Source organism: Variovorax sp. 10N412 (assembly GCF_056394985.1).
On the sequence record NZ_JBFTIO010000012.1, the window covers coordinates 115,344 to 170,373 of the forward strand.

Consider the following 55,030-nt stretch of genomic DNA (forward strand, 5'->3'; position numbering starts at 1 on the left):
GCGCCGCACGAGGCCGGCGTGTTCCATGTCGGCCAGCAGGGCCGGCGGCAGCGCATTCGCTTCGAACGGCAGGTTCCAGCCGAAGACGTCCCGCAGCGTGTTGCCCGGCTCGCGTCCGCGCCGCGCGAGCACGCGCTGGTGGGTGAGCGGCGTGACGGTCGTGAATCGGTAGCCGGTGGCCGCCACCTGGCGCAGCACGGCGGCTGCGTTCAGCATGCGACGGCCTCTTCTGCGTGCGGTTCTTGCAGCTCCGCGGTGTAGCGGTCGAAACAGCGCGCGCCGCACGCGAGCCGCATCAGCGCGCCTTCGGCGATGAACTGCCCGCAGGCTGGGTCCTCGTCGACCAGCGGGTGGATCACCTCGCGCAGCCAGGCGCGCGCGTGCGACACATCCAGTGCGCCGTGCAGATCGAAGTAGGCGCGTGCCCGCCCGCTCAAGCCCAGGCGGCGCATGCCGGCGGCCACCTGCTTCACGCGCCCGGGGGCCGTGAGCTCGATCACGCCGAGCGCGCCGATGGCGTGGTACGCGTAGCGGCGCGTGGTCGCCAGGCCCACCATGGTGTTGGCCAGCGCAAGCGATTCCCACACGGTGGTGTCGATGGCCGGGTGCAGGTCGAGTTCGCGCACCATGTGCGCGAGCATCTCGCCGTGCATGGCGCTTTGCTTGCCGTGGCCCATCTCGTCCCAGAAGTTGCGCGCGCACTCCAGTTTGGGTTGCGGCGGCAGCTTGACCTGGGTGTAGGCCAGCAGGTCTTCGAAGCCCGCTTCGCCTGCGGCCTCCTGCGTGAGGAACCAGCGCATCTGCGGCAAGGTGGCCTCCCGTGCCAGCCAGTCGAACAGCGCATGCGCCTGGCCGGGGCCGGTGTGCGCGAGCGATTCGAACCAGTGGACGAAGTGGCCCGCATTGCCGGCCGACACGCAAGCCGCCGAGCGCACCGTGGCACGCAGCTCTTCGAGGAACCGGCCTTCCAGCACGCGGTGCTCGTGCTCGCGTGCAAGGTCGTCCTGCCATTGCAACGATGGCTGTCCCGGGTTCAGGCGCGTGGCGTTGAAGCGGGCCAGGCGCCGGTGGAGTTTCGCGGGCGGCGGCAGCGGCGGATGCAGGCCGGGGTCCTTGATGTCGTGTGCGGACATGGTCGGTCCTTCTCGTCCAGTGGAGCAAAAAACCGAGCGTGCGCCTTTGTGCAGCCGCTGTCCGTCAGACAGCGGCTACAAATCCCCCGTGGCGAGCTCAGACCCGGGGCGGGTCGCAGTCGCGCGAGGGGTGACGGTGCAGGCCCACGGCCGCAATGAACTCGGCCGCCACCGTCTTGGCCTGCGAGGCGTCCGACAGCAGCAGGCCCGGGTCCGCCGAGCCGTCGGGCAGGGTGAGCGGAATGCCCGCGTCGCCCAGCAATGCCTGCGATGCGCCCAGCGCCAGGATGGTCTTGCAATGGCGGTACTGGTCCTTGATGAAATCCATCGTGTGGCCATCCGCCGCGAGCGCTTCGGCCGCGGGTGCGCCGTCGGGCAGCACGAGGGCATCGAACAGGAAACCGGGGCTGTTCTCCATCGTCGCATCGGGTTCCAGCGTCTCGCCGCCGGCGGCGGTCACCGGCCCCAACCTTGCGGCGACCAGGCGCGGCACCGCGCCCGCACCGAACAGCGCGGCCTGCAGCGCCGCGATGGACGCGCCGTCCACGCCGTCGGCCACCAGCAGCGCGATCTTGCGCGAGCGAATGCCGCCGTCGCCGGGCCGTGCCATCAGCGAGAGCGCGGGCGACGCCGACACCTCGGGCGAGACCGGCGTCTGCAGTGCGCGGGGCAGGGGGTCGGGCACGGTCTTCATGCCCAGCCCGGCAGCCACCTTGGCGGCCAGCTCGGGTGAGGCGTTGACCAGGCTCGCCACGATGCGCTCGCGCACCGCCGGCACCGTCACCTTCGACAGCTCGAAGCGGAACGCGGCCGCAATGTGCGCCTGTTCCGTGGGCGTCTGGCTCTCGAAGAACAGGGCCGCCTGCGTGTAGTGGTCGGCGAACTTCTCGGGCTTGCCGCGCACCTTGTCGCTGGACTCCTGCACGTCGATGCGGCGCGCCACGCTCTGGAAGCCCTGCGCCGCCCCGGCCTGGAACGGGCAGCCGCCGGCCAGCGAGTTGGGCTCGTAGGCCACGCGGCCCCGGTGAATGGCCTGTCGGTGCATGCCGTCGCGCTGGTTGTTGTGCACCGGCGCAATGGGCGCGTTGATCGGCAGCTCATGGAAGTTGGGGCCGCCCAGGCGCGAGATCTGCGTGTCGACGTACGAGTGGATGCGCCCGGCCAGCAGCGGGTCGTTCGTGAAATCGATGCCCGGCACCACGTGCGCGGTGCAGAAGGCCACCTGCTCGGTCTCGGCGAAGAAGTTGTCGGGGTTGCGGTTGAGCACCATGCGCCCGACGACCTGCACCGGCACCAGTTCCTCGGGCACCAGCTTGGTCGCGTCGAGCACGTCGAAGCTGAAGGCCGCGGCCTGCTCCTCGGTGAAGATCTGCAGGCCCAGCTCCCACTCGGGGTACTCGCCCGCGTCGATGGCTTCCCACAGGTCGCGGCGATGAAAGTCGGGGTCGGCGCCCGATATCTTCACCGCCTCGTCCCACACCAGCGAATGCGTGCCCAGCTTGGGCTGCCAGTGGAACTTCACGAACACCGACTCGCCCGCCTCGTTCACCAGCCGGAAGGTGTGCACGCCGAAGCCCTGCATCATGCGGTAGCTGCGCGGGATGGCGCGGTCGCTCATCTGCCACATCAGCATGTGGGTCGACTCGGGCATCAGGCCGGCGAAGTCCCAGAAGGTGTCGTGCGCCGAGGCGGCCTGCGGCATGCCGTGGTGCGGCTCGGGCTTCACCGCGTGAATGAGGTCGGGGAACTTGATCGCATCCTGGATGAAGAACACCGGCATGTTGTTGCCCACCAGGTCCCAGTTGCCCGCGTCGGTGTAGAACTTGACGGCGAAGCCGCGCACGTCGCGCGCGGTGTCCTTGGAGCCGCGCTCGCCGGCCACGGTGGAGAAGCGCACGAACACCGGCGTGATCTTGCCGGCCTCCTGGAAGGGGGCGGCCATGGTGTGCTTGGTGAGCGGCTCGTAGCACTCGAAGAAGCCGTGCGCGCCCGATCCGCGCGCATGCACGATGCGCTCGGGAATGCGCTCGTGGTCGAAGTGCGTGATCTTCTCGCGCAGGATGAAGTCTTCGAGCAGCACCGGGCCGCGCAGGCCGGCCTTCAGCGAATTCTGGTTGTCGGCGACCGGCACGCCCTGGTTGGTGGTGAGCACCTGGCCGGCCGAGTCGACGCGCACCCGGTCCAGCGAGCCGATGGTCGCGTTCACGCCTTCGCCCGCCACGCCGCCGAGCTTGGCCGAGCTGTTGCTTTCGCTGAGCGAGCTGCCGCCGGGCAGGCGCGAGGCTGGCTCGGCCGTGAGCCCCTTGGGCGGTGCCATGGCGTTGTCCAGGCCGTGCTCCAGCGGCTTGTTGTCGTTGGCCGGCATGGCGGCCACCAGCGCCTGCGTGTCGGCGGCACGCTGCGTGGGCAGGTCGCCCGCGACGGCGGGGCCGGGATGGGCGGGCGCGCTGTCGGTGTTGCGCGCGGCGGCCTGGGTGGCGATGGCGGCAGCGGGGGGAGTGCCGGTGGGTTTGCTGTTCTTGGGCGCGCGCGTGGCCATGTGAGGTGCTCCTGGGGGTGTGTATCGCGGGGTAGGGATGCGAACAGTAGGGAGCAGCCCGGGCGGCCCATGTAGGACCGTGCCGCGCGAACATTGAAACCGGGTAACCAGGCGTTGCCCCGCAACGAAGACGCGGCTTCGTCGCAGGACGTGGCCCGTTTACGCCGCCGCGGGCCGTCCGCCGATCAGCGCCAGCAGCGCATGCGGCTGCAGCGGCTTGCCCAGATGCGCATCGAACCCCGCCTCGGTCGCCTTGGCGTGGTCCTGCGGCCGGGTGAAGGCCGTGTGAGCCACCGAGAACAGCCGCGGCTTGCCGAGGGCCCGCTCGCGCTGGCGCACCTCGCGGATGAGGTCGTAGCCGTCGCGCCCCGGCAGGCCGATGTCGCTGATCAGCACGTCGGGCCATTTCTGCTCGAACAGCTGCAGCGCGCTGTCGAAGTCGGCGCCCATCCGCACCGTGGCGCCGGCGTCGCCCAGCACCACCGTCATGATCTCGCTCGCATCGGCGTTGTCTTCCACCACCAGCACATCGAGGCCGGCGAGGATGCGGCCGCTGGCCGCCGCGGGGCGCGTGTCCAGGGCGTCCAGCAGCACGATGGGTGCGTCGCCGGACGGCACCACGCCGAGCACCACGCGCAACGTGGCGCCCCGGCCTTCGCCTTCGCTGTGCGCCGACACACCGCCGCCGTGCAGCTCCGCCAGGTTCTTGACGATCGACAGCCCCAGCCCCAGGCCGCCGTGGAAGCGGTTGTCCGGCGAGTCGCTTTGCGAAAACCGGTCGAACAGGTGCAGGAGAAACTCGGGGCTGATGCCGCGGCCGAAGTCCTGTACCGACAGGTCGAGCACGTCGCCGTCCCGGTGCAGCTCGATGACGATGCGCCCGCCCTCCGCGGAAAACTTGATGGCGTTGGACAGCAGGTTCCACACGATCTGCTGGAACCGCGTGGCGTCCAGCCAGGCCGGTGCGTCCGCCGGCGCCTGGTCGAACACGATGGCCAGGCGCTTGGCCGCCGCCGGCGCGGCCAGCGCCTCGATGGCGGAGCTGACCAGCCCGCGCGGCTCGATCCATTCGCGGTGCAGGCGCAGCTTGCCGGAACTGATGCGCGACACGTCCAGGATGTCGGCGATCAGCCGCGTCTGCGCCTTCACGCTGCGGTCGATGGCGTTCAGGCCCTTTTCCATCTGCTCGGGCGTGCGGTTGCCCACCTTGAGCACGTGCACCCAGCCGCCGATGGCGTTGAGCGGGTTGCGCAGCTCGTGCGAGAGCACGGCCACGAAGTCGTCCTTGGTGCGGCTCTGTCGCTCGGCCGAGGCGCGCGCGGCCTGCTCGCGCTCGAGCACCTCGCGCCGGCGCCCCTCGAGCTCGAAGCGCTCCGACACGTCCAGCGCAATGCCCACGCGCAGGCCCGGGTCGATCTGCGCGGACATGGTCCATTCGAGGCGGATCCACGAGCCGTCCTGCCGCAGCAGCGGAAACTCGCCCTTCCACGGCGCCGCGGGCGAGGGCGTGCCCGGCAGGGTGTCTGCCGTGTGGGCTTGCACGAAGGCCGTCCATTCGTCCGGCGCGAAGGCGCTGACCGGCTGGCCGATCAACGCGTCGCGCGACTGCCCGAGCATGGCGACCATGGCCGGGTTGACGTCGGCGAACCGGCCCTCGGCGTTGATCAGCGCCATGCCCGTGGGCGCGTGGTCGTAGATGGCGCGAAAACGCGCTTCGCTGTTGCGCTGCTTTTCCTCGGCCATGCGCGCGCGGATCAGCGCCTGCAGCGTGGCCACCAGCACCGGGGGCTCCACCGGGTGCACCAGGTAGGCGTCGGCGCCGGCGTTCAGGCCTGCCACCTTGTCCTCGTTGCGCACGAAGGTGGCCGACAGGTGCACCACGGGCAGCGTGGAGGTCGCCGGCTTGATGCGCAGTTCGCGGCACACCTCGAAGCCGCTGAAGTCGGGCAGGTGCACATCGAGCACCACGGCGGAAATCTGGTGCGAGGCCAACGCCAGCGCCTCGCCTCCGGTGCCGGCCTCGCGCGTCTCGAAACCCGCGGCGCGGATCACGCGCGAGGTCGTGTAGCGCGTGGTGGGGTTGTCGTCCACCACCAGGATCGTGTGGCGCGACCGGTCGATCGTGGTGTTGATCAGGGGTTCGGGCGGCATGGTCATTCCGGCTGGGCCGGACCCTGGCGCTGCAGCTGCACCGGGAGCGTGACGGAAAACACCGAGCCCTTGCCGAGCTCGCTGGCCAGCTCGACGCGCCCACCCAGCAGCACCGCGAGCTGCCGGCTCAGCGAAAGGCCCAGGCCGGTGCCGCGCAGGCGCTTTTGCACCGGTGAATCCACTTGCGAGAAATCGTCGAAGACCGCGGCGTGGTGTTCGGGCGCGATGCCGATGCCCGTGTCCGAGACCGAGAAGCGGATGGCGTCGTCGCCCACGCGCATCGCGGTGACGCGCACCTCGCCGTGCGGCGTGAACTTGAGCGCGTTGGAGATGAAGTTGCGCAGGATCTGCGAGAGCTTGCGGTCGTCGGTGTAGAGCTTGGGCAGCCCCTCGGGCTCCTCGAAGATCAGCGCGGTGGCCGGGTTGTGCAGCACCGGGCGGAACATGCCGCGCAGCGCCGAGAACAGGTCGACCATTTCGAACCACGCCGGCGAGATGTCGACGCGGCCCGCCTCGATCTTGGCCAGGTCGAGCAGGTCGTCGACCATGTCGGCCAGCTCCGTCGCGGTGGTGTCGACAAAGCCGACCTGCTTTTCCTGTTCGGGCGTGAGCGGTCCGTCCACGCGGTCGCTCAGCAGGCGCGCGATGCTGCGGATCGCGTTGATCGGTGTGCGGAACTCGTGGCTCATGTAGGCCAGGAACCGGCTCTTGAGTTCGGTGGCTTTCTGGAGCTCCTGGGCCTGGGCGTCGAGCTCCGCGTACAAGGCCACCACGCCGCGGTTGGTCTCTTCGAGCTCCTCGCGCAGTTCTTCGACTTCGCGCCGGCTTGCGGCCAGCGCGTCTTCGCGGTCGTCACAGACGGCCGGGCCGTTGCTGTTCATGCGTTTTCCTTTTGGCGGATCACCACGATGGTGGCGTCGTCGCGGTGCCGCGTATGGTCGCGCAAAAGAACCGCCGCTACCAGCGCGGGGTCCCTTTGCAGCAGGGGACGGATGCGCTCGAGGCTCCAGCGACTCTCGATGCCGTCGCTGTGCAGCACCACCAGCGCATGGGCGGGCAGTTCGAGCGAGGTGACCTCGGGCTTCCGGATCTGCAGGCCCGCGGTGCCGTGCTGGGTGACGACGGACTTGTCGAACACGCCCGAGACCACGCGGCCCATGATGTTGCCGGCGCCGGTGTAGGTGACGGTGGCGCTCGCGGTGTCGATGCGCAGCGCGCACATGGCGGCGCCGCGCGTGGTCTGGAGTTCGCGGTGCACGCGCTGCACGGTCTCGCGCAAATCGGCGTCGGGTGCCGTGGCGAAGGCGTCGATCGCAGCCTGCGATGCCTTGGCCGCTTCCGGCCCGTGGCCCAGGCCGTCGGCCACCAGGAAGGTGGTTTGTGTGCCCTCCGGGCCGTGCGTTGCGGCTGCCCACGCGTCCCCGCAGACCGACTCATGGGGCGCGGGCAGTCGAATCGCCCCGATCTGCAATGCCGGCGCAGCCTCGGTCCGTGCGGCGTGCGCCGCGGACGGGCCCGCGGCCGGGCGCACGCGGGCTACGCTCACCGTGCCGTGCGGCACCGACGAATGAATGTCGAAATCGCTCGCCAGCCGGCGCACCGCGCCCAGGCCCGTGCCGGGTGTGGTGCTCGAGGAGTGGCCGTCGCGCATCGCCAGGGCGATGTCGGATATGCCGGGGCCCTCGTCGATGCAGATCATCTCGATCTCGCCGGCCTCGCCGGCCGTGCCGGTCCGTGGGCGCGCCGCGACCAGCAGCTGGCCATTCTTCGCGTGGCGAACGAGGTTGGTGCCGAGTTCGGTCACCACCAGCGCCAGGCGGCCCGCGTCGACGTCGCCCCAACCCATGTCCGCCGCGGCCTGCGCCGCGTGCCGCCGTGCTTCGCCGACGCGGCTGGCGTCGTCCATGGGAAAAGCCCTGTGCGTCCAGCCCTGGATGGTGGCGGCTACTTCCACTTGGTGATACTCACTCGGGTGCCCTGGCCCGGCGCCGACACGATGTCGAAGTCGTTCACCAGCCGCTTGCTTCCGGGCAGGCCCAGGCCCATGCCGCTGCCGCTGGTCCACCCGTCGGTGAGTGCGAGCGCCATGTCGGCAATGCCGGGCCCCTCGTCCTCGAAGTGCAGCAGCAGGCCGCGCCGCCCGTTGCGCTCGACGAATTCCCAGCGCATGCGCCCGCCGCCGCCGTGGATCAGCGTGTTGCGCGAGAGCTCGCTGGCGGCGGTGATCATTTTGGTCTGGTCGACCAGCGAGAGCTTCAGGTCCTGGCACAGGGCGCGCACCATCTGGCGGCTCGCGACGATGTTCTGCTCGGTCAGCAGCGGCAGGGTGCCGGTGAGGTCAATGGCCAAGAACATTCTCCAGCCGGGAACGCCGAAGAAGCTCCATGCCGCGCTCCACGTTGAGCGCCGTCTTCACACCGTCGAGCGACAGCCCGAGCTCGACCAGCGTGATCGCCACCGCGGGCTGCATGCCCACCACCACGGTCGTGGCCGAGAGAATGCGGGCAATGCCCGAGATGCTGGTGAGCATGCGCCCGACGAAGGAGTCGACGATCTCGAGCGCCGAGATGTCGATCATCACGCCCGAGGCGCCGGTCGTGGCGATCCGGTTGGCCAGGTCGTCCTGCAGCGTGAGGGCGGTCTGGTCCTGCATGTCGACCTGGATGGTCACCAGCAGCGTGTCGCCCATGCGGAGAATTGGAATGCGGTCCATGGTGGGTGCCGCTTACTTGTCGAGCGGGCCGCGCGTGACGCGCCAGCCGGTCTGCTGCAGCGCGAGCGCCAGCGCATCGGCCAGCGTGGCCTTGGTGCGCACGCCCTGCAGGTCGATGCCCAGGTGCACGATGGTCTGCGCAATCTGCGGGCGAATGCCGCTGATGATGCAGTCCGCGCCCATGAGGCGGATGGCCGTCACCGTCTTCAGCAGATGCTGCGCCACCAGCGTGTCGACCGTGGGCACGCCGGTGATGTCGATGATGGCCAGCTCGGAGCCGGTTTCCACGATCTTCTCCAGCAGGGCTTCCATCACCATCTGCGTGCGGCTGCTGTCGAGCACGCCGATCATCGGCACCGCGAGCACGCCGTCCCACAGCTTGACGACGGGGGTGGAGAGTTCCAGCAGCTCTTCCTGCTGGCGGCGAATGATCTCTTCTCGCGCTTGCTGGTACGTGCCCGCGGTGTGCTGCGCCAGCCTGTCGATGGTGGTCGACAGCGCCCACAGCGAACTTGCCATGGCAGCCGCGTCGGTCCCCAGGCGGCGCTGGATGGCGGCGAACAGCGGCTTCTTGAGTGCGAGCACGAACAGGCTCGTTTCGGCCACCGACTGGCCCTTGGCCGCGCGGGTCTTCGACAGCGCGCCGAGCGTTTCGCGCAGCCCGGTCCATGCGGGCGCCTCCAGGCGTGCCGGATCGCCGCCGGCCTGCAGCCCGTCGCACAGCTGGCGCAGGATGTCGAAAGCCTCGGCCTGTGCCGCGCGCCGCGCGCCGGGTTCGCTGACCTGGGCTTCCTCGAGCCAGATGTCGACGACGTTGTTTTCTTCGTCGCGCAGGGTGTCCAGCAACGCTTGGTATTCGCTCTTCATGAAGTTCCTCTTGGATTTTTGGCTGCGTCCGCGTGAAACGACCGAAGTGCGAGCACGCGCAATGTCGGCTCGCTGCAATGCGTAGCGTCCGCTGGGCAGATCGTAGCTGTTGCAAACTGTAGTTAACGAAGTTTGCAAACACAGGACGTCGCCATTTTCAGTAGGCCAAGACCTACACGACGGCGCCGCTTTAACGCGCGGGCCGGGGCGATGCAACGTCTTTTGACATGCAGCGCCGGCAGATTCGAACCTGCCGCTTCAGGAAAACGGCAGCACCTTCACGTCGAACACCCGCTCGCCCAGCCAGATGGCCGCCACCAGAACCGCCAGCGCCGAGCCGCCGCGCAGCACCAGCGGCGGGTAGCGCCGCCAGTGGCGCAGCGCCAGCAGCGCGACCAGCACCATGGCCACCACCATGAGCTGGCCCGCTTCCACGCCCAGGTTGAACTGGAGCAGGGCGACGACGAAGTCGCGCAGCGGCAGGTCGAGCTCGGCCAGCGCACCCGCGAAGCCGAAGCCGTGGATCAACCCGAACAGGAAGCTGAAGAGCTTGCGCCGCCCGCGCAGCACCGGGTGGATGTTGTCGATGGCCGCCAGCATGATGGTGATGGCGATGCCCGGCTCGATGATGCGCGGCGAGATGGTCACCACCTTCAGGCCGGCGAGCGCCAGCGTGATCGAGTGCGCGATGGTGAACATGGTGACGATGCCCAGCATCGGCCACACGGCCTCGCGCCAGCCGATGACCGGCTCCCACCCCTCGGGCCGGCGGCGCAGCACGGCGGGCAGCAGCAGGCACACCAGGAACAGGATGTGGTCGTAGCCGATCAGGATGTGGTGGATGCCGTCGCGAAAGAAGCTCGTGTCGGACGACGGAGCCGATGCACCGGCGGAAGCTGCCACGAGCGTGCCAGGCCACGCCACCGCGACCGCGCCGGCCGAGGGATCGAGCGAGCGCACCGTCGGCTGGGCGGCGCCCTCGACTTCCACGCGCAGCAGCCCGCGGTGCGTGGGGTCGACCTCGCGGAACAGCCGGTAGTCGATGTCTAGCGCGCTGCCGGTGGCGATGGCGGCGCACTGGCCGCGCAGCTGCAGCACGAGGTAGGCGCCGTCGATGCGGTCTTCGACGGCGGCGGGTCTGGCTTCGGCCAGCGTGCACCGGCCCTGCTGCAGCCGCAGGCGTGCCAGCGCATAGGCGTGGATGTCGGCCAGGCGCGTGCGCACCTCGCCCCAGCTGAGCTTGCGGTCGGCATTGGTGTCGAGGTCGAGCAGCGCATCGAGGTCGCGCAGCGCGATGTCCCAGCGCAGGTCGATCGTGTCGCCGCTGCGGTGCAGCAGCAGGTAGGCGTCGCTGGCCTTGTGGGCATGCGCCGGGGCGGCTGCGAACAGCAGCGCCAACAGCATCGGCACGGCCCACGCGGTCCACGCGACCCATGTGGCCCTTGCGGCGCACATGGCCCTTGCGGCCCGCACCGCCCGCACCGCGCGTTCAAAGCATCGCATCGACACGCGCATCCTTCAGTCCGATCTGTTGCATCAGGGCCTTCACCTCGCCGCGCGCGGCGTCGTCTTTCGCGGCCGCGGCGGCGCGGGCGAACACCAGCATGTCGATGGGTTCGCGCTGCAGCCTGACGTTCAGGCGCGCGAGTTCGAGCGCACGCCTAGGGTTGTTCTGCACGTCGAGCGCGAACATCGCTTCTTCGCGCGCATGCAGCGCGGCCGTGCCGGGGCGCAGCGCGGAGGCCTCGAAACGCTGGCGCAGCTCGTCGGCCTCGGCCCGGGGCCCCTTGTCGCGTGCGGCCGCAGCGGCAATGGCCAGCCGCAGCAGCACGGCATCGCTGCGAGCTTCCTTGGCGAGCAGGCCTGGAATCTCGGCATGCCGCCCCACGCGCTGCAGGTAGTCGCTGTAGGCCAGCAGCAGGTAGCCCGAGCGCTGCGCCGCCACCGCCTTGCGGTAGGCGGCATCGGCCTGGGCGGAGCGGCCCGCGAGTTCCTCGACCTCGGCCACGCTGGTCAACAGCCACTGGCGCGTGCCCGCCTGTGCCGTGCCGGCCAGCGCCGGGTTGGCAAGCAGCTCCTGCAGTGTGTCGCGCGCCTCGTCGTGCTTGCCGCGCAGCCCTGCGTTCTCGGCCAGGCAGGCGACGCCGTAGAGCGCGGGGCCTGCGCGGCCCAGCGCGCGGCAGGCGGCGTCGGATTCGGCATAGCGCCCGCGCACGCGCAGGATGGTGGCCAGCGTGATCCAGCCTTGCGCGTCGCTGGGCTGGCGCGCCAGCGCGGCCTTGAGCGTGGCCTCGGCGCCGTCGAAGTCGTGCAGGAACTGCGCGATGGTGGCGCGCATGACCAGCACGGCGGGCGGCGTGTCGGCCACGGGCCTGGCCTCCCAGGCCTGCAGCGCGCCCATGGCGTAGCCGGCGTAGCGCGCGTCGCCCTGGTCGCGCGCGAGGTTCAGGTAGGTGGTCGCCGCCTCGACGGCGGTGGCCGGATCGCCGGGCCGCTGCACCAGCGCGCGGCGCAGGCGGCGTTGTTCGCTCGACCAGCCGGCCACGGCGGGCAATGTTTCCACCACCGCGTCGTCGCTGGCCGGCACGCGCGGCACGGCATGCGCCGCGCCGGCGAGCACCAGCATCGCCGTCGGGAGCGCCAGCCACCGGCCGAGGGCGCCTGCGGCGCGCGCGAAGTGGATGCGGGCTCGCACGGCGCGCTGCCTACTGCGTGGCGACCGGGTCCTTGGTCTCCGAGGTGGGCGGCGGGTCGAACTGCGCCACGTTGGCCGCGTCGTCGGTCTCGGACTGCGTGGCGACCAGCGCCACCACATAGGCCACGAAGGCGTCGTAGGCGCTGAGCTGCACCGGCGGCTGGTTGTCCGGCGGCGGGGTGGTGCCCACCGGGAACGGATAGAAGCCGCTCCCGCCGCCACCCCCACCGCCGCCGCAGCCGGCCAGGGCCGCGGCAATGACGACGGCGCCGGCGGCGCAAGAGAAGAGTCGTGTGTTGTTCATGGGATGCCTCTGGGTCACAGCGGGTTGACGGCGCCCGGCAGCGGAAGGTTCAGGTACGGAAAGGCGGCGGGGAACTGTGCCGGGCTTTGCAGCGCGCCGTCGGTGATGGGCGCGCCGCCGGCCGGTGCGTCCGCGGGCTTGCAGCCGACCTTGAGCGCGTCGTTGGCGCCGGTCAGCACGCACAGCGCGCCCATGGCCACGCGCAGCTCGATGTCGACCACGTCGTCGCCCGGGCGGCGGCCGTTCGGAAAGCCCGCGAGGTCGTTGCCGGCCACGCCCAGGTTGTTCTGGTTCGCCTTGGGCGTGGGCGCCACGCTGGTGTCCAGGCGCAGCATTTCCGAGGCTTTCACGTTGGCCGGCTGGTTCACGCCGGCAATGCCGGTCAGGAACGCGGCCACCAGGTCGCTGCGCGGGAAGTTGGTGGGCGCAGGAGCGCTCGGGTAGAGCGTCTGGATCAGCGCCGGCAGCGTGGGGTTGGTCACGTAGGTGGCGAACTGGCCGTCGTCCATGGGCCGGGAGTTGTTGAACTTGTCCTTGTCCTTCAACCCGATGACCACCTCGTTGACCAGCGGCATGCCCAGCCGCGAGACCTGCGCCCAGGCGCCGCCGTTGAGCGTGGTGGTGCCGTGGCCGCTCTTGGGCGGGTTGGCGATCAGGCGGCCCTGGCGTGCGCTGGCCGTGGTCCAGCCGCCGATGATCGTGCCGTTGCCGCCCGCGGTGAGGCAGGAAATGGGCACTTCGAGCGCCATCGTCGACACGTTCTTCTGCGCCAGCGCGTCGGGGTTGCCGTTGGTGGTGCCCAGCGGGTTGAGGTTGATCAGGTCGAACACCTGGCCCAGGGCCACGGTGAACGGGTCCTTGCGCTGGCCGGCGAACACGCGGCCCGGCGTGCTGCAGCCGGGAATGTTCACGCTGTACAGGTGCTGCGCCGCATAGGCGGCATAGCCGGCCGGGCCACCGAAGGTCTTCTCGCCGATGTTGTCGGTCGGGCGGTCGAACACGTTGGAGCCGTTGGCCGCGTTGGTGACGGGGGCCGCCTGGCCCTTGCGGCGGTCGCCGCGCACCACGGTGAGCGTGAAGGTTTCGCGCAGGTTGCTGGTGGCCTGGTTGGGGCCGGTGATGGCGCCGGCCTGCACCAGCGGAATCGACACCTGCTTGCCCGAAATCGGCAGCTGGATGTCGCGCAGCGTGTTGGTGAAGCGGAACTGGAACGTGAGCGCCTCGCTCGCGCTGCCGGTGTTGTCGATGTGGATCTCGTACAGCCCGTTCGGATCCATGGTGAAGTAGTTGGGGCCGCCGTAGGCGCTCTGGTCGGGCTGGTAGTTGGCGATCAGCGTCACGAAGTCCTGTCGGTTGGCTTCGTAGCTGCGGAACATGTAGAAGTCGGTGGCGTCCAGCTTGGGCATGCCCGCGATGGAGGGCGCCTCGCGGTGGCTGGATGCGAATGCGCCTGTGGCGGCAACCGCGCACAGGGCGAGAACACAGGCCCGGACGGGCGTAGGCAGCAATCTCATCGGCGTCACCTCGGATAGTGAAATGTTGGAATGGGCACGAACGACTTGCGCGGCGCGAAGGCCGGCGCTGTCTGAGTACGCGCAACAAGTTCAGCCGGATGTGCCAATGCGGGTAGGTAGTTACGTGCATAGCCAGCGCCGCGCGTTGGGCGCACTCGCGTGCGCCCGCGGTCAGGCCGCGATCGCCTCTAGGGAAGCTGGTGCAAGGGCGCTCAGGTCGCCCAGATGCGCGGCGTGGCCGCGGGCAGCTGCCACAGCTCGCTGCGCCATGCCTGCCACACCTGCCGCAGCAGCTGCATCGCGGGCTCGACCACGGGGGCCAGCACGCGCAGCACGACGATTTCGGCATGCGGGCTGGTGGCGCCCGCGCTGTCGAACAGGGGGCTCGCCTCGAGCAGCGTGCGCGCCTGCGCGAGCAGTGCGTCGCGCCGCGCGCGTGCCAGCGGCGTGCCCGCCACGAAGAACAGCGAGGCCATGCAGCGGTGGCCGCCCAGGCCGATGGGGCTTTGCAGCAGCCGCTGGTCGGCCGCGTCGATGCGCCCGCGCTCCAGCCACATGCCGGGCACCTCGATGTGCTGCAGGTAGGTGCCCCGTTCGAAGGGCTGGTTGGCGTTGGGCAGGCCGAGCGCGGTCACGTCCCAGCCGATCAGCTCGGCGCCGGGCGCGACCTCGATGGACAGCCGGTTCTCCGCCCGGCAGCCGCTGTAGCAGAGGGCTTCGAGCGGCAGCCATTCGAGCCGCGCGCCGGCCGCCAGCCGGATGCGCGTGCGCTGCAGCGCCAGCTCGCCCTCGGAGCGGTAGAAGCGCGAGGCGCCGGGTGTGGTGATGAGGCCGTGGCTGCCGCCGGCGGCCTCGATGTCGATGTCCAGCGTGTCGCCGCCCACCAGGCCGCCCGGCGGGTGCACGAGCACGTTGTGGCAGACGGTGTCGCCCTCGGGGTACAGGCTTTGCAGGATGCGCAGCGGCCCGTCGTGGCGAAAGCGTGCGACGGTGCGGGCGGACTCGTTTTGATAGGCGAGATGGAGACGGGCGTGCCAGGGCATGCAGCGAGTCTAGAGGCAGTGCCCGCCGGTTCTGGTCAGGGCAGCAGCAGGATCGCACCGGTCACGGAGCGGCTTTCCGCGGCCCGGTGCGCATCGGCCGCGTCGGCCAACGCGAAGCGCGCGCCGATCGACGCGCGCACCGCGCCCGAGGCCATCGCGTCGAACACGTCCTTCGCGTTCGCGCGGAAGGTGGCAGGGTCGGCGTTGTGCGGAAACACCGAAGGCCGCGTGAGGAACAGGCAGCCCTTCTTGTTGAGCAGCTCGGGGTCGATGGCCGGCGCCGGGCCCGAGGCCGCGCCGTACAGCACCACCATGCCGAAGGGCGCGGTGCAGTCCAGCGAGCCCATGAAGGTGTGCCTGGCCACCGAGTCGTACACCACGCGCGCCTTGCGTCCGCCGGTGGCGTCGATCACCTGCTGCACCCAGTCGGCCTGCGAATAGTCGATGGCCACGTCGCAGCCGGCGGCGCGCGCGGCCTCGCACTTGGCCGCGGAGCCGGCGGTGCCGATGACGGTGGCGCCCAGCGCCTTGGCCCAGCCGCTGAGGATCTGGCCGACACCACCCGCGGCCGCATGCACCACCACGATGTCGCCGGGCTGCACCGCGTGCGTCTTCTTCACGAGGTACTGCGCGGTCATGGCCTTGAAGAACACGGCGGCCGCGTCCTCGTCGGAGATGGCATCGGGAATGCGCACCAGCTTGGCGGCCGGCACGTTGCGGCGCTCGGCATAGGCGCCCACGCCGGCGTTCATGTAGACCACGCGGTCGCCGATGTTCAGGTCGGCCACGCCGTCGCCGAGGGCCTCGACCACGCCCGTGGCCTCGTGGCCCAGGCCGGTGGGCGAGGGCAGCGGGTACTTGCCGCTGCGCTGGTACACGTCGATGTAGTTGAAGCCGGCGGCGGTCTGGCGCAGTTGCGCCTCGCCCGCGGCGGGCGCGGGCAGGTCGACGGTCTCCAGGCGCATGGCCTCGGGGCCGCCGAATTCGGTCACGCGGATGGCGCGGGTCTGCGCGGGCTGGGTGGGCTGGGTCATGAGGGGCTCGCTCCTTTGTCTCGTGGGCCGTGGTTGGCCGACGCGATTCTGAGCGAAGCCGCCGTTCCGGGCGGGCGCGGGTCTTTCAGACCTTCCATGCTCCGTCGTGCGCCGCGCTGGCCTCGTCGACCAGCGCGGGCCCGATGCACTCGATGGCATGCGGCGAGGCGCGGAACACGTCGCGGCACGACAGCTCGGCATCGCGCTGGTCCTGCCGCTCGCCGCGGAACACGCGCAGGCGTTCCGCGTCGATGCCGAACACCACGCGCCCGATGTTCGACCAGAAGATGGCGCCCGCGCACATCACGCAGGGTTCGCCCGAGGCATAGAGCGTGGCACCGGCCAGTTCCTCGCGCGAGATGTTGCGCCCGGCCAGCGCGCGCAGTGCATTGACCTCGGCATGCGCGGTGCAGTCGCCGGTCTCGGTGTTGCTGTTGCCGGCCTCGGCCAGCACTTCGCCCGAGGCCGAGACGATGACCGAGCCGAAGGGGCGGTTGCCCCGCCGGCGTGCCGCGTGCGACCAGACGATGGCCTTGCGCAGGTAGCGCCCGTCGCGCTCGTCGAGCGTGCTTTCGGCGGGGTAGGTGGTGTTGTAGCTGTTGAAGTTCATACCTTGGGGAGATTGCGTTCGCTGCGCAATGGGAGCATCGAAGTGTTGAAGATGGCGTCGGACGCCGGCTTGACCTTGAGGCCGAACACATCGGCCACTTCGTCGACCTGCTGCTCGAGCGTGAGCTTGCGGATGTCGCCCAGGCCGTGGCCGCGCGTGTCCGCCGCGCCCACGTACTGGGCGGTGATGCCCCAGCGCTCCAGCTCGATCTTCTCGTCGAGGATGGGCTCGCGCTGGCGCATGGCCGCGATGCTGGGCGCCGGATTGGCGAAGGTCTCGACGATGGCGCGGTTGCTCGCGCGCAGGAAGGCGGCCACCACCTTCGGGTTCTGCGCAATGAGGTTGCTGCTCGCGAGGATGGCGTTGCCGTACAGGTTGACGCCCGCGTCGGCGTACTTGAGCACCGCGAGCTCCTCGGGCTTCATGCGCGCGAACAGCGACACGGCCGAGTCGTGGAAGTAGGTGGCGGCATCCACGTCGCCGCGCACCATCACGTTGTCGCGCGCGCTGAAGTCGGTGGTCTGCCACTGGAAGGCATCGCCGCGCATGCCCTGCTTGCGCGCCACCAGGGGCCAGGCGCGGCGTGTCGATTCGACGGCGGCCGCGGCCACCTTCTTGCCCTGCAGGCTCTTGAAGTCGGCTGTCACGCCGCGGTCCTTGCGCCCGATGATCACGAACGGTGCGCGGTTGTAGTACTGGTACACCGCCTGCACCATCGGCGTGCCCGCGTTCTGCGCGTTGAACTCCACCAGCGAGCTGATGTCGCCCAGGCCCAGCTGGTACACGCCGCTGGCGATGCGCGTGATGGAGGCGACCGAGCCGGCGCCCGTGTCGATGCTCACGTCGAGCCCTTCGTCCTTGTAGTAGCCCTTGGTCATCGCGAGGAAGAAGGGCGCGGTCTGCCCGTTGATGCGGAAGTCGAGCGTGAACTTGAGCGGGGTGAGCTTGCCGCTGCCCTGCGCGAAGACGGGGGGAGCGGCGATGGCGGCTGCGGTGGTGCCGGTGGCTGCAAGAAAGAATCGACGTTGCATGGTGGGGCCTCGGAATCTTCGGATCTTGAATCCCCCCGCAAAAAAAGCGGGAGGCGTTTCAAGAGCAATTTCCGGGCGGCGCACGTTCGTGGTGCGTGCGCAGCTGAACGCTTCTACTCTTGCGGCCGGTGATGCACGACGCATGCCAAGGGCGATGCCAACCGGTTTTGCTCGGGCTTTGTGGCCGGGGCTTGAGGCGGTGGCGCAGGCGCGTCACAATCCGGGCTCGCAATTTGCATGGCAGGTTGCGCAGAGTAGAAGCGTTCAGCCGCGCGGTGTCCCCTCCCCGCACCCCCCGGCAGGAAATTGCTCTTTCAGTTCGTTCCCACACGACCACAGAAGGAGTCCGCGCATGCTCGTTACCCAACAACCCGTCTTCCGCAAGTTCTGGCATGCCGTCATGCCGCTCACCGAACTGGCCCATGGCCCCAAGCCTTTCAGGCTGCTGGGCGAGGACATCGTTCTCTTCATCGACGCCAGCGGCCAGCCGGCTGCCTTGCGCGACCGCTGCTGCCACCGCACCGCGAAGCTCTCGAAGGGCTGGTGCGTGGACAGCGAAGGCCAGGCCTGCGGCACCGGCGCCATCCAGTGCGGCTACCACGGCTGGACCTACGACCGCAGCGGCCAGGTCATCCGCATTCCGCAGTACGAGCCCGAGCGCACGATCTCGCCCGACTACAAGACCACGGCCTACCGCTGCACCGCGCGCTATGGCTACGCATGGGTGGCGCTGGAAGAACCCATTGCCGACATTCCAGCGATTCCCGAGTTCGACGACCCGGGCTACCGCACCATCTTCCAGTTCTATGAGGAGTGGCAGACCAGCCCGATGCGCGCGCTGGAAAACTCCTTCGACAACTCGCACTTCAGCTTCGTGCACCGCGCTACTTTCGGCGTGGCCGCGAGCCCGAAGCCGAGCAAGTACGAGCTGGTGGAAAACGAGTCGGGTTTCTACGCGGAGACGGTCATCGAGGCGACCAACCCTGAGAAGTTTCATGCGATCAGCGGCGTGACCGACCCAATCACCACGCGCCACATGCGCAACGCCTACTTCCTGCCGTTCTCGCGCCGGCTCGACATCGAATACCCGAGCGGGGTGCGCCACATCATCATCAACTGCTTCACGCCCATTGACGACGGGCGCATGCAGCTGTGCCAATGGCTGTTCCGCAACGACACCGAGGCCGACTGCGCGGCCCAGATGCTGATCGACTTCGACGATGCGGTGACGCGCGAGGACAAGGACATTCTCGAATCGACCGACCCCGACGCGCTGGTCGACACGCGTCGGCGCGGCGTGGAGTATTCGATGGAGTCGGACCGGCCGGGCATGCTGATCCGCAAGCACCTGATGCAGCTGCTCGCCAGGCACGGGGAGGCGGAGGTTCACCGCGGCATGGGCGCGGTCATTCCCGTTGCGAAGGCCGCGTAAGGGTCTGTGCCCGGGTCTCGGTCTAGGGCTAGGGCGCCTGCATCTGGCGGTGCTCGGGAAACGCAGGCATCGGCAGGCACTCGAAGCCCGGCTTCGCAAAGAGGTAGCCCTGGAACAGGCGCACGCCTTCGTCTTCCAGCCAGCGCAACTGGTCCGTCGACTCGATGCCTTCGGCGATCACGTCGATGCGCAGCTCGCGGCACAGGCCGACGATGGCCCGCACGATCGACTGGCGCGGCCCGCTGACCTGAATCTCGCGCATCAGGGCGATGTCCACCTTGATCTGGTCGGGCTGGAATTCGGCGAGCAGATTCAGCCCCGAGTAACCGGCCCCGAAGTCGTCGATGGCCACCTTCAACCCCTGGCGCCGGTACACGTCGATCGACTCCGAGAAGCTGCGATGGTCCTGAATGGCCTCGGTCTCCGTGATCTCGATGACGAGGCGGTCGAGCGCCATGCCGCATCGCTGGGCCGCGGCCAGGGTGCTGTCCAGAACGCGCGGGGACGCGACGGCGCTCTGCGGCATGAAGTTCAGGTTCAGGTCGCAGTCGATTCCCAGGCGGGCCGCTTGCGCGATGGCTTCGATGCGGCCTTCGGCGTCGAAGCCGTGGAGCTGCGCGGCAGGCACCGCCCCCAGAACCTGGAACGCCGATTCGCCACGGGCTCCGCGAACGAGGGCCTCATAGGACACGACCTTTCGGGCCACCGTGTCGACGATCGGCTGATAGGCGTAGCTGCGGCCGTACGCCGACGCCCAGGCCGCCGATGCAGGCGCGCGAACGTTCGGGGCGTCGGCGGCGGCGGCCGCGCCGGTGACGGCCGCCCTGCTTTGCGATGCGCGCCCGACGATGTTCTGCCGCCACCGTCCGTCGGCTAAGGCGGCAATCACCCGGCGTGCCTGCGCCGCATTCAATCGCAGGAACGTGGCGTCTGCGTCGAAGACGTCCTGCAGTCCGTCGATGGCGCCGAGCTCGCCCGGCGTCATGGCCATGAACGACATGGACCACTCGTCGAACTGGCGCGCGGCAAGGGGCTCGTTCAGGATGCAGACGATCTCGCCATGCCGCTCGTCGGCGACGATCTTGCGGAACGTCTGGTCGACAACGGCCGGCGGACCTTCCAGCAGCTGAAAGAAATGGCGGTTGTCGTAGAGAAGAAAGCCCGTGAGCCCGAGGCGTTCATTGGCGCTGCTGGCGCGCTGCATCAGCTGCGCCAAGGCGCGGGGGTCGAAGGCTTGCGTCGCTTTGCTCGCGTAGGCGATGTGAATGAGGGGTTGCATCAGTTGGATCCGTCCCCTCGAGGGTAGCGGCGGAAACCGACGGCGCAACCGCGATGTCGCGGCGATCCTGTAGGCCGATGTGCCGTGACGGCGTCCCTACGCCTTCGGCAGGTGCTTCAGGCCGGTGCTTCAGGCCGGTGCGGCAGCGGTGCTGGGGCGCGTTGCGCGCGACGAGCCCTGCTCATAACGGTCCATCGCGAGCCCGTCCGTGCGGATCTCCGGGCGCTGTCCCATCACCATGTCCGAAATCAGTTTCCCGGAACCGCAGGCCATGGTCCAGCCCAGCGTGCCGTGGCCGGTGTTGAGGAACAGGTTGGTGTAGCGCGTGCCGCCGACGATGGGCGTGCTGTCGGGCGTCATCGGGCGCAGGCCGGTCCAGAAGGTGGCGCGCGGCAGGTCGCCGCCGGGGAACAGGTCGCTCACCACCTTTTCGAGCGTGGCGCGGCGCGCGGGGTTCAGGCGCAGGTCGAAGCCGCCGAGCTCGGCCATGCCGCCCACGCGGATGCGGTTGTCGAAGCGCGTGACCGCCACCTTGTACGTCTCGTCGAGCACGGTGGACTGCGGCGCGAGCGATTCGTCCAGCAGCGGCACGGTCAGCGAGTAGCCCTTGACCGGGTACACCGGAATGTCGAGGCCCAGCGAGGCGACGGCGGCGCGCGAGTAGCTGCCGAAGGCCATCACATAGCGGTCTGCAGTGAGCACCTTGCCGGCGGTGGTGCGCACGCCGGTGATGCGGCCGCCGTCGGTTTCCAGGCCGTCGATGGTCTGGCCGAAGCGGAAGTCCACGCCCAGGCCGCGCGCGATCTCGGCCAGCCCGCGCGTGAACAGGTGGCAGTCGCCGGTCTCGTCGTTGGGCAGGCGCAGGCCGCCCGTGAGGCGGTCGCGCGCGCCGGCCAGCGCGGGCTCGACGCCGGCGAGCGCGTCGCGGTCGAGCAGTTCATAGGGCACGCCGCATTCCTCGAGCACCGCGATGTCGCGCTGCACCGCGTCGAGCTGCGCCTGCGTGCGGAACAGCTGCAGGGTGCCGCCGGTGCGCTGCTCGTACTGCAGGCCGGTGTCGGCGCGCAGCTGCTGCAGGCAGCCGCGGCTGTATTCGGCCACGCGCATCATGCGTTCCTTGTTCACCGCATAGGCCTCGGGCGAGCAGTTGCGCAGCATGGCGGCCATCCAGCGCAGCTGGAACAGCGTGCCGTCGGGGCGGATGGACAGCGGCGCGTGCTTCTTGAACATCCACTTGATCGCCTTCAGCGGAATGCCCGGCGCGGCCCACGGCGTCGAGTAGCCGGGCGAGACCTGGCCGGCATTGCCGAAGCTGGTTTCCTCGGCCGGACCGTCCTGCCGGTCGAGCAGGGTGACCTCTGCGCCGGAGCGCGCGAGGTAGTAGGCCGTGGTGGTTCCGATCACGCCGCCGCCGAGAACGATGACTTTCATGGTGTATTCGCTGATTCAGATGGAATAGATGGAATCTAAAGTGCACAATGCCGTGGATTCCATCGTTTTTAGAGATTCAGCAGTGAAAGTCGCTGCCGAAAATCGCCCAACGCCCTGCGCGAAGTGAAATGCCCGAACTCGACCGAATCGACCGCAAGATCCTCGACGTCTTGCAGCGCCAGGGGCGCATGTCCATGACCGAACTGGCCGAGCACATCGGCCTGTCGGCGTCGCCCTGCGCCGAGCGTGTGAAGCGCATGGAGCGCGACGGCGTCATCAGCGGCTACCACGCGCGGGTGTCGCCCGAGGCGCTGGGCAAGACGCTGCTGGTGTTCGTGGAAATCAAGCTTTCGGCCAAGTCGGGCGAGGTGTTCGACAAGGTCAAGCAGGAGCTGCTGCACATGCCCGAGGTGCTCGAATGCCACCTGGTGTCGGGCAGCTTCGACTACCTGGTCAAGGCGCGCCTGAGCGGCATGAGCGAGTACCGGCACCTGCTGGGCGACATCCTGAAGAAGCTCCCCGTGGCGGCCGAGTCGCACAGCTACGTCGTCATGGAGGAAATCAAGGAGACGCTGGTGCTGGCGGTGGACCGATGAGCGGCCGCGCCACCACTGCCTTGCTTTCCTTTTTCCCGATTCACCACCACGCCCCACCAAGGACACCGGCATGACCATTTCGATCCGCCGCGACGGCACCACCGGCACGCGCCACACCCTGAAGATCCGCAACCACGAAATCCCGGTCGATGCCTCGCCGGCCGGTGGCGGCAGCGATGGCGGCGCGGAGCCGCACGACCTGTACGACGCGTCGCTCGCGGCCTGCAAGGCGCTCACCGTGCTGATCTATGCGCGCCGCAAGGGCATTCCGGTGGAAGACATCGAGGTGGTGGTCGACCGCGACGACCGCGAGGAGCGCAAGGGCGTGTACCGCCTGAAGTCGGGCCTGCGCGTGACCGGCGACCTGACCGAAGCGCAGCGCGACGAGCTGCTGCGCGTGGCGGCCAAGTGCCCGGTGCACAAGCTCATGACCGAGGTGAAGACCGAGATCGAGACCGGCTGGGCGGACTGAGCGCGCCGCGCCGCATCCCGACGTACCGCGGCGCACCGTGCAGAACCGCGCCGCGGTCAGGCCCAGGTCATGAACCGGATCGCGCGCACCACCTCGGCCTCGCGCTCCATCAGGAAGTCGGCGTGGCAGGCGTTGTCGAGCGTCAGCCGGTGCGGGGTGTCCAGGGCGGCGACCAGGCGGTCCGAGTTGGTCTGGTAGACGCGGCGAATCACGCGCAGCAGGTCCGCCGCGTACTTTTCGGTGGTGGCGTCGAACGGCTGTTCGAGCCATGGCAGCAGGTCGCGCGCGGTGGCGGGCAACGCAGTGACCACCAGCGAGGGCGCGCGCACCGCGGTGTAGTCGGGCATGAAGTTGTGGGCGGCCACGTCCATCGCGGTGGCGGCGCCGTCCGGGGTGTTGGGCCGCACGCTGCCGTCGGGGCGCAGGTCGAGCGCCTCGCGCAGGTTGGCTTCGAGCGCGGGCCACCAGTTCTTCACCAGGCGGCGGTTGAAGGCCACGGCGGCTTGCAGCGAGCTGTGGTCGGCGTCGCTCGGCACGGGTTCGTCGAGCGCGGCATTGACCGGCGGGTCTTCTCCGCCCGTGTCTGGAACGTCCCGGTAATAGAAGGTGGTGTCCAGGTAGACGAGGCCTTGCACGCGCTCGGGGTGGCGGCCCGCGAAGCGGGTGAGCTCGTTGCCGGCGATCGAATGGCCGGCGAGCACCACGCGCCGCAGGCCCAGTTCGTCGAGCACCGCCTTCAGGTCGAACGTGAGCGTGCCGTGTCGTAGTACTGCGTGGCCGAGCGCAGCGGCAGCGGCTTGTCCGAGAGGCCGTAGCCGCGCCGGCTGATGGCCACCACGCGCGAGTCGGCCGCCAGCGCGGGCGCCAGGCTGTCGAAGTAGCGCGCGTTGGCGCCCAGGCCGGCCAGCAGCACGATGGTGGGGCCCGTGTTGCCCGGGCGTTGCCAGTCGCGCACCTGCAGCGAGACCTCGGGCATGTGCGAGACCTCGGGCATGTGCGAGACCTTCACGAAACGGTCGGTGACCGAGACCGTGCCCACCGCGGGCAGGACCGCGGGGCCCGCGCCCGCGCCGCTTCCCGCACTTGCTCCGCCCCCTGCGCCGCAGGCGGCGAGCCCGGCAACGCCGGTCATCGCCATGGCGCGCAGGAGGTCCCTGCGCCGAGTCTGCAAGCGGTTCGGCCGGGGGTGATGGGGCGTGGGTGCGAGGGGGCTGTTCACGTCGTTGTTCCGTGTGTGAGGGGGGCGTTCCAGTGTCCGGTTCGCCCCTGAAGGACACCTGCGCCCTTCATGAAGATTTCCTGAAGTGCGCCGCCGGTGCTTCGCAGATACTTCGGCCTCCCCCGGCACCGTGCTGGCTAATTCGCGTGGAGCGCCATGAATCTCTTGCTGGTTGAGGATGACCTGGATCTCGGCAACGGCGTGCGCATTGCGCTGGTCAACCAGGGCATGGACGTGGTGTGGGTGCGCCGCCTCGACGACGCGCTGCGCACGCTCGACGGGGGCACCTTCGACATGGTGCTGCTCGACCTCGGCCTGCCCGACGGCGACGGGCTCGACCTGCTGTTTCGCCTGCGCCGCGACAGGCAGATCCTGCCGGTGCTGGTGCTGAGCGCGCGCGACGCATTGAACGACCGGCTGCGCAGCCTGGACGACGGCGCGGACGACTACCTGGTCAAGCCCTTCGCGCTGGCCGAACTGCTGTCGCGCGTGCGGGCGCTCGCGCGGCGCAGCTACGGCTTCAACGACGAGACCATCCGCATGCGCGGCCTGGCGCTGCACGAGCCCACGCGCGGCGTGATCGTCGACGGCGAGCCGGTGGAGCTGTCGCGCTGCGAATTCGACCTGCTGGCGCTGCTGCTCAAGCGCACCGGCCGCGTGGTCACGCGCCGCGTGATGGAAGAGCAGGTGCTGCCCGGCGGGCAGGCCAACGGCAGCAACTCGCTCGAGGTGCACATCTCCAACCTGCGCAGGAAGATCGGGCAGGGCTACATCCGCACGGTGCGCGGCATCGGCTATGTGGTCGACGTGCAGTCGCTGGTGCGGAGCACGCCGAAATGATGCCGGCGCTGTCGCGCCGCTGGAAGCACTGGAAGCAACCGTCCCTGATGCGGCGCCTGCTGCTGGCGCAGATGGCCGTGGTCGCGCTGCTGTGGACCATGACCATCGCGCTGCTGCTGTACGACTCCTACGACGACCCCGAGCTGCTGAAGTACGAGAAGATCTTCCAGTCGGTCCTGTCGATCGCGCAGAACCTGTCCGACCGGCCCGACCGGCAGCAGCAGACCCTGACGGCTTTCGACCTGGCGCTGCTCGAGTCCGCGGGCGACGGCGACGCGGCATCGGACACCTCGCCGGTCATGCAGGTGTGGCAGAAGGACAAGCTCATCTACCGCTCCACGGCCGCCGTTCCCGTCATCCTCAACACCGTGCTCAACCGCATCGAGACCGTGAAGGTGGGTGGCCGTGAATGGCGTGCACGCACCATGGTTTCGCCCAGCACCGACACGCGCGTGATGCTGGCCGAGCCCAGCGTGTGGCGGCTCACGGTGACCGTCATGAACCGGGGCTACTACCTGCTGCCGCTGGTGGTCAGCCTGCCGTTCCTGATCTTTCCCGCATGGCTGTCGATGCGCGTGGCGCTGCGCCCCTGGCGGCAGGTGACCGAGGAAACCGCCGAGCGCGGGCCGGCCGACCTGTCGCCGTTGTCGTACGCGCCGCCGCACAAGGAGCTGCAGCCGCTGGTGCAGAGCATCAACAGCCTGCTGCAGCGGGTGCGCGACAGCACCTCGCGCGAACGCAGCCTGATTGCCGACGCGGCCCACGAACTGCGAACGCCGCTCGCGGCCATGCGCGTGAACGTGGAAGCACTCAAGGAGCAGAGCACCGACGAAGGCCAGCGCGAACTCATGGGCAACCTGCTGCGCAGCAACGACCGCGCGGCGCGCCTGGTGGGGCAGCTGCTGCAGCTGATGCGCAGCGACGCGGTCTCGGACAACAGCCTGCCGGTGCTGCTGTCGCTCGATGCGCTGGTGCAGGACCGGCTCGCGATGATCGAGGGGCTCGCCAGCGCGCGCCATGTGGAGCTGGAGCTGGTCTGCGAGGAGCGCGCGCCGGTGCTGGGCGAGCGCGAGAGCCTGGTCTCGATGATCGACAACCTCATCGACAACGCCATCAAGTACAGCCCTGAGGGCGCAACGGTGGTGGTGCATGTGTCCCGCGAGGGGGCGCACGCGTCGTTGACCGTGGCCGACCGGGGGCCGGGCATTCCGGCGCCGTTGCGCGAGCGGGTGTTCGACCGGTTCTTTCGCAATCCGGAACAGACGCAGAGCGGCAGCGGGCTGGGGCTGGCCATCGTCAAGTCGGTGGTCGAGCGGCATGGCGGGGAGGTCGTGCTTGGCGAGGCTGCGGGCGGTGGGCTGCTGGCCACCGTGCGGCTGCCGCTGGCCGAGGCGGATGCGCCGCTGCCCCTGCTGTGCAGCTGAGGAAGGCCGAAATACCCTTCAAAGACCCGGTCAGCTCCATTTTGGGGCGACGATTTACACTAGCGGGCTGCCTCCGGGTGCCGTTTACAGGACACTTTCACCAATGAAGTGGGTCATTCTTGCCATCTTCGCGCTCAGCGCGCTCTACGTTCACTTCCGCGGCCAGGTGCGGCACAAGTTCTTCAGACAGCTCTCTGATCACTCGACCTTCCTCGCGCCGCTGAACGTCTTCATGTACCTGTTCTCGAAGGTGCCGGGCACGCCGTACCTGTCGCCCGCGCAGTTCCCCGAGATGCGCATCCTCGAGGAGAACTGGGAAGTCATCCGCGAGGAAGCGCTGGCCATGCGCAACGGCGGCAGCATCAAGGCCTCGAGCCAGTTCAACGACGTAGGCTTCAATTCGTTCTTCAAGAGCGGCTGGAAGCGCTTCTACCTGAAGTGGTACGACGAGGCCCACCCGTCGGCGGCCGTGTTGTGCCCGCGCACGACCGAGCTGCTCAAGGGCATCGGCACCATCAAGGCCGCCATGTTCGCCGAGCTGCCCCCGGGCAGCCGCCTGGTGCGCCACCGCGACCCCTTCGCCGGTTCGCTGCGCTACCACCTGGGCCTGTGGACGCCCGGCGTCGAAGGCTGCTACATCGACGTGGACGGCCAGCGCTACCACTGGCGCGACGGCGAGGCCGTGGTGTTCGACGAAACCTTCATCCACTACGCCGAGAACACCACCGACCACGACCGCGTGATCCTGTTCTGCGACATCGAACGCCCTCTGCGCTACCGCTGGGCCAGCGCGGTGAACCGCTGGTTCGCCAAGAACCTGCTGGCCGCCGCAAGCTCGCCCAACGAAGCGGGCGACAAGACGGGCGGCATCAACCGCGCGTTCAAGTACATCTACCAGATCCGCGTGGTCGGCAAGCGCCTGAAGGCCTGGGACAAGCGCGCCTACTACCTGGTGAAATGGGCCATCTTCGGTGGCCTGGCGCTCTGGATCTTCTGGTAAGGCTCAGGCCGGGCGGGCTGCGTCGAATGCAGCCGCGAACGCCTGCGCCACCGCCTCGACGTTGCGGCTGCCTTCGTCGGAATTTCGCCAGACCAGGGAAAGCTTCCTGAACGGCGCGCGGCTGCCGAGGTTCACCTCGCGCACCGCATAGGCCCGCACCAGCGGGCGCCTGGGCTGGGGAACCACCGAGACCCCCAGGCCCTGGGCGACCATGGCGACGATGGCGTCCATCGAGCGCAGTTCCATCACGCAGCGTGCGCTCGGCAGCAGGCTGCGCACATGCCGCGCCGCAACGCGCCCGCCCGCCAGCGACAGGTCGTACCCCACCCAATCGTGGGCCTCCAGCAGCTGCCTGGCGGTCTTTGCGGTGGCGTTCGGCGGGGCCAGCATCACGTAGGGCTGGCGGTGCAGCTCGCGCCAGATCAGCCGGCGCGAGCCGCCGGATTCCGGCCGCACCAGCAATGCCACGTCGAGCCGCGCCGCCTTCAGTTCGGAAATCAGTTCGTCGCTGTCGTTCAGCGGCGGCACGACGACGTCGAGCGACGGGTGCCGTTGGCGCAGCGCATGCAGCGCCTGCGGCAGCACGTCGCTCTGCATGCTGGTGATCACGCCCACCCTGACCCGCCCCGCGACCTCGACGACCGGGCGGGAGCGCAGCGTCTGCAGCCGGTCGGAGAAGTCGCCCACCGCGTCCACCACCTCGCGGGCGAAGGCCGTCGGCAGCATCACGCGCGTCGAGCGGTCGAACAGCGGCTGGCCGAAATACTGCTCCAGCTGCTTGACCTGCAGGCTGACCGCGCTCGGGCTGCAACCGACGACGCCGGCGGCGGCGGTGAAGCTGCCCTGCTCGATGATGGTTCGCAGCGTGACCAGCAGGGTGAGATTCATGAGAAAAACTCACAGTTGAGATTTGTAGATATCGCTTTACTCATTCTATGGCGTGCCTAGGATCGGCTCGTTCCCACCTCGATCCGCATCGATTCACTCCTCTGCCAGACTGGAAGCACCTGCCATGAACCTCATCCGACGTCACGCCGTCACGCACGCCAGACGGCTGACCTGCTTGCTCGCCATCGCGCTGACCGCGTGGCAGGCGCATGCCGCCGCCGCGTGGGTGCCCGAGCGGCCCATCCACCTCATCTCGCCGAGCCCTCCGGGCGGCGGCACCGACGCCGTCGCGCGCCTGCTCGCGGCCAAGCTGGGCGACCAGGCCAAGTGGCAGGTCGTGGTCGACACGAAGCCCGGCGCCGGCAACAACATCGGCCTGGAGTTCGGCGCCAAGTCGCCGCCGGACGGCTACACCGCGGTGCTCGGTGAAACCAGCAACCTCACGGTCAACCAGTTCCTCTACAAGAAGCTGAGCTTCGACCCCGTGAAGGACCTCGCGCCGGTCGCGCTGGTGGGCACCGGCGTGTCGGTGCTGGTGGTGAATGCGAACAGCCCGTTCGACAGCCTGGCGGCGCTGCTGGCGGGCGCGAAGAAGAAGCAGCTGGCCTATGCGTCGTCCGGCAACGGCACCGTGGGCCACCTGGTGGCCGAGAACCTGCGTGTTGCCACGGGCGCCAGCCTGCTGCACGTGCCCTACAAGGGCGGCGGCCCGGCCATGACCGACATGCTGGGCGGGCAGGTCGACTTCTACATTTCCTCCCTGGTGTCGGCGCTGCCGCTCATCAAGGACCGCAAGCTGCGCGCGCTGGCCGTGACCTCGGGCACCCGGGACGCGTCGCTGCCCGACGTGCCCACCTTCATTGAAAGCGGCTTCAAGGGCTTCGAGTACTACACGCTCTACGGCGTCGTGGTGCCCGCCAGGACGCCGGAAAACGTCGTGCAGACCATGAACCGGGAAATCAACCGCGTGCTCGATGCGCCGGACGTGCGGGCCAACCTCGCCACCCGCGGCATCTACGTGCGCACGGGCACGCCGGAAGCATTCGATGCCTTCCTGAACAGCGAGCGCAAGAAGTGGGCGGAGGTCGTGAAAGCGTCCGGCGCGACGGCCGAATGACGCAAGCCAACACCACCTCCATCTCCACCTCCACCACCACCGCGGACGCCTCGGCCGGGCACCCGCCCGTGGACCTGCGCAGCGACACCGTGACGCGGCCCACGCCGGCCATGTACGAGCGCATCGCAGCCGCCCCGCTGGGCGACGACGGGCTCGACGGCGATCCGACCGCACGGGCGCTGGAAGCGGCCGCGGCGACCTTGCTGGGCAAGGAAGCCGGCCTGTACGTGCCCAGCGCGACCATGGCCAACCTGCTGGCGATCCTCGCGCAGGCCGGGCGCCAGGAGCTGGTGCTGGCAGAGGCGGCCTCGCACATCTACGTGACCGAACGCGGCGCGGGCGCGCTGACCGGCACCTTCTACGAAGGCATTGCCGGCGTCGATGGCGCGATGGACCTGGACCGGCTCGCCGATGCGCTCGCACCCGGGCGCTACAAGCTGCGCACGGGCGTCGTGTGCCTGGAGAGCTCGCACAACAACGCCGGCGGCGCGGTGCTGCCCCTTGCCCACATGCGGGCCGTGTTCGAGGCGTCGAAGCGCGTGGGCGCCAGCGTCCACCTCGACGGCGCGCGGCTGATGAATGCCGCGGTCGCGCTGCGTGTGCCGGCCGCTGACATCACTGCCTTCACCGACACGGTGTCGCTGTGCCTTTCCAAGGGCCTGAGCGCGCCCATGGGGGCCGTGCTGGCCGGGTCGGCCGGCACCATCGAGCGCGCCAGGTCGCTCAGGAAGATGCTTGGCGGCAGCCAGCGCCAGGTGGGCGTCGTGGCCGCGGCGGGGCTGGTGGCGGTCAACTCCATGGTGGAGCGGCTTGCCGACGATCACGCCGCCGCCCGGCGGCTCGCGCAGGGCATCGGCCAGGTCCGCGGGCTTGCCGCCAACGCGCCGCAGACGAACATCGTGCAGGTCGATGTCAGCGCCACGGGGCTTGACGCGGCGCAGTGGGAGCTGGCGCTGCGCCGCCTGGGCGTGCTGGTGCGCCCCTGGGGCCGGCAGCGGTTGCGCTGCGTCACGCATCGCCATGTGGGCGAGCGCGAGGTCGACCTGGCCCTGGAGGCTTTCGCGGCGGTGGCCGCGAAGGACGCGAAGGCAACCTGAGCGGCAGTGGCGTGAAGCGCGGCTGACGCGCGGGCTCCGTCAGGCCTCGGTCCACACCAGCTGGCCGCGCGCGGTGCCGGCCCAGCCCACGGCGCCCGCGAGCAATGCGCCGCCCAGCACGTCGAGCAGCACATGCTGGCGCGTGGCCAGCGTCGAATAGACGATGCCGGCGGCCCACAGCAGGTTCACTGCGCGCACCCATGCGGGCGCGCGCACGCTGCGCAACTGGCGGCCCAGCTGCACCGCGGCGAGTAACGCGAACGCGACGTGCAGCGACGGGAAGGCGTTGCCGCCGGCGTCGGCGGTCTTGAGGAACTGCAGCGCCGGGTATTGCGCCCAGTCGACATCGAACGCGGGCACCACCGTCGGGAACAGCCAGAACACCGCAAGGCCCACGGCCGCCATCAGCGCGGCGTCGCGCGCGCAGGCCCGCAGCTCGGCCTTGTCCCTGGCGAAGGCCGGCGCCAGCGAGATGTAGAACCACAGCGAACCGTAGAGCAGCATCGCGTCGTCGCTCACGCCCACCCAATGGTCCAGCGGCGTGAGCGGCATCACCGTCGGGGCCCACAACGGGTTGTGCATCACCCAGAAGTAGACGAAGAAGAAGCCCGAGATGCCGGCCGTGGTGCCGATCATCTTCACCACCCAGAGCGTCGCGATGCGCCGGCCCAGCGCCAGGTACCAGGGGTCGCAAGGCATGCCGGGCAGGGGAGAGGGAATCGCCGAGCGGGAGTTCACCGGTGCTGCTTTCGGAGGGTTGGGGGGCGCTCCAGCTTAGGCGCCTGCATTGCGTGAACATTGCGTCGTCTGCAAGGGGCGCTCTCCTAGAATGACCGGCCTTTTCGCTCCCATCCCCCGCATCACTCCCCTATGAGAATCCTGCTCGTCGAAGACGAAGTCGACCTGGCGCAAGCCCTGGCCTCGGCATTGCGGCAGAACCAGGCGGTGGTCGATGTGGCCGGCTCGCTGCGCGAGGCCGAAGAGGCGGCGCTGTGCGCGCAGCACGACGTGATCGTGCTCGACCGCGGCCTGCCCGACGGCGACGGCCTGTCGCTCGTGGCCTTCCTGCGGCACAACGAGATTGCCGCCGCGGTGCTGGTGCTCACCGCCATGAGCGACGTGGCCGAGCGTGTGCTGAGCCTGGACGGCGGCGCGGACGACTACCTGGCCAAGCCCTTCTCGATGGACGAGCTGATGGCGCGCGTGCGCGCGCTGGCGCGCCGTCCGGCGGTGCGCGCCCACCTCGTCATGACGCTCGGGCAACTGCGCTTCGACCACCACATGCGCCAGGCCCATGTGGGCGAGACCAGCATCACGTTGCCGCGGCGCGAGCTGCTGGTGCTCGAGGCGCTGCTCGAGCACCGCGGCCGCACCGTGCTGCGCGAGGCCATGCAGGAGCGCGTGTACGGCGACCGGGACGAGATCCAGTCCAACGCGCTCGACACGCACGTCTCGCGCCTGCGCTCCAAGCTCGACAAGGCCGGTGCGCAGGTCGAGATCCATGCGATCCGCGGCGTGGGCTACCTGATCTGCGCGGCGGCACCTTCCGTGACGCCCGCGATGCCCGCATCGCCCGCGCGATGAGCCTGAGCCTGCTCTCGCTGCGCTGGCGGCTGATCTGGAGCCTGATCCTGCTGCAGGTGGTGGTGGGCTTGCTGGTGATGGGCGGCTTCCTCGGGCTGGCGTGGTCGCTGGGCCGCGTGGTCGACGAGACCGGCCAGGAGACGGTGGCGGCGATCCAGCGCGCGCTGGTGCGCGACGCCGACGGCAAGCTGTCGGCTGAGCCCACGCCCGAACTGCAGCGTCTGCAGAAGGCCGATCCGCCGTACTGGTTCATCGTGCGCGATGCGCGCGGCGCGGAACTGCGCCATGGCGAGGTGCCGCCCGAATACCTCAAGCTCCTTGTCGCGTTCGACGGCATGGGCCGCGTTGCGATCAACCCCGAGCCCGACAGCACCCGGCCCAAGGCCCGCTTCGAGCGCGTCGAGAGCCGCGCGGGCCCGGTCGAGGTGATGGCGCAGACCGGCGGGCCGCTGACCGTGCGCAACACGCTCAAGGGCACCGGCATCGCCTTCCTGTTCCTGGTCGCGCCGATGGCGCTGGTGACCTGCCTGGGCGTGATCCTGGCCACGCCCTTCGTGGTGAAGCGCGGCCTGAAGGGCGTGGTGGCCACGGCCGAGCATGCTGAGGGCATCGACGTGCACGAGCGCACCACGCGCTTGCCGCTGGCGAACGTGGCGAGCGAGATCCGCCCGCTGGTGAACGCCGTGAACCGCGCGTTCGACCGGCTCAACGAAGGGTACGACCGACAGGAGCGCTTCCTGGCCGACGCCGCGCACGAGCTGCGCACGCCCATCACCACGCTGCAGATCCACATCGAGGGCCTGCCGCACGACCCGCTCAAGGTGAAGCTGATGCAGGCTTCGGCGCGGCTGGCCACGCTGGCCGAGCAGCTGCTCGACCTGCAGCGGCTGGACCGCATCGCCTCGCAGGACCGCCAGCAGGTCGACCTGAAGGCGCTGTGCGAGCGCATGGCCGGCGACATTGCGCCGCTGGCCATCATGAACCGCTGCACGCTCTCGGTCGATGCGCCGCGCCCGCTGTGGGTGCGCGGCGACGCGCCCTCGCTGGAGCGCGCGCTGGCCAACCTGATCCAGAACGCCATCGAGCATGGCGGGCCGGGTTGCGACATCCAGGTGCGGTTGTGGGAGCCCTCGGGCTTTGAAGTGCTGGACTCGGGCCCGGGCATTCCGGAGGCCGACCGCGAGCGCGTGGTGGCGCCGTTCCACCGGCTGGTGCCGCGCGGCCGCGGCGCGGGGCTCGGGCTGCACCTGGTGGCCGAGGTGGCGCGCCTGCACGGCGGGCAGCTCACCATCGGGTCGAGTGAATCGGGTGGGGCGAAGATGCGGTTCGAGCTGAACCTCGACACTTAGAAGGCTTGCAGGCATGAACCTCATCGACCGGCTGCCGGAGCCGACGAACCTCGCCGGCGCACAGGCGCTGATCGCACGCGTGCAGGCGCTGCTCGATGCCGCAGGCGTCCCGATGCGCGCGCCGCCGCCCGAGCCCACCACCTGCTGCGGACGCGGCTGCAACGGCTGCGTGTGGGAGGGCTGGCTGGCGGCGGTGAACTACTGGCGCGACGAGGCGTCGCTGCGGCTGGGCGATGCCACCGCCGAGACGCATGCTGCACGGCCACGGACGCCGACCGGGAACTGATCAGCAGCAGATCCAGGGCGTCTTAGAGCCTGTCATTTCGTCGCCGCCCATGCGCCGGCGGCTTGCATGAAGCGATCGGCCGCCTGCAGCTGGGTGGCGCAGATCCACTCGTTCGGCTGGTGCGCCTGCGCGATGTCGCCAGGGCCGCACACCACCGTGGGAATGCCGGCCTGTTGGAAGAAGCCCGCCTCGGTGCCGAACGGCAGGTCGGCCTCCGGCCAGAGCGCGCCGAGTTCGCGCGAAATTGTGCGGCGCAGGGCGGCTTCCTGCCGCCTCGGCGCTGCGCTTCAGTGCCCGCGCGTTTCCCAGAACCCGCGGTGCGTGGCGATCATCTCGTCGGCCACTTCAGCCACCGGCCCGACCACCTCGATGTTCTTCTGGCCGCGCGCGAACACCTCGCGGCAAGGCAGGCTCAGCGTGGGGTTCTCGGGATGGTCGCCGGTGAGCGCGAGCAGCGCCGACTCTTCCGCGCCGTAGACGATGCGCCCGATGTTCGCCCAGTAGCTGGTGCCCGCGCACATGGCGCAGGGCTCGAAGGTGGTCGCCAGCGTGCATTGCCACAGGTACTCGGGCGGCCAGTTCAGCGCGGCGTGGCGCGCCAGCGTGGCCTCGGCGTGGTGCACCGTGTCGATGTTGCCCTGCTCGGCGAGGATGGTGTCGCCATCGGGCGCGACCAGCACGGCACCGAAGGGATGGCGCCCCATCGCCATCGCGCGGCGGGCCACCTCGTCGGCGCGCCGCAGCGCGCGGATTGCTTGCGCCGGCGTCATGGCCGCATGTCCGTTCGGGGAACGCCGCGGAACCGGCTTTGCCGGGCCGCTGGTGTTGCCCCCGGCGAGGGGGTTGGCGAAGCGACACGAAGTGCGCGAAGACTGGGGGAGCGCTTCATGCTTGCGAGCCGCGGTGCGCCCAGCCGGTGGTGTGCTTCTCGATCACGCTGAAGAGCTCGTACATCAGCATGGCCATCGCGCCCACCACCATCAGGCCCGCGAAGGCCAGGCCCATCTGCATGGCCGAGCCGGCGGAAATCAGCAGGTAGCCGATGCCTTCGTTGGCTGCCGTCATCTCGCTCACCGTGGTGCCGACGAAGGCCAGCGTGATCGCGACCTTCAGCGAGCCAAAGAAATAGGGCATGGAGCGCGGCAGGCCGATCTTCATGAGCACGTGCCAGCGCTTGGCGCCCAGCACGCGCAGCACGTCTTCGAGCTCGGGCTCCAGCGTGGCCAAGCCGGTCGCGATGTTCACCATGATCGGGAAGAAGCTGATCAAAAAGGCCGTGAGGATCGCCGGCCCCGCGCCGATGCCGAACCACACCACCAGGATGGGCACGAAGGCCGCCTTCGGCAGGGCGTTGAACGCCGTCATCAGCGGATACACCGCCGCATACGCGATGCGCGAACTGCCGATCACGAAGCCCAGCAGCACGCCCACCACGATCGCCAGGCCGAAGCCCGCCATCGTGACCCAGAAGGTGCGCCATGCGTGGCCCGCGATGATTTCCTTGTATTCCCAGAACTGGCTCCAGATGCGCAAGGGGCTCGGAAAGATGAAGTCCGAAACCTCGAAGCCCGCGCAGACGACCTGCCACAGCAGCAGCACCGCGACCAGCAGCAGCCAGGGCGACCAGCGTTCGATTTGCTTGGTGTTCTTCATGGCGCGACCTCAGTGGGACACCGCGGCGGCGGTCTGCGCGGCGCTGATGCCGGTGTTGCGGATGGCGCCGATGTGGCTGCGCAGTTCGAGCACGATGTCGGTGAACTCCTTGGTGTAGGTGAGCTCCAGCTCGCGCGGGCGCGGCAGCTCGATGTCGCGCTTCACCACGAAGCGCCCCGGGCTCTTGCTCATCACGTACACCGTGTCGGCCAGGAACACCGATTCGCGCAGGTCGTGCGTGACCAGGATCACGTTGAACTGCTGCTCGGTCCACAGGTCGCGCAGGATGCACCACAGCTCCTCGCGCGTGAACGCGTCGAGCGCGCCGAAGGGCTCGTCGAGCAGCAGCATCTTGGGCTCGTGGATGAGCGCGCGGCAGATGCTCGCGCGCTGCTGCATGCCGCCCGAGAGCTGCCACGGAAACTTGTCTTCATAGCCCGCGAGGCCCACCTTCTGCAGCAGCTTGCGCGCGCGCTCGACGTATTCCTTGCGCTTGGCCTTGAAGCTGGAGCGGTAGGGCTCCACGATTTCCAGCGGCAGCAGCACGTTGTCGACCGTGGTGCGCCACGGCAGCAGCGACGGCGCCTGGAAGGCCATGCCCGAGATCTTCAGCGGCCCGGTCACGGGCTGTCCGTCGATGCGGATCTTGCCCATCGAGGGCATCTTCAGCCCCGTGGTGAGCTTCATGAAGGTCGACTTGCCGCAGCCCGAGGGGCCGACGATGGCAATGAACTCGCCGCGCTTGACCTTCAGGTCGATGGCCTCGACCGCGAAGTGGTTCTCGCGCAGCAGTTCCTCGTTGTAGGCGAGCCAGACGTCCTGGAAGTCGACGAAAGGGGCGGCCGCTTGCGCTGCGTCGCTGGCCATCACTTCTTCAGGACGTTCAGTTCGGCCGCCGGCGGCAGCAGGGCCGCGGTCCACACCGCGTCGGGGCTCACGCGCGTCTTGGTGTTGAACGCGTCCGACACCTGCGAGGCCATCAGCGACATGCGGCCCGCGTTGACCGCGCCGAAGCCTTCGGCGCGCGCGTCTGCGCTGTTGATGACGGTATCGATGGCGAGCTGCAGGCGGCGCGTTTCGAGCTTGCTGTCGATGATGCCGTCGCGCGCCTTCACCGACTCGATGGCCACGGCCGGGTTGGCAATGACTTCCTTGGCGCCCTTGGCGAAGGCCGAGAGGAACTTCTTCACCGCCTCGGGGTGGTCCTTGATGAGCTTGGGCGACGCGATGATCACGTTGCCGTACAGCTTCACGCCGTAGTCGGGGTAGGGGAGCACCACCACGTCGGCCGTCTTGGCGCCGCGCGCTTCCAGGTTGAGCAGCGAGGTGAAGGTGAAGCCGGTGATGGCGTCGACGTCGCCGCGCATCAGCATGGTTTCGCGCAGCGTCGGGTCCATGGCGGTCCAGTTGACGGCGCCGATGTTGTTGGCCTTGGCAAAGATCGGGAAGGCACGGCGGCCCGCGTCGAACACCGGCGCGCCGAGCTTCTTGCCCGCGAGGTCGGCCGGCTTGGTGATGCCGCTCTTCTTGAGCGCCATGACCGAGGCGGGCGTGTTGTTGTAGACCATCATCACCGCGACCGGCTTGTTCGGGCTGTCGGGGTTGTTGGCGTGAAACTCCATCAGCGCCGCGAGGTCGGCAAAGCCCATGTCGTAGGCGCCCGAGGCCACGCGCGTGACGGTGCCGCCCGAGCCATTGCCCGCGTCGATGCTCACGTCGAGGCCGGCGGCCTTGAAGTAGCCCTTGGCCGCGGGGTGCAGGAACAGCGCGGCCGGTCCTTCGAAGCGCCAGTCGAGCTGGAACTTGATCGGCGTCGGGGCCTGCGCAAAGGCCGACGTGAGGCCGAAGCTGAGGGCCGAGGCGGCGAGGAAGGACTGGAGCAGGTGGCGCTTGTTCATGCGGGACGATCCGTGAAAGGTGAATGCAAGGTAGGTCTTCCGCATTCAAGCAAAAACGGTGCCCGCACGTGATTGGTGCGAACCCTTCCTGCGAATCAAGGTGGTGCGCTCTTGGCACCTTTCGTGGGAAATCCCTTTGATTTCAGGGGTTTTTCGCACCAAAACCAAGCCAATACGGATCGCCCACGCTCTTTCCGACGCCTGCCGCGGCGTCGCGCACGATGGCGCCGAAGCGATCGATCAGCGCCTGCGTCAGCAGCTCGGCAGGGATGGCCAGGCCGAAGGCGTAGGTCTGGCGCGTGGCCGCATCGAACACCGCCGACGAGATGCCGGCCACATTGGTCACGTACTCGCCGCGTGACAGCGCCCAGCCAGTCTCGCGGATGACGGCCAAGCGCGCGAGCAGTTCCTTGCGGGTCTTCGGTGCGTCGCCGCGGCCCTTGTCGAGTTGCAGGCCGAGCAACGCGGTCACCTCGCCGTCGTCCAGGCGGGCCAGCAGCGCGCGGCCCATGGCACTCGAGTAGGCCGGCGCACGGCTGCCCGGTGGCGTGTAGATCTGCAGCGCACCGGTGCCGGTGCGCATCTGGATCACCAGCGTGTCGGTGCCATCGAGCACGTTGACGTAGCCGGTGAAGCCGGTTTCGCGCACCAGCGCGTCGAGCGCTTCCTCCACCAGCGAGGCGGCGTTGCGCGAGGCACGGAAGTGGTACGAGGCTTCCATGATCACGCCGCCCGGGCGGTAGGCCCGCGTGGCGGGGTCGCGGTCGAGAAAGCCATAGCCGGCCATCATGCTGAGCGTGCGCGAGGCGGAACTCTTGGGCAGGCCCAGCTCGGTCACCACGTCCGTCACCGTGATGTCGCGGCGCAGCCGCGCAATCAGCTTCAGGACGTCCATGGCGTTGGCGAGAGTGCTCATATTTTGGGGTGGTGGCGGTTGGCGATCATAGGTTCGACGCGCCGGGCGGCGACCCGATCCGGGTGAAACCGGCCTTGACAGCGCATCGAGCGGTTCTATCATTGGTTCAATTTTATTGGATTGAGTTCCATAAAATGGAACTACAAAGGAATGACCATGAACCATGAGGTGACGGCGGCCGCACCGCTGCAGGCCGACAGTGCCGCCCCTGCGCAAGCACAGCAACAAGCCGAACTGCACCCGAAGGCCTTGGCGCCGGCCAACCTGATCCTCACGGTGGTGCTGAGCGTGTTCGGCGCCATCGTCGGCATCCAGATGCTGGCGAGCCTGGGCATCACGCCCAGCACCTCGCTGATCGGCGCACTGGCGGCCATGACGCTGGCGCGCGTGCCGCTGGCCATGTTCCGCGGCTTCCGCTCGGTGCACGCGCAGAACCTGGCGCAGACCAGCATCTCGTCGGCCACCTTCGGTGCGGCCAACAGCCTGTTCCTGCCGATCGGCATCCCGTTCCTGTTCGGGCTGCCCGACATGGTGGTGCCGATGCTCGTCGGCGTGAGCCTGGCGATGCTGCTGGACGCCTGGCTGCTCTACCGCATGTTCGACACGCCCGCTTTCCCCGCGAAGAACCCATGGCCGCTGGGCATTGCGGCCGCCGAGGCCATCAAGGCGGGCGACGGCGGCGGCAAGCAGGCCTGGCTGCTGCTGGGCGGCCTGGTCACGGGCGTGGCGGGCGCGGTGTTCAAGCTGCCGATGTCGGCCTTCGGCGTGGCGCTGATCGGCGGGCTGGGCGCGATGATCGCCTTCGGCGTCGGCCTGCTGGTGCGCGGGTATTCGGCGCCGCTGTTCGGGCTGGACATCGGCGCGCTCTACGTGCCGCACGGGATGATGATCGGCGCGGGCATCGTGGCGCTGGTGCAGGTGGGACGCGTGGTGCTCAAGAAGCGCGGTGCCACGCCGGGTGCTTCGGCCTCGTTCGCCGCGCAGGAGGCCCGCGGCGCCACCGCGCTCGGCCGCTCGCTGCGCCTGGGCAGCGTCGGTTACCTCGCCATCATGGTGCTGCTGGCCGTGGGCACGGGCGTGTACACGGGCATGTCGCCCGGCATGCTGGTGTGCTTCGTGGTCTACGGCACCTTCGCGGCCTTCGTGCACGAGCTGATCGTGGGCATTGCGGCCATGCACTCGGGCTGGTTCCCGGCCTTCGCGGTGGCGCTGATCTCGCTGCTGATCGGCATCCTGATCGGCTTTCCGCCCGAGGCGCTGGTGGTGCTGGCGGGCTTCTCCGCCGCCACCGGCCCTGCCTTCGCCGACATGGGCTACGACCTGAAGGCCGGGCACATCCTGCGCGGCGAGACCTCCGGCACGCCCTTCGAAACCGAGGGTCGGCGCGAACAGATGATCGCCGGCATGGTGGGCTTCGCGGTGGCCATCGTAGTGGTCGCCTGCACGTACAGGATGTTCTTTGCCAACCACCAGACGGCGCCCATCAACGCCGCCTACGTGGCCGCCATCAAGGCCGGCATCTCAGGCGACACGGCGCGCAACCTGGCGCTGTGGGCCGTGCCGGGCGCCATCCTGCAGATCCTCGGTGGCGCGCGCCAGCAACTGGGCGTGCTGTTCGCCACCGGCCTGCTCATCGCGAGCCCGATGGCCGGCTGGATGGTCGCGGCCGGCATTGGCTGCCGGCTGGTCGTGCACCAGGTGCTGGGTGCCTCGGCGCGCGAAAAGCTCGAGGTGTTCGCGGGCGGCGTGATCGCCGGCGACGCGCTCTACAGCTTCTTCTCCGGCGCGGTGAAGAGCCTTCGCAAATAGCTCTCTCAAGCAGCCGCTCTGTTCCTTTCTCCTCTTCCCTCTTTCAACACATCAGGAAATCGAATCCATGAAACGCAATCTGACAAGCGACGACGTCCGCGCGGCTATCTGGGGCGGCGCCATCCTCGGCGGCGGCGGCGGCGGGCTCATTGAAGCCGGCGAACGCGCCGCCAGGCTCGCGCTGCAGGTAGGCACGCCGCAGCTGTGGAGCATCGACAATTTCGACCCGTCCGCGCTCACCGCCACCATGGCACTGGTCGGTGCGCCGGCCGCGCCCGATCCGCACGTGCAGCCCGCGCACCTGCTGCGCACCATCGAACTGCTGCGCCGTGAACTGCCCGCGGGCCAGAAGCTGGTCGGCCTGCATGCCAACGAGAACGGCGCCGAGACCACGGTCAACGGCTGGTTTCACGCCGCCATGACGGGCCTGCCGGTGATCGACCTGGCCTGCAACGGCCGCGCCCATCCGTCGAGCGTGATGGGCGCGCTGGGCCTGCACACCGAGCCCGACTACCTGTCGGTGCAGGCCTATGCCGGCGGCGAGCCGCACCGCTACGTCGAAGGCGTGGTGTCGGGCCGGCTCGAACAGACCTCCGCCGTGGTGCGCCGCGCCTCGGTCGAGGCCGGCGGGCTGGTGGCCGTGGCGCGCAACCCGGTGAACGTGGGCTATGCGCGTCAGCACGGCGCGCCGGGCGCCATCAGCCACGCCATCGCGCTGGGCCAGGCGTACCTGGACGGCGGCGTCGATGCCGTGGCCCGTTCGCTCGACGGCCGCATCGTGGCCGAGGGCACCGTGCGCACCTACCGCTGCGAGCAGCAGGAAGGGCTGGACGTGGGCGTGGTCGAGCTCGACGACGCGGCCGGCACCACGCTGCGCTTTATCAACGAATACATTCTGCTGGAGCAGGGCGGCAAGCGCATCGCGCGCTTTCCGGACCTGGTGATGACCTTCTCGGACGAGGGCAAGCCGGTGGTGTCGGCGCATGTGCGCCAGGGTGCGAAGCTGCGCGTGCTGGTGGCACCGCGCGCGCGGCTGCTGCTGTCGCGCACGATGTTCATGCCGGAGCTGTACCGGCCGCTGGAAAAATCGCTGGGCGAGGCCTTCGCGCCTGAAGCAGAGACAGAAGCCGAAGCTCTGGCCTGATCCGCAACAACCCGAACCAACCTGCTGGGAGAAACCGCCATGACATTGCGCGTGCGATGGATCCGGACCGTCGGCAACGACACCTACAACGAACGCTTTGCCCGGGAGTTTGCCGAGGTGAAGAACCCCGGCACCGAGGTCGAGGTCATGTCGCTGCGAAACGCTTCGGTGCGGCACCACGTCGAGTACCAGAGCTACGAGGCGTTTCTGGGCGCCGACATCGTGCGCGTGGTGCGCGATGCGGCCGTGAAGAAGTTCGACGCGGTGGTGCTCGGCTGCTTCTACGACCCGGTGCTGGTCGAGGCGCGCGAGATCTCGGGAGAGACGGTGGTGGTGGCGCCATGCCAGGCGTCGTTCGAGATCGCCTCGAACCTGGCGCAGAAGGTATCGATCATCGTCGGGCGCCGCAAGTGGGTGCCGCGCATCGAGTCGCGGGTGCGCGAGTACGGGCACGGCCACCTGCTGGCCTCGTGCCGCGCGCTGCAGCTGGGCGTGGAAGACTTCCAGCGCGACCGCGACGAGACCGTGCGCCGCATGATCGAGCAGGGCCGGCGTGCCATCGACGAAGACGGCGCCGAGGCGCTCGTGCTCGGCTGCACGCTGGAGTTCGGCTTCTACAGGCAACTGCAGGACGTGCTGGGCGTGCCCGTCATCGATTCGGCGCTGGCGGCCGTCAAGCGCGCGGAAGCGCTGGCCGACACCAAGCAGCGTTTCGGCTGGAAGCCCAGCCGCGTCGGTGGCTGCGAGCCGCCGCCAGAGGCCGAGGAACTGCTGGCGTGGAATGTGTTCGATCTGGCTGACGTACCGGTCGCGTCACCGTTCAACGCCTGAACGCCTGAACGGCCTCAAGAAAAAATGCCCCGCTGCGATGACCGCAGCGGGGCGTTTTTCAATGGGCTTGAAACAGGCTTACTTCAGCGCCGTCGTCGCATTCGCCACGGCCAGCGCCGTCATGTTGACGATGCGCCGCACCGTCGATGTGGGCGTCAGCACGTGCGCCGAGCCCGAGGCACCCAGCAGGATCGGACCGACCGTGATGCCGTTGGCGCCCGTCATCTTCAGCACGTTGTAGAGGATGTGCGCCGAATCCAGGTTCGGGCACACCAGCAGGTTGGCTTCGCCGGTGAGCGTGGTTTCGGGCAGGGCGGTGCGGCGCACTTCTTCGGACAGCGCCGAGTCGCCGTGCATTTCGCCGTCGCACTCGATGTCGGGCGCCATCTGCGCGAACAGGTCGCACGCCAGGCGCATCTTGCGCGCCGACCCGCGGCTGGAGGTGCCGTAATTGGAGTGCGACAGGAAGGCCACCTTGGGCGGCAGTCCGAAGCGACGCACTTCCTCGGCCGCCATCATCGCGATGCTGGCCAGCAGCTCGGCGCTCGGGTCTTCGTTCACGTTGGTGTCGGTGATGAACACCGTGCGCTTCTCCAGCGTCAGCGCGTTTAGCGTGGCAAAGCCCGGCGCGCCGCGCTTCAGGCCGATCAGGTTACGGATGTGCTCCAGGTGCACGTCGAAGCGCCCCACCAGGCCGCAGATCATGGCGTCGGCGTCGCCCAGGTGCAGCATCAGCGCGGCAATGGTGGTGTTGGAGCGGCGCACCATCGTCTTGGCGGCCTCGGGCGTCACGCCGCGGCGGCCCATGAGCTTGTGGAAGCTCTCCCAGTAGATGCGAAAGCGCGGGTCGTCTTCGGGGTTGACGATCTCGAAGTCGGTGCCGGCGCGGATGTGCAGGCCGGCCTTCTTGATGCGCGCCTCGATCACGGCCGGGCGCCCCACCAGGATCGGCTGGGCCAGGCCTTCGTCGACGGCCAGTTGCGCGGCGCGCAGCACGCGCTCGTCCTCGCCTTCGGCATACGCCACGCGCTTGGCGGTGGCCAGCTTGGCGGCGGTGAACACCGGGCGCATGAACATGCCGGTCTGGTAGACGAAGCGCGTGAGGTGCTGGCGGTAGGCCTCCATGTCCTCGATCGGGCGGGTCGCCACGCCCGACGCGGCGGCGGCCCTGGCCACGGCCGGCGCAATGCGCAGGATCAGGCGCGAATCGAAGGGCTTCGGAATGATGTAGTCGGGGCCGAAGGCCAGCTCCTGGCCGGCGTAGGCGGTGGCCACCTCTTCGCTGATGTCGGCTTTGGTCAGGTCGGCGATCTCGCGCACGCAGGCCAGCTTCATTTCTTCCGTGATCTTGGTGGCGCCGCAATCGAGCGCGCCGCGGAAGATGTATGGGAAGCACAGCACGTTGTTGACCTGGTTCGGGTAGTCCGAGCGGCCCGTGGCGATGATGCAGTCGGGCCGCACGGCCTTGGCCAGCTCGGGGCGAATTTCGGGCTCGGGGTTGGCCAGCGCCAGGATGATGGGCTGCGTGCCCATGGTCTTGACCATCTCGGCGCTCATGACGCCGGGGGCCGAGCAGCCCAGGAACACATCGGCGTCCTTGACCACGTCGGCCAGGGTGCGGGCGCCGGTGTCTTGCTGGGCGTAGCGTGCCTTCGATTCGTCGAAACCGCCCGCGCGGCCCGCATAGATCAGGCCCTTGGAGTCGCAGGCATAGATGTTGGCGGGCTTGGCGCCCAGGCCGACCATCACGTCCAGGCAGGCGATGGCGGCGGCGCCGGCGCCCGACACGGCGATCTTCACGTCCTCGATCTTCTTGCCGACCAGCTCCAGCCCGTTGAGCAGCGCGGCGGCCGAAATGATGGCCGTGCCGTGCTGGTCGTCATGGAACACCGGAATGTTCATGCGCTCGCGCAGCTTCTTCTCGATGTAGAAGCACTCCGGCGCCTTGATGTCTTCCAGGTTGATGCCGCCCAGCGTGGGCTCCAGCGCCGCGATGATCTCGACCAGCTTGTCGGGGTCGTTCTCGGCCAGCTCGATGTCGAACACGTCGATGCCGGCGAATTTCTTGAACAGGCAGCCCTTGCCTTCCATCACCGGCTTGGCGGCCAGCGGGCCGATGTTGCCCAGGCCCAGCACGGCCGTGCCGTTGGTGATGACGCCCACCAGGTTGCCGCGCGCCGTGTACTCGGTCGCCAGCGAAGGGTCGGCCGCGATGTCCAGGCAGGGATAGGCCACGCCCGGCGAATAGGCCAGCGACAGGTCGCGCTGGTTCAGCAGGGGCTTGGTCGGGGTGATCGAGATCTTGCCCTTGACGGGCGAGCGATGGTATTCGCGCGCTGCCTCGCGAAGTGCTTCTTCTGCGGGGGAAAGGGGTGCAGCCATGAAAGTCTCCTTGGTTCGGACGGGCAACGAGGCTACCGCAAAAGCGCGGCTTGTTCTTGCGGGGGAAATGCCGAAAACGCCTGAACCCATCGCATGCGTGGAACAGGACGGCCGGTTCGCTAAACTTCGCGACTGTTAACCATAGCCAATCAAGGTTAACAAGGCCATGTCAACCGACACCACAAAACGACAACGGAGGGGCAGCGCATGAGTACAGGACCTTTCACCACCACCGACCCCGACGTCGTGGTCATCGGCGGCGGCCCTTCGGGCTCCACCGTGGCCGCGCTGCTGGCGGACAAGGGGCACGACGTGGTGCTGATCGAGAAAGCGCAGCATCCGCGCTTTCACATCGGCGAGTCGCTGCTGCCCATGAACATGCCGCTGTTCGACCGCCTGGGCGTGCGCACCGAGGTGGAGGCCATCGGCATCAGGAAGCACGGCGCCGAGTTCGTCTCGCCCTGGCACGACCACACCAGCCATTTCGACTTCGGCCAGGCGATGGACAAGAGCTTTCCGTACGCGGTGCACGTGCGCCGCTCGGAATTCGACGAGCTGCTGTTCCGCCACGCCGGCAAGCGCGGCGCGCGCACCTTCGAAGGGCAGCGCGTCACGGGCGTGGACATGGACGCGGGCAAGGGCACGCCGGACAACCGGCCGGCCGTGAAGGTCAGGGCCGACGACGGCACCGAGACCGCCTGGCGTCCGCGCTTCGTGATCGACGCCAGCGGGCGCGACACGCTGCTGTCGAACCAGTTCGACGTGAAGCAGCGCAACCGCAAGCACGCCAGCGCCGCCCTGTACGGCCACTTTGCCAATGCCGAGCGCCGGCCGGGCCGCTTCGAGGGCAACATTTCGCTGTTCTGGTTCGACCATGGCTGGTTCTGGTACATCCCGCTGAAGGACGGCACGGTGAGCGTGGGAGCGGTGGCGTCGCCCGCCTACTTCAAGCGCCGCAAGGGCTCGCTGGAAGACTTCCTGATGGAAACCATCGCGCTCGCGCCCAAGCTGGCCGCGCGCCTTGCGAACGCCACGCTGATGGAGGGCGCCACCTCCACCGGCAACTACGCCTACGACTCCAAGTTCTGCCGCGGCGACCGCTTCATGATGGTCGGCGACGCCTACGCCTTCGTCGACCCGATGTTCTCCTCGGGCGTGTACCTGGCGATGAACAGCGGCTTCGAGGCCGCCACCGCCGCCGACCACTGGCTCAAGGGCGAGGCGAAGGAGGCCGAGCGCGCCTTCCGCCACTACGAGAAGGTCATGAAGCACGGGCCGAAGATGTTCTCGTGGTTCATCTACCGCATCACCTCGCCGGCCATCCGTCGCCTGTTCATGGCGCCGCGCAACGTCTGGCGCATGCAGGAGGCGCTGCTGTCCATCCTGGCCGGCGACCTGTTCCGCGATACGCCCATCGGGCCGCGTTTCTGGGGCTTCAAGGTGACGTACTACGCGTCGTGCCTGGGCATCCTGCCGCAGGCCGTGAAGACCTGGGCATGGCGCCGGCGCAACCTGAAAGAGTCGCTGGACGCAGCCAAGACCTGAGCGCAGCCTGGTGTTCAGTCGGGGGTGACCGTGTGCTGTGCCAGCGCCTCCAGCGCGCGCACCAGCGCCGAGTGGTCCAGCTGGCCGTAGCCCAGCGCCGCGCACGCATTCATCAGCTGCGCCGCGCCCGCCGTCTGCGGCAGCGACACGCCCAGCGTGCGCGCGCTCTGCATCGCCAGGTTCAGGTCCTTCTGGTGCAGCGAAATGCGGAACCCCGGCGCAAAAGTGCGCTTGATCATGCGTTCGCCGTGCACTTCGAGAATGCGCGAGCTCGCGAAGCCGCCCATCAGCGCCTGGCGCACGCGCGCCGGATCGGCGCCGGCCTTCGAGGCGAACACCAGCGCCTCGCTCACGGCCGCGATGTTCAGCGCCACGATGATCTGGTTGGCCACCTTGCACACCTGCCCGTCGCCCACGCCGCCTACCAGCGTCACGTTCTTGCCCATGCGCTCGAGCAGCGGCTTCACGCGCTCGAAGCTGCCTTCATCGCCGCCGCACATGATCGTCAGGCTCGCGGCCTTGGCGCCCACCTCGCCGCCCGACACGGGTGCGTCGACGTAGCCGGCGCCCGCAGCGGCGATGCGGCGTGCGAAGTCCTTCGTGGCGATCGGGTCGATGGAGCTGCAGTCCACCACGATCTTGCCGCTCGAGCCTTTCAGGCCCGCGGCCACGCCGTCCTTGCCCGGCTCGCCGAACAGCACCTTCTCCACGTCGGGCGTGTCGGGCACCATGATGAAGACGATGTCCGACTGGCGCGTGACCTCGGCGGCCGAGGCGCAGATGGTGGCCTTCGACACGAAGGGCTCCGGCGTGTTGCCGTGGGTGTTCACGAACAGCTGGTGGCCCGCGTCGAGCAGGTGGCCCGCCATGGGTGCGCCCATGATGCCGAGGCCGATGAATCCGATTTTCTGTTGCGTTGTCATGTCTGCGTTTCCTTGTCCGGTGCTTATTGCGGTTGCTGTTGTCCTGCCGTGAGCGCTTCACGCCAGCCGAGGCCGTCGACGGTGCCGCTGCGGGGCTTGTATTCGCAGCCGATCCAGCCGTCGTAGCCCAGCGCATCGATGTGCTGGAACAGCCACGGGTAGTTGATCTCGCCCGTGCCCGGCTCGCCGCGGCCGGGGTTGTCGGCCAGTTGGATGTGGCCGATGCGCGCCAGGTGCCTGGCGAGCGTGTTGCCCAGCTCGCCTTCCATGCGCTGTGCGTGATAGATGTCGTACTGCACGCGCAGGTTGGCCGAGCCGACCTCGTCGATCAGCGCCAGCGCCTGGTCGGTGCGCGTGAGAAAGAAGCCGGGAATGTCGAAAGTGTTGATCGGCTCGATGAGCAGGCGCAGGCCCGCCGCTTCCAGCTCTCGCGCGGCAATGCGCAGGTTCCCGACCACCGTGCGGTGCGCTGCTTCCGCGCTCACGCCCGCGGGCACCTTGCCCACCAGGCAGTTCACCTGCGGGCAGCCGAGCGCGCTGGCGTAGTCGATCGCCATGCCGATGCCTTCGATGAATTCGCCCGTGCGCTCGGGATGGCAGGCGATGCCGCGCTCGCCCTTGTCCCAGTCGCCGGCCGGCAGGTTGTGCAGCACCTGCTGCAGGCCGTTGGCGCGCAGGGCGGCGGCCAGCTCCTTCTTGTCGAAGGCGTAGGGAAAGAGGTACTCCACGCCCTTGAAGCCCGCCTTGGCGGCGGCCTCGAAGCGTTGCATGAAGGGCAGCTCGGTGAAGAGCATCGTGAGGTTGGCTGCGAACTTGGGCATGTCTTTCCTTCTCAATCGAGCATGGCCACCGCGAGGGCCGTGGGTGCGTCGGCCGCGCTCTCGGCCAGCGGTTCGAATTCGTTGATGGCGTCGATCTCGGTGCCCATCGCGATGTTGGTCACGCGCTCCAGCATCACCTCGATGACCACGGGCACGCTGAACTCGGCCATCAGCGCCTCTGCGCGGGCGATGGCGGGCGCCATCTCTTCCTGCTTGCGCACGCGGATCGCCTTGCAGCCCAGGCCTTCGACCACCTTCATGTGGTCCACGCCGTAGCTGCGCTCGATGCCGCTGTCGGGCGCCGCGTTGATGTTGTCGAACGCGAGCTGCACGCAGTAGTCCATCTCGAAGCCGCGCTGCGCCTGGCGAATGAGCCCGAGGTAGGAGTTGTTGACCACGATGTGCAGGTATGGCAGCTTGAACTGCGCACCCACGGCCAGCTCCTCGATCATGAACTGGAAGTCGTAGTCGCCCGAGAGCGCGACGATCTTGCGCGTGGGGTCTGCAGCGCGCACGCCCAGCGCGGCGGGAATGGTCCAGCCCAGCGGGCCGGCCTGGCCGCAGTTGATCCAGTGGCGCGGGTTGTACACGTGCAGGAACTGCGCCGCCGCGATCTGCGACAGGCCGATGGTGCTCACGTAGCAGGTGTCGCGCTCCAGGTGGTTGTTCATGCACTGGTACACGCGCTGCGGCTTCATCGGCACGTCGGCGAAGTTGGTCTTGCGCAGCATCGTCTTCTTGCGGTCGCGGCATTCGCCGGCCCATGCTGTGCGCGAGACCAGCTTGCCCGCGGCCTTCATTTCCTCGGCCACCTGCACGAACAGCTCGAGCGCGGCCTTGGCGTCCGACACGATGCCGAAGTCGGGCGTGAACACCCGGCCGATCTGCGTGGGTTCGATGTCCACGTGCACGAAGGTGCGGCCCTTGGTGTAGACCTCGACCGAGCCGGTGTGGCGGTTGGCCCAGCGGTTGCCGATGCCCAGCACGAAGTCGCTCGCCAGCATCGTCGCGTTGCCGTAGCGGTGGCTGGTCTGCAGGCCGCACATGCCGGCCATCAGCGGATGGTCGTCGGGTATCGCGCCCCAGGCCATCAGCGTGGGAATCACCGGCACGCCGGTGGCCTCGGCAAAGCGCACCAGCAGGTCGGCCGCGTCGGCGTTGATGACGCCGCCGCCGGCCACGATCAGCGGGCGCTCGGCCGCGTTCAGCATGCCGATGGCCTTCTCGACCTGGGCGCGCGTGGCGGCGGGCTTGTAGGGGGTGAGCGGCTGGTAGGCGTCGATGTCGAACTCGATCTGCGCCATCTGCACGTCGAAGGGCAGGTCGACGAGCACCGGGCCCGGGCGGCCCGAGCGCATCAAATGAAAGGCCTGCTGAAACACCTGCGGCACTTGGCCGGGCTCGCGCACCGTGACCGACCACTTGGTGACCGGCTTGGAGATCGACTCGATGTCCACCGCCTGGAAGTCTTCCTTGTACAAGCGCGCACGCGGCGCCTGGCCGGTGATGCACAGGATGGGAATGGAGTCGGCCCAGGCCGAGTACAGGCCCGTGATCATGTCGGTGCCCGCCGGCCCCGAGGTGCCGATGCACACGCCGATGTTGCCGGCCACAGCGCGGGTGTAGCCCTCGGCCATGTGCGAGGCGCCCTCCACGTGGCGCGCGAGGATGTGCGCGATGCTGCCGCGCTGGCGCAGCGCGGAATACAACGGGTTGATCGCCGCGCCCGGCACGCCGAAGGCCTGCGTCACGCCTTCCTTTTCCATCACCAGCACCGCGGCCTGGACCGCTGTCATCTTTGCCATTTGCATGTCTCCTTGAGGTGGGCCCACTGTAGGAAGCGGGGCGTGTTCGAAGAAGACGGCTGGAGGCCATAAAACCTATTCCGCCATGGAATAAGTGACTACGATGCGGGCCATGGATCGTTTGCTTGCAATGGAAATGTTCGTGCGCGTGGTCGAGACCGGGAGCTTCTCGAAGGCGGCGCGCGAGTTCAACACCACGCAGCCCACCGTGACCAAGCAGGTCGCGGCCACGGAAGCGCGGCTGAAGGTGCGCCTGCTCAACCGCAACACGCGCGGCGTGAGCCTCACCGAGCCCGGCGCGCTGTACTACGAGAAGTGCAAGACCATCGTGCGCGATGCCGAGGAGGCCGAGAGCATCGTGCAGCTGCGCCAGAACCAGGCGCAGGGCCTGCTGCGCGTGGGCACCTCGGTGGCCTTCGGGCGGCGCGTGATGGTGCCGCTGGCGCTGGAATACATGCAAAGGCACCCGCAGGTGCAGCTCGACCTGAGCTTCGAGGACCGCTACGTGGACCTGATCGCGCAGGGCATCGACATCGCGATCCGCATGGGCAAGCTGGCCGATTCGTCGCTGGGCGCGCGCTACCTTGGCGCCAACCCGTGGGTCATGGTCGCCTCGCCGGCCTACCTGAAGAAGCACGGCACGCCCAGGCGCGCACAGGACCTGGGCGCGCATGTGGCGCTGATCTACAGCAGCGTGGTGGGCGACGAGTTCTGGCGCATGCACACGCCCAAGGGCGACCCGGTGACGGTGCCGGTGTCGGGCCGCTTCCGCTCCAACAACCTGTCGGCGGTGCTGGCCGCGACGCGCGACGGCCTGGGCATTGCGCTGATGCCGCGCTACGTGGCGAGCGAGTCGCTGGCCACGGGCAAGGTGCGCGAGGTGCTCGGCGACCACGCGCTGCCCGAGCAGGAGATCCACGCCGTGTTTCCTTCTCCCAAGCTGGTGCCGGGCAAGGTGTCGGGCTTCGTGGCCTTCCTGCAGGGGCGCTTCGACGAAGGCTGGTGGGCCGCCTGAGGGGGCGCGTCCCTCTCTCTCTCTCTCTTCAGGCCGGCACGAAAGCGCCGTGCAGGCCGAGCGGCAGTGTGTAAGGCAGCGTGGCCTGCGCCACCGGGCCGGCCCCGAGCTGATCTGCGGCGAAGCACGACAGCACCGTCTTCTGCCGGCCGAAGTCGAGCACCGTGCCCAGCACCCACCCCGGCTTCGAGCCGTCCGGCACGAAGACGTGCTCTTCCACGATCGCCTGCGCGCCGTAGCTGAAGCGCTGGCTGCGGCCGGTCTCGACGTCGGTGCGTGCGACCGCGCCGAAGCCCGGCAGGTCGCGCCGGATCTGCGTGGCGTGAACCACCTGGCGATGGCGCAGGCCCACGCGGCGCGGATCGATGCGCGGAAACTCGGCCTCTAGCGCCAGGGCGGTCTGCGTGGCCGTGCCCGTGGCCAGGTTCAGCGTGGCCACGGTCAGGTGCGGGTCGGTGCTTTTCACGCGGCGCGCGCGCATCACCTCGCGGTTCGTGGTGAACACCGTGTCGGCGTTGTCCGAGCGCACGTAGTCGACGTGGATCAAGGTGCCGCGCGGCGTGTCTTCTTCCCAGGCGTTGCCCACGTGGAACAGGAAGCCGGTCGGCAGCGCCAGCATCTGGCGCTTGTCCCAGTCCTGCTTGTCGACCACCAGCGCGCGCATGCCCAGTTCGGGCCGCCACACGTGGGCGTCCAGAAAACTCGCGCCGGCCTCCTTGCGCTTGCCGTCGTACACCAGCGGCGGCATCAGGAACACAAGGTGCCGTTCCGTCACGGCGAAGTCGTGGACCATCGGCATGTCGGCCACGGGCACCACCGCCGCGCGGCGCAGCGTGCCCTCGGGCGCGATCTCGTACAGCGCCAGCAGGCCCTGGCCGGAGCTGACGCCGAAGTTCCACACCGTGCCGTCCGGGTCCACCTTCGGGTGCGCCGAAAAAGGCATGCCAGCGAGGTCGGCGCGCCAGGTCTTCACGCCCAGCGTGTCCAGCGTGCGCGCATCCACACGGGTGGCCGAGCCGCCTTCCCACAGCGCCAGCACCTCGCCCTGCAGCGGCAGCACGCTGGTGTTGGCCACGTTGATGCTGTCGGCCGAGGTCGGCGGCTCGACGCCCGGCGGCATGGTGCCGAAGGCTTCCATCAGACGGCGGCCGGCCTGCACCTCGGCCGTGCGCTTGGGCGTGGCGACATAGCGGCCCTGGTGGCGCACGTCGGCACCGTCGATCACGAAGCGATGCACCATGCCGTCGCCGTCGAACCAGTGGTGGTAGCGCTCGCCGCCCAGGTCGTGGCCCGCGGGCCCGATGCGAAACAGCGTGCCGGCCACCGCATCGGGGAAGCGCCCGCGCACCGTGGCGCGGGTCAGCGGCAGGTCGCCCGGGGGCGTGGCGAAGGCGGTCTTCCAGGGCGCGCCGGCGGCTTCGAACTGGGCCTGCCAGTTCTCAGTGCCTTCGGAGCCGGCGGCGCGCGCCAGCGAGGCCAAGGGGCTCAAGGGGCCCAGCAGGGGCAGGGCACCGGCAGTGGCGAGCAGGCGCAGGAGTTCGCGGCGTTCCATGGCGGGCTCCTCAGCGCAGGTGAATGACGGTCTGCAGGTCGGCGTCGACGCTGAACGCCGCGGCCTCGAAGTCGGGCGCGGCGCGGTTGCCCTTGGCGTCGTTGGAGAAGCCGTAGCGCTCCGTCGGCATGCCCATGAGGTTGGTGTCCAGCTTGCCGTTGCCGTTCTCGTCGGCGAACACCCGCAGCGCGTAGCGCCCCGGTGCCAGCCCCGCGAACACGAGCCGGGCCTTGCCACCCTGCATGGGCGCTGTCTGCGATGCCATGGCCTTGCTGGCGGTGTAGCCGGCGGCGTCGCTGTACAGCGCAACGTAGAGCGTGGCTTCCGCCGCCGGGCCGTCGGCGACGCTCAGGCTCAGGTCGGCGGCCAGGGCCCCGAGCGGCGCGAGCGGGACCAGGGCCGCGGCGGTGCACAGGGCGCGCACGGCCGGGCGGGACAGGAGAGAGAAAACATGCATGGCGGGCCTCTTCGGAAGTTGGAGGCCCGACGATCTCGCAGGTCGGCTGCAGTGCCCAGTGCCATGCGACGAAGCGCCGGAATGGGTGCGCCAAGTGCGCAAGGTGCGCGCGGTCGGCAACCAGGCGGGCCGGCGCCCGCCGGGGCGTCAGCCCTTCTTGCGGTCCTGGGCGCCTTGCGCGTGCCTGGCGCGTTCGGCCGCTTCGGGCGGCTGCTGCGGCACCTCGAGGCTCTCGTGCCCGCTGCCCACGTGCCCGGAGTCCGCGAACAGGCTCCAGGCCGCCATGAACAGCGCCGCGATCACCGGCCCGATCACGAAGCCGTTGATGCCGAAGATCGCCATGCCGCCGATGGTCGACATCAGCACGATGTAGTCGGGCATCTGCGTGTCCTTGCCCACCAGCAGCGGGCGCAGGATGTTGTCGACCAGGCCGATCACGAACACGCCCACGAAGATCAGCACGCCGCCCTGCCAGAAATGCCCCGTAGCCAGGAAGTAGATGGCCACCGGCCCCCAGATCAGCGCCGCGCCCACGGCGGGCAGCAGCGAAAGAAACGCCATCAGCACCGCCCACAGCAGCGCGCCCTGCACGCCGAGGAACCAGAAGGCCAGCCCGCCGATGGTGCCCTGCGCGATGGCCACGGCCACGTTGCCCTTCACGGTGGCGCGGATCACGGTGGTGAACTTGTTCAGCAGGTAGTGCGTGTGCGGCTTGGCCAGCGGCACGGCGTCGCGCATGGTCTTGGACAGCGTGGCGCCGTCACGCACCAGGAAGTACAGCAGATACAGCATCACGAAGAAGCTGACCACGAAGTCGAAGGTGTTCTGCCCGATCGTGAGCGCCTGGCTTGCCACCACCTGGCTGCCCTGCGCGGCACCGGCCGAGATGCGCGCCTGCCATGCGGCCATGTCGCCCAGGTTGAAGCGCTCCACCAGGTTCAGCAGCCACTGCGGCGCCGCGTCCAGGATCTGCTGGAAGTAGGCCGCGAAGTTGATCTGGCCCGAGCGGATGTTCTGCGTGACCAGCGCCACCTCCTGCACCAGCGACACGCCGATCATGGCCAGCGGCAGGATCACGATGAACAGGCAGATCGCCAGCGTGGACAGTGCGGCTGCGTTGGGCTTGCCGCGCATCTTGCGCAGCAGCCACTTGTACAGCGGCGTGAACAGGATCGCCAGCGCCACGCCCCAGAGCACTGCCCCGAAGAACGGCAGGAGCACCCAGATGAAGGCACCAGTGACAGCGGCGAGCAGGGCGAGGAAGACGCCGCGCTGGAGTTGGGGAGAATTCATAAGTGAGTCGGACTGTAGCCGAGCCGGTGCGCGGCAACGTGTCAGCGGGCGCGCCCTGGTGCGGCGAGTTCCGGCGCCTTCCGGCGCCGGCCTCAGCGCTTCGCGCGCGGCAGCGCCACGGGCGCCAGCGTGGCACGCAACCGGCTCGGCGCGTCGGGCTCGGCGGCGGCGTCGACCTCGAGCGCGCGCTCCACGTTGCCGATGTGCGCCAGCATCAGCTGGCGGGCCTTGCCGGTGTCGCCCTCTTCGAGCGCCTCGACGATGGCGCCGTGCTCCGCGCACGACTGCCAGGCCTCGTGCGTCGACTGGTACAGCGTGGCGGCCAGCGTGGTGCGCGCCGTGAGGTCGCGCAGCACGTCGACCAGCAGCTGGTGGCCCATCTGCTCGGCCAGGCACACGTGGAAATCGGCCAGCAGGAAGGCGCGCGTAGCCGCGTCGGCACCGTCGATGGCGCGCTGCTCGTCGGCGATGTGGTCGCGCAGCGTGCGGATCACCTTGGCCAGCGGCCGCCCCTCGCTCGCGGCCAGGATGCCGGCCTCGACGATGCGCCGCGCCGAAAACGCGTCGCGCGCCTCCTCGGCCGAAGGCTCCACCACGTACCAGCCGCGGCGCGACTGCACCTCCACGAAGCCGCGCGCCTGCAGCTGCATCAGCGCCTCGCGCACCATGGTGCGGCTCACCGAGAAGTTCTCGGCCAGCGCCTGCTCGCCGAGCCGCTCGCCCGGTGCGAGCTTCTGCGCGAGGATGGCCTCGACCACGCGTTCGGCAATGGCGGTGGGGCTGACGTCGGCGGCGGGCATGGGCATGGGGCGGTTCAATGGGCGCTGGAGGCTGGGGCGGTGCCGGTGTTTGGCACGACGGCATCGGCCAGCGGTTCGTCGTCGGGGGAATAGCGCCCGTCTAGCACTGCGTGCGCGCGCTCGCGGTCGATGTCGCCTTCCCACGCTGCGATGGCCACCGTGGCCACGCAGTTGCCGATCAGGTTGCCCAGCGCGCGGGCGATGCCCATGAACCAGTCCACCGACAGCACCAGCACCAGCCCGATGGCCGGAATCGCCGGAATGGCGTGCAGCGTGGCCGCCAGCACCACGATGGCAGAGCCCGGCACGCCGTGCGCGCCCTTGGAGGTGACCAGCGCAATCGCAAGAATGGTCAGCAGGTCGGCCATCGAGATCGGCGTGTTGGTGGCCTGCGCGATGAACACCGCCGCCAGCGTGATGTAGATCGAGAACGCGTCGAGGTTGAAGGAATAGCCCGTGGGAATGACCAGCCCCACCGTCGAGTCGCGAATGCCCATGCGGCGCAGCTTGGCCATGATCTGCGGCAGCACGCTGTCCG

General features: G+C 69.0%; 54 protein-coding genes (2 of these 54 only partly in view). 16 read left to right on the plus strand and 38 right to left on the minus strand.

Features of this window, described 5'->3' with window-relative positions; all coding sequences use genetic code 11:
• The 17 genes from AC1DJH_RS23930 to AC1DJH_RS24010 all read right to left on the minus strand — a co-directional run.
• On the minus strand, positions 1-216 hold the 5' end (the start) of the coding sequence (locus AC1DJH_RS23930) for a methyltransferase (protein WP_472125793.1). 729 nt of this gene lie to the left of the window's left edge; 216 of the gene's 945 nt are visible here — the first part of the coding sequence; its start codon is at positions 214-216; the stop codon falls past the left edge of the window.
• A complete protein-coding gene (locus tag AC1DJH_RS23935; RefSeq protein ID WP_472125796.1) occupies positions 210-1,133 on the minus strand; it encodes an iron-containing redox enzyme family protein in 924 nt (307 codons plus the stop codon). The genes AC1DJH_RS23930 and AC1DJH_RS23935 overlap by 7 nt, the downstream gene beginning before the upstream one ends.
• Positions 1,134-1,230: 97 nt before the next feature.
• Positions 1,231-3,672: a catalase gene (locus tag AC1DJH_RS23940; RefSeq protein WP_472125798.1), complete on the minus strand. Its 2,442-nt coding sequence runs from the start codon at positions 3,670-3,672 to the stop codon at positions 1,231-1,233.
• 159 nt (positions 3,673-3,831) lie between these two features.
• Positions 3,832-5,829, minus strand: coding sequence for a hybrid sensor histidine kinase/response regulator (locus AC1DJH_RS23945; protein WP_472125801.1), 1,998 nt, complete (start codon positions 5,827-5,829; stop codon positions 3,832-3,834).
• Entirely contained in the window at positions 5,826-6,704 is an 879-nt protein-coding gene (locus AC1DJH_RS23950; protein ID WP_472125803.1) for a sensor histidine kinase, read from the minus strand. Before AC1DJH_RS23950 ends, AC1DJH_RS23945 begins: the two co-directional genes overlap by 4 nt.
• Entirely contained in the window at positions 6,701-7,777 is a 1,077-nt protein-coding gene (locus AC1DJH_RS23955) for a SpoIIE family protein phosphatase (protein WP_472125806.1), read from the minus strand. Before AC1DJH_RS23955 ends, AC1DJH_RS23950 begins: the two co-directional genes overlap by 4 nt.
• Positions 7,768-8,172, minus strand: coding sequence for an anti-sigma regulatory factor (locus AC1DJH_RS23960; protein ID WP_472125809.1), 405 nt, complete (start codon positions 8,170-8,172; stop codon positions 7,768-7,770). The genes AC1DJH_RS23955 and AC1DJH_RS23960 overlap by 10 nt, the downstream gene beginning before the upstream one ends.
• A complete protein-coding gene (locus AC1DJH_RS23965) occupies positions 8,162-8,536 on the minus strand; it encodes an STAS domain-containing protein (protein ID WP_435441540.1) in 375 nt (124 codons plus the stop codon). The genes AC1DJH_RS23960 and AC1DJH_RS23965 overlap by 11 nt, the downstream gene beginning before the upstream one ends.
• Positions 8,537-8,548: 12 nt before the next feature.
• Complete coding sequence (locus AC1DJH_RS23970; RefSeq protein WP_472125811.1) at positions 8,549-9,403, minus strand: STAS domain-containing protein; 855 nt, start codon at positions 9,401-9,403, stop codon at positions 8,549-8,551.
• A 258-nt stretch (positions 9,404-9,661) separates the two neighbouring features.
• Entirely contained in the window at positions 9,662-10,858 is a 1,197-nt protein-coding gene (locus AC1DJH_RS23975; RefSeq protein ID WP_472125814.1) for a HupE/UreJ family protein, read from the minus strand.
• 34 nt (positions 10,859-10,892) lie between these two features.
• Positions 10,893-12,098 carry a hypothetical protein gene (locus AC1DJH_RS23980; RefSeq protein ID WP_472125815.1) on the minus strand — a complete coding sequence of 402 codons (1,206 nt, stop codon included), beginning with the start codon at positions 12,096-12,098 and terminating at the stop codon, positions 10,893-10,895.
• Between the two features lie 10 nt (positions 12,099-12,108).
• Complete coding sequence (locus AC1DJH_RS23985; RefSeq protein WP_478187392.1) at positions 12,109-12,402, minus strand: hypothetical protein; 294 nt, start codon at positions 12,400-12,402, stop codon at positions 12,109-12,111.
• A 14-nt stretch (positions 12,403-12,416) separates the two neighbouring features.
• Positions 12,417-13,916: a DUF4331 domain-containing protein gene (locus tag AC1DJH_RS23990; protein WP_478187393.1), complete on the minus strand. Its 1,500-nt coding sequence runs from the start codon at positions 13,914-13,916 to the stop codon at positions 12,417-12,419.
• A gap of 212 nt (positions 13,917-14,128) precedes the next feature.
• A complete protein-coding gene (locus tag AC1DJH_RS23995; protein WP_472125574.1) occupies positions 14,129-14,959 on the minus strand; it encodes an urease accessory protein UreD in 831 nt (276 codons plus the stop codon).
• 35 nt (positions 14,960-14,994) lie between these two features.
• Complete coding sequence (locus AC1DJH_RS24000; protein WP_472125577.1) at positions 14,995-15,993, minus strand: quinone oxidoreductase family protein; 999 nt, start codon at positions 15,991-15,993, stop codon at positions 14,995-14,997.
• A gap of 85 nt (positions 15,994-16,078) precedes the next feature.
• A complete protein-coding gene (locus AC1DJH_RS24005) occupies positions 16,079-16,603 on the minus strand; it encodes a nucleoside deaminase (protein WP_472125580.1) in 525 nt (174 codons plus the stop codon).
• Complete coding sequence (locus tag AC1DJH_RS24010; protein ID WP_472125583.1) at positions 16,600-17,634, minus strand: ABC transporter substrate-binding protein; 1,035 nt, start codon at positions 17,632-17,634, stop codon at positions 16,600-16,602. Before AC1DJH_RS24010 ends, AC1DJH_RS24005 begins: the two co-directional genes overlap by 4 nt.
• Before the next feature lie 352 nt (positions 17,635-17,986).
• Here AC1DJH_RS24010 and AC1DJH_RS24015 point away from each other — a divergent pair, with 352 nt between their 5' ends.
• Positions 17,987-19,066 carry an aromatic ring-hydroxylating dioxygenase subunit alpha gene (locus AC1DJH_RS24015; protein ID WP_478187394.1) on the plus strand — a complete coding sequence of 360 codons (1,080 nt, stop codon included), beginning with the start codon at positions 17,987-17,989 and terminating at the stop codon, positions 19,064-19,066.
• Between the two features lie 28 nt (positions 19,067-19,094).
• Here the strand turns inward: AC1DJH_RS24015 and AC1DJH_RS24020 are convergent, their stop codons facing one another.
• Together AC1DJH_RS24020 and AC1DJH_RS24025 are read right to left on the minus strand one after the other, a co-directional pair.
• A complete protein-coding gene (locus AC1DJH_RS24020; protein WP_472125589.1) occupies positions 19,095-20,345 on the minus strand; it encodes a diguanylate phosphodiesterase in 1,251 nt (416 codons plus the stop codon).
• A 129-nt stretch (positions 20,346-20,474) separates the two neighbouring features.
• Complete coding sequence (locus tag AC1DJH_RS24025) at positions 20,475-21,776, minus strand: D-amino acid dehydrogenase (RefSeq protein ID WP_478187395.1); 1,302 nt, start codon at positions 21,774-21,776, stop codon at positions 20,475-20,477.
• 128 nt (positions 21,777-21,904) lie between these two features.
• Here AC1DJH_RS24025 and AC1DJH_RS24030 point away from each other — a divergent pair, with 128 nt between their 5' ends.
• Positions 21,905-22,372, plus strand: a complete 468-nt coding sequence (locus tag AC1DJH_RS24030; protein WP_472125595.1) for a winged helix-turn-helix transcriptional regulator — start codon at positions 21,905-21,907, stop codon at positions 22,370-22,372.
• A gap of 70 nt (positions 22,373-22,442) precedes the next feature.
• On the plus strand, positions 22,443-22,844 hold the full coding sequence (locus tag AC1DJH_RS24035; protein ID WP_435486010.1) for an OsmC family protein: 402 nt from the start codon (positions 22,443-22,445) through the stop codon (positions 22,842-22,844).
• A gap of 56 nt (positions 22,845-22,900) precedes the next feature.
• Here the strand turns inward: AC1DJH_RS24035 and AC1DJH_RS24040 are convergent, their stop codons facing one another.
• Positions 22,901-23,575: an alpha/beta hydrolase gene (locus AC1DJH_RS24040; protein ID WP_478187396.1), complete on the minus strand. Its 675-nt coding sequence runs from the start codon at positions 23,573-23,575 to the stop codon at positions 22,901-22,903.
• Positions 23,576-23,580: 5 nt separating this feature from the next.
• Positions 23,581-24,063, minus strand: coding sequence for an alpha/beta fold hydrolase (locus tag AC1DJH_RS24045; protein ID WP_478187397.1), 483 nt, complete (start codon positions 24,061-24,063; stop codon positions 23,581-23,583).
• A gap of 156 nt (positions 24,064-24,219) precedes the next feature.
• Here AC1DJH_RS24045 and AC1DJH_RS24050 point away from each other — a divergent pair, with 156 nt between their 5' ends.
• From AC1DJH_RS24050 to lpxO, 3 genes are all read left to right on the plus strand, one after another.
• Positions 24,220-24,903, plus strand: a complete 684-nt coding sequence (locus AC1DJH_RS24050; RefSeq protein ID WP_472125601.1) for a response regulator — start codon at positions 24,220-24,222, stop codon at positions 24,901-24,903.
• The gene (locus AC1DJH_RS24055; protein ID WP_472125604.1) at positions 24,900-26,327 is read left to right on the plus strand and encodes a sensor histidine kinase; all 1,428 of its coding nucleotides are present in this window, start codon (positions 24,900-24,902) and stop codon (positions 26,325-26,327) included. Before AC1DJH_RS24050 ends, AC1DJH_RS24055 begins: the two co-directional genes overlap by 4 nt.
• 103 nt (positions 26,328-26,430) lie before the next feature.
• On the plus strand, positions 26,431-27,327 hold the full coding sequence (gene lpxO / locus AC1DJH_RS24060; protein ID WP_472125607.1) for a lipid A hydroxylase LpxO: 897 nt from the start codon (positions 26,431-26,433) through the stop codon (positions 27,325-27,327).
• 3 nt (positions 27,328-27,330) lie between these two features.
• On the opposite strand, the gene AC1DJH_RS24065 is transcribed toward lpxO, so the two are convergent.
• The gene (locus AC1DJH_RS24065; protein WP_478187398.1) at positions 27,331-28,215 is read right to left on the minus strand and encodes a LysR family transcriptional regulator; all 885 of its coding nucleotides are present in this window, start codon (positions 28,213-28,215) and stop codon (positions 27,331-27,333) included.
• 124 nt (positions 28,216-28,339) lie between these two features.
• On the opposite strand from AC1DJH_RS24065, the gene AC1DJH_RS24070 reads away from it, so the two are divergent.
• Both AC1DJH_RS24070 and AC1DJH_RS24075 read left to right on the plus strand, forming a co-directional pair.
• The gene (locus tag AC1DJH_RS24070) at positions 28,340-29,332 is read left to right on the plus strand and encodes a Bug family tripartite tricarboxylate transporter substrate binding protein (RefSeq protein ID WP_472125613.1); all 993 of its coding nucleotides are present in this window, start codon (positions 28,340-28,342) and stop codon (positions 29,330-29,332) included.
• A complete protein-coding gene (locus tag AC1DJH_RS24075; protein ID WP_472125615.1) occupies positions 29,329-30,429 on the plus strand; it encodes a GntG family PLP-dependent aldolase in 1,101 nt (366 codons plus the stop codon). The genes AC1DJH_RS24070 and AC1DJH_RS24075 overlap by 4 nt, the downstream gene beginning before the upstream one ends.
• Before the next feature lie 39 nt (positions 30,430-30,468).
• Here AC1DJH_RS24075 and AC1DJH_RS24080 read toward each other — a convergent pair whose 3' ends face one another.
• Positions 30,469-31,167, minus strand: a complete 699-nt coding sequence (locus tag AC1DJH_RS24080; RefSeq protein ID WP_478187399.1) for a phosphatase PAP2 family protein — start codon at positions 31,165-31,167, stop codon at positions 30,469-30,471.
• Positions 31,168-31,299: 132 nt separating this feature from the next.
• Here AC1DJH_RS24080 and AC1DJH_RS24085 point away from each other — a divergent pair, with 132 nt between their 5' ends.
• The 3 genes from AC1DJH_RS24085 to AC1DJH_RS24095 are packed head-to-tail and all read left to right on the plus strand — an operon-like array spanning position 31,300 to position 33,648.
• A complete protein-coding gene (locus AC1DJH_RS24085; protein WP_435486016.1) occupies positions 31,300-32,013 on the plus strand; it encodes a response regulator transcription factor in 714 nt (237 codons plus the stop codon).
• Complete coding sequence (locus tag AC1DJH_RS24090) at positions 32,010-33,362, plus strand: sensor histidine kinase (protein ID WP_472125619.1); 1,353 nt, start codon at positions 32,010-32,012, stop codon at positions 33,360-33,362. The genes AC1DJH_RS24085 and AC1DJH_RS24090 overlap by 4 nt, the downstream gene beginning before the upstream one ends.
• 13 nt (positions 33,363-33,375) lie before the next feature.
• Entirely contained in the window at positions 33,376-33,648 is a 273-nt protein-coding gene (locus AC1DJH_RS24095; RefSeq protein ID WP_472125622.1) for an oxidoreductase-like domain-containing protein, read from the plus strand.
• A gap of 32 nt (positions 33,649-33,680) precedes the next feature.
• Here AC1DJH_RS24095 and AC1DJH_RS24100 read toward each other — a convergent pair whose 3' ends face one another.
• From AC1DJH_RS24100 to AC1DJH_RS24125, 6 genes are all read right to left on the minus strand, one after another.
• Positions 33,681-33,905, minus strand: coding sequence for a M20/M25/M40 family metallo-hydrolase (locus AC1DJH_RS24100; RefSeq protein WP_472125717.1), 225 nt, complete (start codon positions 33,903-33,905; stop codon positions 33,681-33,683).
• A 30-nt stretch (positions 33,906-33,935) separates the two neighbouring features.
• Entirely contained in the window at positions 33,936-34,418 is a 483-nt protein-coding gene (locus AC1DJH_RS24105; protein ID WP_472125625.1) for a nucleoside deaminase, read from the minus strand.
• Between the two features lie 115 nt (positions 34,419-34,533).
• Positions 34,534-35,301 carry an ABC transporter permease gene (locus tag AC1DJH_RS24110; protein WP_478187400.1) on the minus strand — a complete coding sequence of 256 codons (768 nt, stop codon included), beginning with the start codon at positions 35,299-35,301 and terminating at the stop codon, positions 34,534-34,536.
• 9 nt (positions 35,302-35,310) lie between these two features.
• On the minus strand, positions 35,311-36,168 hold the full coding sequence (locus AC1DJH_RS24115; protein ID WP_435486030.1) for an ABC transporter ATP-binding protein: 858 nt from the start codon (positions 36,166-36,168) through the stop codon (positions 35,311-35,313).
• Entirely contained in the window at positions 36,168-37,199 is a 1,032-nt protein-coding gene (locus AC1DJH_RS24120; protein WP_472125630.1) for an ABC transporter substrate-binding protein, read from the minus strand. The genes AC1DJH_RS24115 and AC1DJH_RS24120 overlap by 1 nt, the downstream gene beginning before the upstream one ends.
• Positions 37,200-37,341: 142 nt before the next feature.
• Positions 37,342-38,115 (minus strand): IclR family transcriptional regulator, encoded by a 774-nt coding sequence (locus tag AC1DJH_RS24125; protein ID WP_472125632.1) that lies wholly within the window; start codon positions 38,113-38,115, stop codon positions 37,342-37,344.
• A 150-nt stretch (positions 38,116-38,265) separates the two neighbouring features.
• Between AC1DJH_RS24125 and AC1DJH_RS24130 the strand changes: the two genes are divergently transcribed.
• The 3 genes from AC1DJH_RS24130 (at position 38,266) to AC1DJH_RS24140 (ending at position 41,899) form a co-directional block, all read left to right on the plus strand.
• A complete protein-coding gene (locus AC1DJH_RS24130) occupies positions 38,266-39,924 on the plus strand; it encodes an OPT/YSL family transporter (protein ID WP_478187401.1) in 1,659 nt (552 codons plus the stop codon).
• Between the two features lie 67 nt (positions 39,925-39,991).
• Positions 39,992-41,068 carry an S-methyl thiohydantoin desulfurase domain-containing protein gene (locus tag AC1DJH_RS24135; protein WP_478187402.1) on the plus strand — a complete coding sequence of 359 codons (1,077 nt, stop codon included), beginning with the start codon at positions 39,992-39,994 and terminating at the stop codon, positions 41,066-41,068.
• 39 nt (positions 41,069-41,107) lie between these two features.
• Positions 41,108-41,899, plus strand: coding sequence for an aspartate/glutamate racemase family protein (locus AC1DJH_RS24140; protein ID WP_478187403.1), 792 nt, complete (start codon positions 41,108-41,110; stop codon positions 41,897-41,899).
• A 78-nt stretch (positions 41,900-41,977) separates the two neighbouring features.
• Here AC1DJH_RS24140 and AC1DJH_RS24145 read toward each other — a convergent pair whose 3' ends face one another.
• Positions 41,978-44,281 (minus strand): NADP-dependent malic enzyme, encoded by a 2,304-nt coding sequence (locus AC1DJH_RS24145; protein WP_472125642.1) that lies wholly within the window; start codon positions 44,279-44,281, stop codon positions 41,978-41,980.
• Positions 44,282-44,488: 207 nt separating this feature from the next.
• Here AC1DJH_RS24145 and AC1DJH_RS24150 point away from each other — a divergent pair, with 207 nt between their 5' ends.
• On the plus strand, positions 44,489-45,826 hold the full coding sequence (locus tag AC1DJH_RS24150; RefSeq protein ID WP_478187404.1) for an NAD(P)/FAD-dependent oxidoreductase: 1,338 nt from the start codon (positions 44,489-44,491) through the stop codon (positions 45,824-45,826).
• 14 nt (positions 45,827-45,840) lie between these two features.
• On the opposite strand, the gene AC1DJH_RS24155 is transcribed toward AC1DJH_RS24150, so the two are convergent.
• The 3 genes from AC1DJH_RS24155 to gcl are packed head-to-tail and all read right to left on the minus strand — an operon-like array spanning position 45,841 to position 49,375.
• Entirely contained in the window at positions 45,841-46,749 is a 909-nt protein-coding gene (locus AC1DJH_RS24155; RefSeq protein ID WP_435486037.1) for a 2-hydroxy-3-oxopropionate reductase, read from the minus strand.
• A gap of 23 nt (positions 46,750-46,772) precedes the next feature.
• On the minus strand, positions 46,773-47,570 hold the full coding sequence (hyi, locus tag AC1DJH_RS24160) for a hydroxypyruvate isomerase (protein WP_478187405.1): 798 nt from the start codon (positions 47,568-47,570) through the stop codon (positions 46,773-46,775).
• 11 nt (positions 47,571-47,581) lie between these two features.
• Positions 47,582-49,375: a glyoxylate carboligase gene (gene gcl, locus AC1DJH_RS24165; RefSeq protein ID WP_478187406.1), complete on the minus strand. Its 1,794-nt coding sequence runs from the start codon at positions 49,373-49,375 to the stop codon at positions 47,582-47,584.
• A 112-nt stretch (positions 49,376-49,487) separates the two neighbouring features.
• Here gcl and AC1DJH_RS24170 point away from each other — a divergent pair, with 112 nt between their 5' ends.
• The gene (locus AC1DJH_RS24170; RefSeq protein ID WP_478187407.1) at positions 49,488-50,390 is read left to right on the plus strand and encodes a LysR family transcriptional regulator; all 903 of its coding nucleotides are present in this window, start codon (positions 49,488-49,490) and stop codon (positions 50,388-50,390) included.
• Positions 50,391-50,418: 28 nt separating this feature from the next.
• Here AC1DJH_RS24170 and AC1DJH_RS24175 read toward each other — a convergent pair whose 3' ends face one another.
• From AC1DJH_RS24175 to AC1DJH_RS24195, 5 genes are all read right to left on the minus strand, one after another.
• The gene (locus AC1DJH_RS24175; protein ID WP_478187408.1) at positions 50,419-51,942 is read right to left on the minus strand and encodes a carotenoid oxygenase family protein; all 1,524 of its coding nucleotides are present in this window, start codon (positions 51,940-51,942) and stop codon (positions 50,419-50,421) included.
• Positions 51,943-51,952: 10 nt separating this feature from the next.
• Positions 51,953-52,399, minus strand: coding sequence for a DUF2141 domain-containing protein (locus AC1DJH_RS24180; RefSeq protein ID WP_478187409.1), 447 nt, complete (start codon positions 52,397-52,399; stop codon positions 51,953-51,955).
• A 147-nt stretch (positions 52,400-52,546) separates the two neighbouring features.
• Positions 52,547-53,692 (minus strand): AI-2E family transporter, encoded by a 1,146-nt coding sequence (locus AC1DJH_RS24185; protein ID WP_478187410.1) that lies wholly within the window; start codon positions 53,690-53,692, stop codon positions 52,547-52,549.
• Positions 53,693-53,784: 92 nt separating this feature from the next.
• Entirely contained in the window at positions 53,785-54,492 is a 708-nt protein-coding gene (locus AC1DJH_RS24190; protein ID WP_435441592.1) for a GntR family transcriptional regulator, read from the minus strand.
• Between the two features lie 14 nt (positions 54,493-54,506).
• Positions 54,507-55,030, minus strand: partial view of a C4-dicarboxylate transporter DctA gene (locus AC1DJH_RS24195; RefSeq protein WP_472125660.1) — the 3' end only. It continues 811 nt past the right edge of the window; only the last 524 of its 1,335 coding nucleotides appear in the window; its start codon lies off the right edge, out of view — the gene reads right to left on this strand; its stop codon occupies positions 54,507-54,509.

What these genes read in the sequence shown, in the direction of transcription:
- AC1DJH_RS24190 (WP_435441592.1), bottom strand. Translation starts at nt 54,492, where the DNA reads ATGCCCGCCGCCGACGTCAGCCCCACCGCCATTGCCGAACGCGTGGTC.
- AC1DJH_RS24105 (WP_472125625.1), bottom strand. Translation starts at nt 34,418, where the DNA reads ATGACGCCGGCGCAAGCAATCCGCGCGCTGCGGCGCGCCGACGAGGTG.
- AC1DJH_RS24140 (WP_478187403.1), top strand. Translation starts at nt 41,108, where the DNA reads ATGACATTGCGCGTGCGATGGATCCGGACCGTCGGCAACGACACCTAC.
- AC1DJH_RS24130 (WP_478187401.1), top strand. Translation starts at nt 38,266, where the DNA reads ATGACCATGAACCATGAGGTGACGGCGGCCGCACCGCTGCAGGCCGAC.
- AC1DJH_RS24170 (WP_478187407.1), top strand. Translation starts at nt 49,488, where the DNA reads ATGGATCGTTTGCTTGCAATGGAAATGTTCGTGCGCGTGGTCGAGACC.
- AC1DJH_RS23945 (WP_472125801.1), bottom strand. Translation starts at nt 5,829, where the DNA reads ATGACCATGCCGCCCGAACCCCTGATCAACACCACGATCGACCGGTCG.
- AC1DJH_RS24120 (WP_472125630.1), bottom strand. Translation starts at nt 37,199, where the DNA reads ATGAACAAGCGCCACCTGCTCCAGTCCTTCCTCGCCGCCTCGGCCCTC.
- AC1DJH_RS24135 (WP_478187402.1), top strand. Translation starts at nt 39,992, where the DNA reads ATGAAACGCAATCTGACAAGCGACGACGTCCGCGCGGCTATCTGGGGC.
- AC1DJH_RS24025 (WP_478187395.1), bottom strand. Translation starts at nt 21,776, where the DNA reads ATGAAAGTCATCGTTCTCGGCGGCGGCGTGATCGGAACCACCACGGCC.
- AC1DJH_RS24035 (WP_435486010.1), top strand. Translation starts at nt 22,443, where the DNA reads ATGACCATTTCGATCCGCCGCGACGGCACCACCGGCACGCGCCACACC.
- AC1DJH_RS24010 (WP_472125583.1), bottom strand. Translation starts at nt 17,634, where the DNA reads ATGCAACGTCGATTCTTTCTTGCAGCCACCGGCACCACCGCAGCCGCC.
- AC1DJH_RS24015 (WP_478187394.1), top strand. Translation starts at nt 17,987, where the DNA reads ATGCTCGTTACCCAACAACCCGTCTTCCGCAAGTTCTGGCATGCCGTC.
- AC1DJH_RS24115 (WP_435486030.1), bottom strand. Translation starts at nt 36,168, where the DNA reads ATGGCCAGCGACGCAGCGCAAGCGGCCGCCCCTTTCGTCGACTTCCAG.
- AC1DJH_RS24030 (WP_472125595.1), top strand. Translation starts at nt 21,905, where the DNA reads ATGCCCGAACTCGACCGAATCGACCGCAAGATCCTCGACGTCTTGCAG.
- gcl (WP_478187406.1), bottom strand. Translation starts at nt 49,375, where the DNA reads ATGGCAAAGATGACAGCGGTCCAGGCCGCGGTGCTGGTGATGGAAAAG.
- AC1DJH_RS24020 (WP_472125589.1), bottom strand. Translation starts at nt 20,345, where the DNA reads ATGCAACCCCTCATTCACATCGCCTACGCGAGCAAAGCGACGCAAGCC.
- AC1DJH_RS24145 (WP_472125642.1), bottom strand. Translation starts at nt 44,281, where the DNA reads ATGGCTGCACCCCTTTCCCCCGCAGAAGAAGCACTTCGCGAGGCAGCG.
- AC1DJH_RS24185 (WP_478187410.1), bottom strand. Translation starts at nt 53,692, where the DNA reads ATGAATTCTCCCCAACTCCAGCGCGGCGTCTTCCTCGCCCTGCTCGCC.
- lpxO (WP_472125607.1), top strand. Translation starts at nt 26,431, where the DNA reads ATGAAGTGGGTCATTCTTGCCATCTTCGCGCTCAGCGCGCTCTACGTT.
- AC1DJH_RS24005 (WP_472125580.1), bottom strand. Translation starts at nt 16,603, where the DNA reads ATGAACTTCAACAGCTACAACACCACCTACCCCGCCGAAAGCACGCTC.
- AC1DJH_RS24055 (WP_472125604.1), top strand. Translation starts at nt 24,900, where the DNA reads ATGATGCCGGCGCTGTCGCGCCGCTGGAAGCACTGGAAGCAACCGTCC.
- AC1DJH_RS23995 (WP_472125574.1), bottom strand. Translation starts at nt 14,959, where the DNA reads ATGCCCTGGCACGCCCGTCTCCATCTCGCCTATCAAAACGAGTCCGCC.
- AC1DJH_RS24065 (WP_478187398.1), bottom strand. Translation starts at nt 28,215, where the DNA reads ATGAATCTCACCCTGCTGGTCACGCTGCGAACCATCATCGAGCAGGGC.
- AC1DJH_RS24180 (WP_478187409.1), bottom strand. Translation starts at nt 52,399, where the DNA reads ATGCATGTTTTCTCTCTCCTGTCCCGCCCGGCCGTGCGCGCCCTGTGC.
- AC1DJH_RS24090 (WP_472125619.1), top strand. Translation starts at nt 32,010, where the DNA reads ATGAGCCTGAGCCTGCTCTCGCTGCGCTGGCGGCTGATCTGGAGCCTG.
- AC1DJH_RS24150 (WP_478187404.1), top strand. Translation starts at nt 44,489, where the DNA reads ATGAGTACAGGACCTTTCACCACCACCGACCCCGACGTCGTGGTCATC.
- AC1DJH_RS24175 (WP_478187408.1), bottom strand. Translation starts at nt 51,942, where the DNA reads ATGGAACGCCGCGAACTCCTGCGCCTGCTCGCCACTGCCGGTGCCCTG.
- hyi (WP_478187405.1), bottom strand. Translation starts at nt 47,570, where the DNA reads ATGCCCAAGTTCGCAGCCAACCTCACGATGCTCTTCACCGAGCTGCCC.
- AC1DJH_RS24110 (WP_478187400.1), bottom strand. Translation starts at nt 35,301, where the DNA reads ATGAAGAACACCAAGCAAATCGAACGCTGGTCGCCCTGGCTGCTGCTG.
- AC1DJH_RS24050 (WP_472125601.1), top strand. Translation starts at nt 24,220, where the DNA reads ATGAATCTCTTGCTGGTTGAGGATGACCTGGATCTCGGCAACGGCGTG.
- AC1DJH_RS23990 (WP_478187393.1), bottom strand. Translation starts at nt 13,916, where the DNA reads ATGAGATTGCTGCCTACGCCCGTCCGGGCCTGTGTTCTCGCCCTGTGC.
- AC1DJH_RS23975 (WP_472125814.1), bottom strand. Translation starts at nt 10,858, where the DNA reads ATGTGCGCCGCAAGGGCCACATGGGTCGCGTGGACCGCGTGGGCCGTG.
- AC1DJH_RS23940 (WP_472125798.1), bottom strand. Translation starts at nt 3,672, where the DNA reads ATGGCCACGCGCGCGCCCAAGAACAGCAAACCCACCGGCACTCCCCCC.
- AC1DJH_RS23950 (WP_472125803.1), bottom strand. Translation starts at nt 6,704, where the DNA reads ATGAACAGCAACGGCCCGGCCGTCTGTGACGACCGCGAAGACGCGCTG.
- AC1DJH_RS24125 (WP_472125632.1), bottom strand. Translation starts at nt 38,115, where the DNA reads ATGAGCACTCTCGCCAACGCCATGGACGTCCTGAAGCTGATTGCGCGG.
- AC1DJH_RS23935 (WP_472125796.1), bottom strand. Translation starts at nt 1,133, where the DNA reads ATGTCCGCACACGACATCAAGGACCCCGGCCTGCATCCGCCGCTGCCG.
- AC1DJH_RS24075 (WP_472125615.1), top strand. Translation starts at nt 29,329, where the DNA reads ATGACGCAAGCCAACACCACCTCCATCTCCACCTCCACCACCACCGCG.
- AC1DJH_RS24155 (WP_435486037.1), bottom strand. Translation starts at nt 46,749, where the DNA reads ATGACAACGCAACAGAAAATCGGATTCATCGGCCTCGGCATCATGGGC.
- AC1DJH_RS24095 (WP_472125622.1), top strand. Translation starts at nt 33,376, where the DNA reads ATGAACCTCATCGACCGGCTGCCGGAGCCGACGAACCTCGCCGGCGCA.
- AC1DJH_RS23970 (WP_472125811.1), bottom strand. Translation starts at nt 9,403, where the DNA reads ATGAAGAGCGAATACCAAGCGTTGCTGGACACCCTGCGCGACGAAGAA.
- AC1DJH_RS24000 (WP_472125577.1), bottom strand. Translation starts at nt 15,993, where the DNA reads ATGACCCAGCCCACCCAGCCCGCGCAGACCCGCGCCATCCGCGTGACC.
- AC1DJH_RS23985 (WP_478187392.1), bottom strand. Translation starts at nt 12,402, where the DNA reads ATGAACAACACACGACTCTTCTCTTGCGCCGCCGGCGCCGTCGTCATT.
- AC1DJH_RS23965 (WP_435441540.1), bottom strand. Translation starts at nt 8,536, where the DNA reads ATGGACCGCATTCCAATTCTCCGCATGGGCGACACGCTGCTGGTGACC.
- AC1DJH_RS24085 (WP_435486016.1), top strand. Translation starts at nt 31,300, where the DNA reads ATGAGAATCCTGCTCGTCGAAGACGAAGTCGACCTGGCGCAAGCCCTG.
- AC1DJH_RS24070 (WP_472125613.1), top strand. Translation starts at nt 28,340, where the DNA reads ATGAACCTCATCCGACGTCACGCCGTCACGCACGCCAGACGGCTGACC.